Below are 57,342 nucleotides of genomic sequence, written 5' to 3' on the forward strand. Positions count from 1 at the left end.
CCCTGTGGCTGCGCGGCTTCCGTCGCGCGTCGAACAACTACATCGACGACACCGAGATCGAGGTGCAGCGGCGCGTCGTCGCCGGCTGGGAGTTGGGTGCGAACCACCGCGAATTCATCGGCCAGGCCACGCTCGACGCCAATCTGCAGGTCCGACGTGGCACCGGTGCCTTCGGGGCGATGCCGGCCCCGGAGGAGTTCTTCGGCGAAGGCAGCTCGCGCTTCCGCCTGATCGCCGCCGACGCGAACCTGAACCTGCCCTTCCAGCTCGGCACGCAGAAGCTGCGCTACACGGCGCTGTGGCGCGCGCAATGGAACCGCACCCCGCTCACACCGCAGGACCGCTTCTCCATCGGCGGGCGCTACACCGTGCGGGGCTTCGACGGCGAGACGAGCCTGATGGCCGAGCGCGGCTGGCTGGTGCGCAACGACATCGGCTGGGCCCTTGGCGCGCTCGGCGCGAGCGGGGCCGAGCTGTATGCGGGCATCGACCACGGGGAGGTCGGCGGTCCGTCGATGCAGTACCTGTTGGGCAAGCGCCTGACCGGCGGCGTCATCGGCCTGCGCGGTGCGCTCGATGCCCTCAAGGGACTGAGCTACGACATGTTCGTCGGTGCGCCCATCCACAAGCCCGAGGGCTATCGCACCGCGAAGACCACTGCGGGCTTCAACCTGAACTACAGCTTCTGAACCGCCAGGGAGAGAACAAAAAATGAACAAGCATCTACACCGCATCGTCTTCAACGCAGCGCGCGGCCTGCGCATGGTGGTGCAGGAGACGGCCAGGAGCACCGGCCGTGGCGCGCGCAAGGCCACCAGCGGCGGCGCAGGCGCCAGCAGCGCCGCCGTCAGCGTGGCAGCGCTCGCGGGTGCCTTGATGAGCGCGCCGTTGCACGCCCAGATCGTGGCCGACCCCGGTGCCCCTGGCGGCCAACGCCCGACCGTGCTGGCCGCGCCCAACGGCGTGCCGCTGGTCAACATCCAGACCCCCAGCGCCGCCGGCGTCTCGCGCAACACCTACTCGCAGTTCGACGTGCAGCGCAACGGCGTCGTCCTCAACAACAGCCGCGGCAACGCCCAGACCCAACTCGGCGGCTGGGTACAGGGCAACCCATGGCTGGCGACCGGCTCGGCGCGCGTCATCCTCAATGAGGTGAACAGCGCCAACCCGAGCCAGCTGCGCGGCTACGTGGAAGTGGCCGGCCCGCGCACCGAGGTGATCATCGCCAACCCGGCGGGCATCCAGGTCGATGGCGGGGGCTTCATCAACACGACACGCGCGACCCTCACCACCGGCACGCCGCAGTTCAACGCCCAGGGCGGGCTCGACAGCTTCGTCGTGCGCGGCGGCACTGTCAGCATCGACGGCGCCGGGCTGGATGCGAGCAAGACCGACTACGCGGCCATCCTGGCGCGGGCCGTGCAGGTCAATGCGGGCATCTGGGCAAACGAGCTGAAGGTGGTCACGGGTGCGAACCAGGTCAGCGCGGACAGTAGCCAGGCGAGCCCGACGACGGGCAACGGCACGGCGCCGAGCTTCGCACTCGATGTGGCCGCACTCGGTGGCATGTACGCCGGCAAGATCACGCTGGTGGGCACCGAGGCGGGCGTGGGCGTGCGCAACGCGGGCCACATCGGTGCGGGTGCCGGCGGCCTCGTCGTGACGGCGGCCGGGCGGCTGGAGAACACCGGCACGCTCGAGGGGGCCAAGGTCGAGCTGAGCGGTGCGAGCGACATCGACAACCGGGGCGGAACGATCCGGCAGGCGGGCACGCGGGACATCAGCGTCACGGCGCCGGTGTTGAGTAACACGAATGGCGGGGTCATCGGGGCCGAGCCGGTGGCAACCACGGATCCTGCATCGGGCACACCGGGCACCGACACCGGTGCAACGGGCTCCACCCCGACGACAGGCACCACGACAGGCACGGCGACGACCACGGCGGGCATCACCGAAGTCACACCGCTGCAACCGGCGGCAGCGACCGGCCCGGGTGCCATCGCAGCCGCCGGCAGCGTGCTCAACGACGGCGGGCGCATCTACGCCGGCGGCGAGATCGGGCTGAACACGCCGCGCATCGACAACACCGGAGGCTCATTGAGCGTGGGCACGATGGCCGTCACCGGCGATCGCTTCAGCAACGCGGGCGGCACGTTGAACGTGAGCCGAGACTTCAGTGCACGCGTGGGGAGTTTCGACAACAGTGGCGGCACCTTGCAGGCCGGGCAGATCACCATCGATGCCACGGGCAGCGTGAGCAACCAGGCCGGCTCGCTGGTCAGCAATGCCGACCTGTCGGTTCGGGCCGCCAGCGTGGACAACGCCAGCGCGGGCACCGTGCGCGCAGGCAACGATCTGAACCTGGCGGTGGCAGGCACCTTGCTCAATGAGGGCAGCATCACGGCAGGCCGCCACGCGTCGGTCACTGCCGCGCGTGTCGACAGCACGGCCAAGGGCGTGCTCGGCGCTGGTGTCCATTCCAACGGGGCACTCGGCCCCACGGGCGACCTGACGGTCACGACCATGCAGACCCTGGCGGCGCACGGCAGCAACCTGGCCGGCGGCAACGCCGTGCTGCAGGGCTCGACGATCGACCTCGACGGCAGCCAGACGCATGCCACCGACCTCACGCTGTCGGCCACGCAGGGCGACATCACGACGCGCGACGCGACGGTGGTGGCATCAGGCACCCTGACTGCGACGGCGAATTCGTTTGCCACACAAGCGCTGCGAAACGACAAGGGCACGATCAGCGCCGGGCAACTCGTGCTGCGCACCGCGAACCTGTCCAACACCCAAGGCGGTGCCATCGTCCAGACGGGCAACGGCGCCACCGCCATCGAGATCGCCGGCGACATCGACAACAGCGGCGGCAAACTCACGGCCGTGGGCGACCTGGCGGCGCGCGCGGGCGGTGCGGTCAGGAACCTCGAAGGCACGATCGCTGCCAACGGCGACGTCCGTCTGGACGCAGGCAGCCTGGTCAACACGCAAGGAACGATCCGGGCCGTCAAGGGCGCCCTGCAGGTTGCGACCACGAGCACGACCTCCAACACGGGCGGAACGTTGCAAGCCGCAGGCGCCGTGGTGCTGCGCAACGCCGGCTTCACGAACAGCGCCGATCTCGTGAACATCGCCGGCCAGGTCGTCGGCCACAGCCTGTCGATCGACACCCAAGGGCAGACGCTGGGCAACCGCCAGGGCACGCTGGCGGCCACCACCACGGTGTCCATCGCTTCCGGTGCCTTCGACAACACCGCGGGTCTGGTGCAGTCCGGCGGCGCCATGGTGATCGACACGCACGGCCAGGCGCTGACGAACACCCAGGCAGCGAACTACGAAACGGCCCAGGGCGGCATCACCAGCGCCGGCACCCTCGATCTCTTCACCGGCGCTGTCGACAACACGGGCGGCTTCATCGGCTCGAAGGGCGACCTGCGCGCCACGACGACCGGCGTCGTCAATGGCAGCGGTGGCATCGTGCTCGGCCAGTCTGCGCTGGCCCTCGACACGCAGGGCGGCCTGTACGACAACCGGGGCGGGCAGACGCAGAGCATCGGCGCGTTGCGCATCGATGCAGGGGTGGTCAACAACAGCGGCAGCCTGATTCGTTCCCTGGAGACGGCCACGCTGAATGCCGCCACGGTGACCAACACCAACACGCAAGGCGCCGAGCAGGGCATCGAGGGCCGGAACGTCGTGATCAACACGGGTGCACTGAAGAATGCGTCCGGCGCCATCCGCGCCGATGCCGACACCACCATCGTCGGCAACGGCCAGGTCGACAACACCGGCGGCCTGATCTCTGCGCGCGGCACGCTGCGCATCGCAGACCCGAACCCGAGTGCGCGAACGCTCGCGATCACCAACACCGGTGGCACGCTGGTGGCCGACCAGGCGATGCAGCTGCAGGCGGCCTCCCTCAGCGGCGACGGCAAGGTGGTGTCGGGGAAAGACCTGGAACTCAGCTTCAGCCAGGACCTCGTGAACAACGGCGAAATCAGCGCGAACGGCAACCTGACCTACGCCTCCAGCGGGAACCTGACCAACAACGGCAAGTTGCTCGCGGGCGGCACTCTGGCCGTCAGCGGCAACAACGTCGAGAACACCGCGAACGCAGAGATGCGCGGCGACACGACCATCGTGACCGCCGCAGCGACGCTGACCAATCGAGGCCTGATCGACGGGCGTAATACGCAGATCAATGCAGGAGCGCTGGTCAACGATGTCACCGGTCGCATCTACGGCGATCACGTGTCCATCGCGGCGGGGGCGGTGCTGAACGACGGTGACGGCACGCATGGCGGAACCATCGCCGCGCGCGGACGCCTGGACATCGGCGCGAACACAGTCATCAACCGGGAGCACGCGCTGATCTTCAGCGGCACCGAAATGGCCATCGGCGCTGCGCTCGATGCCAACCGCGAAGCGATCGGGCAGGCGGCACTGATCCACAACGCCAGCGCCACCATCGAGTCGCTGGGCGACATGCGGCTGTCGGCCGCGACCATCCGCAGCAGCAACGAACACTTGAACGTGCAGCGCGAAGTCGTATCGAGCGCCTACAAGCAAGAAATCATTCCTCTTGGCGAAACGCAGGCGCGCCCGGCATCCGACTACGTCGTCGTCGACAACGAGTGGATCTGGCTGAAGCTGCATCCCGAGAAGTACGGTGTTCGGCAGGTCGCAGCACCGACGATCGTGACGACCCAGAGTTGCTCGGGCTCGGGCGACAACTCGAGCTGCAGCGACGTCACGACCACCGAGCCGCGCGACTCTGCGCGCTTCGCGGAGTTCAAGGTGACGCCACCGAGCCAGACCATGCCGATGCCCCAGGACTTCGGGTGCTCGCCCTTGGGCACCTGCCCGGCCTACGAAGCGGCCTACACCGCATGGAATGAAAGCTATGCCACCGCCCTCGCTCAGCTGACCACCGCCATTGACACCTACAACGCGGAAGTCAATGCGGACAACGCCATTCAGCAGATCGCGCGTGAATGGACCGAACTGAACTACACCGAGACGCTCAGCCGCGACGTCGTCACCCGCACCGACCCCGCGAAAATCGTCGCGGGCGGCAACATGACGCTCAGTGGCCAGTTGGTCAATGCAGACAGCCAGGTGCTGGCCGGCGGCACGATCACGACGGACCAGGCGCCGCAGAACACGCAAAGCAGCGGCGCTGAAGTGCTCAGCCGTGATGGCAAGTCGATCACCCGCCGCTGGGAACACCACGGCGGTCTGAACCCGCACGTCTCTCACGAAACCATCGTGACCGCCTACGCGCCTGCCGACAGCGTGGCCACCTTCGCCCTCCCAGGCTGGCGCTACGATCCTGGCGTTGATGAAACGAGCGGGCCAAAGCCGGACCCAGTCAAGGGCGTATCGGTCAACGACCACGGCAGCGCCGCGGGCACGGCCACCGCATCGGGCCGCGGCCGAACCTTCACCGAGGTGCCATCGACGGTCAAGCCGCCCGACACCGGCACCGCTGCCACCGATGCACCGCTGGCCGTGCGCACCAGCACGCCCGACACGGGGCTGCCTTCTGCCAGCTTGTTCCGCACCACCGCGACAGGCAACTACCTGATTGAAACCGACCCCCGCTTCGCCAGCTACCGCAGCTGGCTCTCCAGCGACTACATGCTCACCGCCCTGGGCCTGGAGCCGAACAACATGCTGAAGCGCCTGGGCGACGGCTTCTACGAGCAGAAGCTCATCCGCGAGCAGATCGCCCAGCTCACCGGCTACCGCTACCTGGGCGGCTTCACCAGCGACACCGACCAGTACACCGCCCTCATGAACGCTGGCCTGACGTTCGCGCAGCAATACAGCCTGCGCCCGGGCATCGCCCTCTCTGAAGCGCAGATGGCCCAGCTCACCAGCGACATCGTCTGGCTGGTCGAGCGCGAGGTCACGCTGGCCGACGGCAGCACCCAGCGCGTGCTGGTGCCGCAGGTGTACGTGCGCGTCAAGCCCGGCGACATCGACGGCTCGGGCGGGCTCCTGTCGGCGGACGCGCTCGTGATCCAGGGCGGTGCCGACGGCAAGGGCGCCGGCGACCTGATCAACACCGGCACCCTCGCCGGGCGCACGCTGGTGTCGATCAACGCCGACAACGTCAACAACCTGGGCGGGCGCATTGCAGGCGGCAGCGTGGGCATCAACGCGCGCAACGACCTGAACAACATTGGCGGCAGCATCGAAGCGCGGAGCGCGGCGGTGCTGACTGCCGGGCGCGACATCAACATCCGCACCACGACCAGCACGCAGACGAGCAGCCAAGGCAGCCGCACGAACATCGACCGCGTGGCCGGGGTGTACGTGACGAACCCGGGCGGGACGCTGATCGCCAGTGCGGGGAACGATGTGAACATCGTGGGTGCCATCCTCTCGAACACCGGCGCCAACAGCGTCACCCGGGTGCATGCGGGCAACGACATCCATCTGGGCACCGTCACCACGTCGAACACACAAGACATCACCTGGAACAGCAAGAACTACCGCCACACCGCCGAAACCCAGGAGATCGGCAGCCAGATCGTCGGCGGCAGCGGCGCGGGCAGCAGCGTCATGCTCGACGCGGACCGCGACATCGTGGCGCGCCAGGCCGCCGTGCAGACCGGTGGACTGCTCTCCGTCCATGCCGACCGCGACATCGACATCCAGGCCGGACGCCGCACGCAGGAGGTCGATGACGCCCATCAAGTCACCACCCGTGGCTTCCTGAGCAAGAAGACCACCACCAGCCGTACCACGCTGGAAGAATCGATCAGCCAGGGCAGCAGCTTCCAAGGTGGCATCACCGCCATCACCGCTGGCGGCAACATCACCGGCGAGGGTGTGAAGATCCGTGGCGACGAAGGCGTGCTGGTGCAAGCCGGCGGTGTGCTCGACCTGCACGAAGCGCGCGACGTGCGCAGCGAGAGCCGTGAGGTCAGCGTCAAGAAGAGCGGCTTCGGCCTGGGCGGCGGCAGCCTTCCGATGGTCGTTCCCAAGAAGAGCGCCAGCCGGGATACCGGCACCTCTTACAGCGACACGGCCGCCGTCACCAGTATCGAAAGCAAGAACGGTGGCGTGCTGCTGCAGGGCGATCAACTGGTGGCCCTGCAAGGCGTGCAGGTCGATGCGGCCAAGGACGTGACCATCCGGGGCGGCACCGTCAGCATCACCGGTGCCATCAACGAAAGCGCGAGCACCAGTGAGCACTACCAGAAGAAGCTGAACCTGGGCACCGAGACCTGGTGGCGCGACCCCGGCACCGGCATCGGCGCCAAGCGCACCGACGCCGACCAGCGCCAGGAGACGAGCCTGGTGCGCAGCACGCTCAATGGGGCCAACGTCAGCATCACGGCCACCGGAGCCGACGGCACGGGCGGCCTTCTGGCCATGAGCGGCACCACCATCAACACCCCCGGCAAACTGACCCTCGAGGCCGACCAGCTCGTCCTCGGCACCCAGACCACACAGATCGATCAAAGCAGCACCAGCCAGGGCCGCGACCTGATGTGGCAGAAGGCCAAGGGCGAAGGCACCAGCGACCAGACCACGCACTACAACCAGTTCAACGCCGGACAGCTCGCCACCAACGTCAACAGCGTACAGGCCGGGCTGGGTGCCAGGGACAGCATCGAATCGCTCGCTCAGCAGCCGGGCATGGGCTGGGTCAGCCAGATCAACAGCGACCCGACGCTCGCCGGCAAGGTGGACTGGGTGAAGGTGGAGGAAGCCCACACGAAGTGGGATTACAAGCAGCAGGGGCTGACACCGGAAGGGGCGGCCATCGTGACGCTGGTGGCGGCGTACTTTGCGTACCCTGCGGCACAAGCCGCCGGAGCCTCTGCGGGCGCGGCTGTCGGCGGAGGGATGGCCGGCACGGTAACGGCAGGCGCGGTCACGGCAGGCTTCACGACGCTGGCGAGCCAGGTGGCCGTGGCCGTGATCAACAACCGCGGCAACCTGGGCGATGCCCTGCACGACCTGGGCAGCAGCGAGAACGTGAAGGGCCTGCTGACCGCCATCATCACGGGGGGCGTGTTGCAAGGGCTGGGCTTGAGCCCCACGGGTCAACCGACCGTCGGTGGTGGCGCGCAACGCTTCATCGATCAACTTGGCCAGAATCTGCAGGTCGGTGCGGCCAAGGCTGTGATCGGGACGGCGATCAATGGGGGGAGCTTCGAGGACAACCTAAAAAACAGTCTGAAAAGTGCCATCCTTGACACAGCTGCAGCACAAACTGCATTCGCCATCGGCGATCTCAAAGAGGCGGGTGTGCTCGATAGGCTCACCCAGGGGTTTGCTCACGCGGTGGCCGGCTGCGCTATTGGCGCACTGACCGCTGACAGTGGAAGCGCATGCGGGGCGGGCGCGCTGGGGGCGGCGATTGGAGGAATAGCCGCTGAGGCATATGGCTCGAAAGCTGACACGGTTCAGTTTGCTGCATTTTTGGGTGGACTGGCTGCAGCGGCGGCTGGCGGGGACGCGGCGCTTATTGATCTCGCAGGCCAAGCGGCTGCGAACGTCGTCGCGAACAATCATCAAGCCCATCCAGGTTGGGGATATGAGTATCCGGAGGTTGACCATCCATTCGCACCAACAGATGAATTCAAAGCAAGATTTTTTGGAAGTGAAGCTGAGAGGGCGGTATGGTTTCGTACTCAAGAAATTGCGGCAGGTACCGCACAAACGCGGGAGTGGCTGCAATTCGATGATCCTAAAGTGCAGTTGCCGCGAAGTGGTGGGCCGCTTTATCAAATATTTGACTTGGGTGGAAATTCGGCCGGCGCTGTGAGAATTGCATATTCGCCGAGAAACCCTAGTGTTTTCTATGTATCTTTGGATCATTATGGATCTACCTCGGCGCAACCGTTACGGTGGACTCGCTTCGAGGCAACATCAAAATAGGGTGGATGTATGAGGGGTTATTTTGATATCGTTAGATCGACGACCGCTTGCGTGCATTTTGTCTTTGAAACCAAGTTGGACGATGAATTTTTATCTGAGATAAAAGAGCAGCTTAAGAAGGACAGCGTGCTGGTTGCATATGTAGACGGTCGAGATTTGCTAGGTGGCGTGTCACAATTTTGTAGGGTGGTTGGTGCTGCAATCGGGGCTGAGCATGCCTTGGAATGTATGGAGGAGAGCTATGTTTTGCTGTTCGATGACATGGTTTCTCTTTCAAGTAGTTTGTCGGGCCTAGTGCTGATAGTCGATCGCGCTTGGGAGGTTTTTGGTTCAGATCAAATAACGGCTTTTGGGTTTGTGGAAGGATTTTTATCGCAGCTTCATCACTGGCTGGGCAGGGGGCGGCCTTGTCACTTGTGTTTTCAAATGACTCCAAATGAAGATGTCAAAAAGTATTTTTTGAATAATTGAGACTATTTTGCATAAAAGTGGCCTGAATTATGCAGGTCGACCGTGCATTCGAGCGCGAATGATTTGCCCAGCAGCCGTGCTGCTTTCGATTTGACGTCCGATGGCATCCATTGAGAGTCAATCTTGACGATTTCGCGCCCGATGCAGGCCGTTTGACTTTGCACCGAACGCACTGATGTGGTTGCGCCTAAGAGTTATCGCCTGCCGTTTTTCGTCGGCTGGCGGGCTAATGGTTTTTAATTTCGAATACTGATGGATCAAATGATGAATTACTTATTTATTTTGTCGAGATTGCTGCGTTGTATGACTGTTTGCACGATCGGAGTGCTGGTTGGTTGCGCTAGCCCGCGCGAGACTTCATCCAAATACACTCTTGACGCATTGGACTCGTCCAAGGGCATCATCGTGGGATCTGTTTACGAGCGTGCCGTCTTTCTGCCGCATGGCGCCTACTTCTCAATCCTCTCGCCGCAAGGGGAGAGAATCGTTATCGCAAGCAAGCCCCAGTCCAAAGAATCGAGCATTTTGCTAGACCGGCCAAGTGGCAGAGGCAACACCTTTGCGTTGCAATTGCCACCCGGGAAATATCAGGTAACCGGATGGGCGCTTGACTACGGATCTCTACTCAAGCGGTCCAGGCCTCTTGAGCGGCCGCTGGAGTTTGAGGTGATTGCGGGGCAGGTTCGATACCTTGGTCGTTTCGATGCGAACCGGTTCAGTGAAGTGGCATCCATCGACGATCAATTTAGCGACGACTTGGCACGCGTAAGGAAGCTCCCCGGCCTAGCTGCGGCGGCACCAGTGAACGCTGCGCTGGATGTGAAGGGCTGGGCGCTGCCATAAACGCTCTGGAAAGCAGAAACTCGACCGCGAGCAGATCGCTTCAACGGCATCCTGACCTGAAAGGGTGCGATGAAGCGTAGAGCGCCGCCTTCTTCTGTGGATCAGTCTCAGCAGCAGCCTGCGCGTACAGCACATTGGCTTCTTCGATCTTCTTGTTGGCATAGGCACCGACCTCGGCCGAAGCCCGCTGCCCGAACTCCTGCGTGATCTGCGTCTGCGCCTGCGCGTCCTTGATGAGGCTGGCGGTGTTCCAGTTCTTCACCAGCGCGCCGGTGCTCGCGGCGGTGTTGTCGCTGCGCACCGTCGTGTCGCCCGCAATGCCCGAGATTCCCGCCTTGGTCGTGCTCGTCTGGCTGCCGCTGGCGCTGCCCACACCGGCGCTGCCGCCGGGGCGCGAGTTGGCAGCCGCATTCTTGGCCGCCGCCTTGTCTTCCGCGGAAGTCGCCGTGCTCTGGTCCCCCAAGGTCCAGCAGGAGTACGACCTCAAGAGTGCGGTCAATACAGGTGAGCTCAAGCGTAGTTCGCTACTGGAAAAGCAGTACCTTGCGCAGACCCGAGTTGACTTGGAGCAATTGCTGCTGGACCCGAAGGTCAGCGAGGAGACGAAGCAACAGGCCCGCCGCAGCATCAAGGAACTCAACACAGCGATCAACGTGATCGACAAGGCACCCGTGATCCGCGATGCTGCGGAACTGGGGCTGATCGCCGTTGACGTGGCGACGCTGGGCGAGTTTGCAGCAGCACGGGTACTGACTTCTTCAGTGGTGAAGGAGGTCGTATTCAGGCGTACAGGCGCGGCGCTGTCGGATGAGGCCGCTGCGCGGGTTGCCAATAACTTCTATCGGGATGGCGCGGAGTTTCCTCAAGCGCTGGCATCATCTAATGGAACGGTAATCCAAGCAACAGCCGGAAAGACGACAACAGTACTCGGGACCTATTTGGATGACACCAAGAGCATCATTAATGAACAGCTAGGCATACCAAAGAGTTGGGGATTTTTGGAGCCAAAGTCAGGTGGATTTAATCTACTCAACGCGCCGGACGAATTATTCGGGCGGCTTGGGGCAGAAGAATTTTGGAATCAAGTCAACAAACCATTCCTCGATGCAGTCATTGCGCGTTCAGACATCATTTATCTTGCAACTGAACCAACGCCTGCTGCGCTTACACGCGGTGGGAAATTGAGTGGGTACGGTCGCGAGGTGGAGTATCTCAAGCAGCACGGCTATATCCACGACGCCACCACAAATCAGATGGTGAGAACGAAATGATAAGCACTTCCGAAATTGACTCTCAAGTGGCCTCAGGCAATGTGCGGCGGAATCTATTTCGTCACATGACCGAGGCCGAAGAATACGGGGCGGCGAGTTCTTTACCGTGGCTTCAATCCATCATCATTAGGCTTCAAGCCCAAGTAAGCTTAAATGGAAGAATCGAAGTAGATTCAGGGCACGGGTTGATCGAGATAAATTCGATGAATGAGTTCAATGATTTCATTGAGCGTGAGTTTCCGGCTGCGTATAAATTGTGCTGTTCTGCGAATCGCTAGTCGAGCAGGATAGAAACGGAGGGAGTTTAAATTCCGAAAGCCTGCAAGACACCAGCAGCCAGGTCTCCAAACAGAACAGCTCCGGCTTCAATGCAAGCCTGTGCATCCCGCCGATCTGGTACGGCTTGAGAACGGTGGGCGCCAGCGTGGCGATTTGAGCCCTCCCCCAAAATTAGATGCCGGGACTGCAAAGGGCGCGGCAAAATAATTTGTAACTACATCATGAAGTGCAAATGCAATCTTTAAAAGGAATTACATTTATCTATTTTTTTGGATTCGCTTTTTTATTTTTTGTGTCATTTTTTTCTTCGAAGATCTTTCAAAGTGTTTTTTCGGCGGCTTCTGCTGCCGCAGCAATCATCCTTGTCACCCTCTATTTATTAGTTCTATATTTAGCTCATCCTATTCGTGGATTTTTGCCTTGGTATTTGCTTGCGCCTTCTATCTTTTCTTTTTTTCTTACGTATGGTTTAAAACTCATAAGCCGCAAGTAACGGCATCTTCCCCGAGATAGCGCAGCTCGCCAGAAATCGCGGCTCGTCGAGCCTTGATATCCGTCCGTCACCGCCCGACGCGACATCAACATCCGCACCACCACAAGCACGCAGACGAGCAGCCAAGGCCGTCGTACGAACATTGACCGCGTGGGCCGGGGTGTACGTGACGAACCCGAACGGCGTGCCGATCGCCAGGGAGGGGAACGACGTGAAGATCGTGGCCACTCGCGGCGGGGCGAACTCCAACCTCCGCGTCGTGAGTTCCACCATCGCTGCGGGCAACACCGGCAACCTCGCCGCCGACGACGCCAGCTGCCTGGACGCGAGCAGCACGGCAGCAACAAGAGCAGCGGCGTGGGTATGCGGCGGGGGCGCACAACGGCTTCACCATCGAGAGCTCGCAGGCCACCAACAGCCCGCACGCGTGCCATCGACCTTGAAAATAAAGTGTGAAGCCCGCCGATAAGCCGGATTCTGTGCACCGGCGCCGTCTTGCGACGATGCCGGCGTGACCGCCATTAATCTGGGCCGCCGGTCGCCCGGACGGCTCGATGCCACCTACCCGCCAGCTCCGCGGAACCACGTCAACGCTGGCCTATTTGGTGTTGCTGCGCGCAGAGATTGCCCGTTTCACCCGGATCGGGGTTGCCCCTTCACCGACTCGTCTCTGTTGCTCTGATCCTCACCTCACGGTGGAGAGTCGTTAACTCCTGCGCTGTCCTGTGCAGTCCGGACGTTCCTCCAGTGCGGTCTTTCGACGCGGTGCCCGAAGGCATCGCCCCTTTCGGGCTTGCACCAGCGGCGGTCTGGCGTGCTTCACGGGGCGGATTATCTCGCGACAATGGCTCCTTCCCGTTTTCGTCCACACCAGGAGACCGAAATCATGAAAGCCCAGACCATCCTCGAGACCATCGGCCGCACGCCGCACATCCGCGTCCAGAAGCTCTTCGCCGGCACCGCCAAGGGCACGCAGCAGGTGTGGATCAAGTCCGAGCGCGCCAACCCCGGCGGCTCGATCAAGGACCGCATTGCGCTCGCGATGGTCGAAGACGCCGAGCGCTCCGGTGCGCTGAAGCCGGGCGGCACCATCATCGAGCCGACCTCCGGCAACACCGGCATCGGCCTGGCCATGGTGGCGGCCGTCAAGGGCTACAAGCTGGTGCTGGTGATGCCCGACTCGATGTCCGTCGAGCGACGCCGGCTGATGCTGGCCTACGGCGCCAGCTTCGACCTGACGCCGCGCGCCGGCGGCATGAAGGCGTCGATCGCCCGCGCCGAAGAGCTGGTCGCGAGCACGCCCAACAGCTGGATGCCGCAGCAGTTCAACAACCCGGCCAATGTCGACGTGCACGTGCGCACCACGGCCGAGGAGATTGCGGCCGACTTCCCGGAGGGCCTCGACGCGATCATCACGGGCGTGGGCACCGGCGGCCACATCACGGGCGTGGCGAAGGTGCTGAAGGCGAAGTGGCCGAAGCTGAAGGTCTACGCGGTCGAGCCGGTCGCATCGCCGGTGCTGTCGGGCGGTACGCCCTCGCCCCACCCGATCCAGGGCATCGGCGCGGGTTTCGTGCCGAAAATTCTCGACATGGCGCTGCTCGACGGCGTGATCCAGGTCGATGCCGACCCGGCGCGCGAGATGGCGCGGCGCTCGGCCCGCGAAGAAGGCATGCTGGTCGGCATCTCTTCGGGCGCCACGCTGGCCGCCATCGCGCAGAAGCTGCCCGAGCTGGCGGACGACGCCGTGGTGCTGGGCTTCAACTACGACACAGGCGAACGCTACCTGTCGGTCGAAGGCTTCCTGCCGGCCTAGCGCGACCCCAACATTCCCCAGAGGTTGCAGCCGCCAGGGCAATATTGCGATGCAGCGTTGGCGGCAACGATGGGGGCCGGGGCGGTGGCCTGGCCTTCACGCGTGCTGTCCGGCAAGGGCGTTCCGCTCATGGCCAGAGCGGCGACGCCGCTGGCCACCAACGATTTCGTGACGATAAGCATGGATGCCTCCTGCGGTGATCGGTCGACCCATTCAAGATAGACCCATGGCCCGTGCGGTGCACCCGTAGTTTCCCGGCTGACTTTTGCCCTGCGGCGGTAGGGCGCGATCTGCGCTACCAGAACTTCTCGGGTGTTGCGCCCAGCACTTGCGCACAGCGAGCCACCGCCTTGACGCGCTCCTCACGGAGCAGCTTCCATTGGTCGGCCTGCCACTGCGCCCAGGCGATCGGTGCCGACTCGTAGCTGCAGACGGCCGGAGGACGCCGGAAGCCCGGCCGCCCCAGCTCCGCGCCGAACTTGAGTCGGAACAGTTCATCGGTGCCCGAGAGGTTCTCGTAGACCAGATGCCATGCGCCAGGATGCAAGGGCGTGTCGGCTTCGCTTTGCCCGCGGCCGGCCTGTTCGACTTCCTGCGGTGTCGATCCGTCTTGCTTTGCGTCGGCAAGCGCCTGGGCCGCGCGCTTGCGGTAGATATCGGTCGCGACCACGCTGAGCGCGTCGAGCAGCTCGGCCATGGCCGGGTTCACGGCCACCGGGTCGTTCTGCAGTTCCTCGAGCGTGACGCCTGCAAGGTCGTCCTTCGAGAAGCCCCGCCCACCGAACGACACACCGCCGGCCAACAGAGAGAGGCCGACGTTCAGAGCGACCTGCGCCGCCACGTTGTTGGTGGTGTTCTCTCGCCGCACCACGCGCAGACGTTCAAAGCCTGGCTTGAAGGCCCCTCGGTGGAAAGGCACGCGCGTCCGTGCGGGTTCTGCCACCGCCGGCACGACCGACGGGACGGGCGGCGCGCCCTCCGCTGGCGGTGGCGGCGCGTCTTGCGCACTGCCCGAAACCTGGACCATGGTCATCGCTGCCGCGACGCCTGCCCGAACCATCCATTTCCTCGTCTTGCCGTTCATGCGGCCTCCCCTGCCTTGTTGCGAGCGGGAATTCTCGAGCCGCGCAACGCCGACGCCCGGGCCTGGATGCGACATTGATCACGGCAACTCACCTAAAATCGCAACCCTGCTTGATAACCACAAGCCCACCCCATGCTCAGACTTTCCGAAATCAAGCTCCCCCTCGATCCCCCTGCCGACGCGCTGCCACGCGCAGTGCAGGGCCTGCTCGGCGTCGATGCCGGCGCCATCGCGAACATCCACGTCCACAAGCGCAGCTTCGATGCGCGCAAGGTCGATCTGCTGCAGGTCTTCATCGTCGACGTGACGCTGGCCGACCCGTCGATGGCGCCGAAGCTCCTGGCCAAGCTGGCGGGCAATCCGCGCGTGATGGTGACGCCCGACATGTCGTACCACCCGCCCGCCCAGGCGCCGGCCGATCTGCCGATCCGCCCGGTCGTCGTCGGCTTCGGGCCCTGCGGCATCTTCGCGGCGCTGATGCTCGCCAAGATGGGCTTCCGGCCGATCGTTCTGGAACGCGGCAAGACGGTGCGCCAACGCACCCGCGACACCTGGGGCCTGTGGCGCAAGAGCACGCTCAACCCCGAGTCGAACGTGCAGTTCGGCGAAGGCGGCGCCGGCACCTTTTCCGACGGCAAGCTCTGGAGCCAGATCAAGGACCCGCGCTTCCTCGGTCGCAAGGTGATGGAAGAGTTCGTCAAGGCCGGCGCGCCACCCGAGATCCTCTACGTCGCGCACCCGCACATCGGCACTTTCAAGCTGGTGAAGGTGGTGGAGAACATCCGCGCGCAGATCGTGGCGCTGGGCGGCGAGATCCGCTTCGAGCAGCGCGTGACCGACGTGCACATTGAAAACGGCCACCTGCGCGGCCTGACCGTGCGCGACCAGCAGACCGGCGCATCGAGCGAACTGCGCTGCGACCACGTCGTGATGGCGCTCGGCCACAGCGCGCGCGACACCTTCGAGATGCTGCACGCACGCGGCGTGCACATCGAAGCCAAGCCCTTCTCGATCGGCTTCCGGGTGGAGCACCCACAGGGCCTGATCGACCGCGCGCGCTGGGGTCGCCATGCCGGCCATCCGCTGCTGGGCGCGGCCGACTACAAGCTGGTGCACCACGCCAGCAACGGCCGCTCGGTCTACAGCTTCTGCATGTGCCCGGGCGGCACGGTGGTCGCGGCCACCAGCGAGCCGGGCCGCGTCGTGACCAACGGCATGAGCCAGTACTCGCGCAACGAACGCAACGCCAACGCGGGCATCGTGGTGGGCATCGAGCCCTCGGACTACCCTGGCTGGGAAGAGGGCAAGACGGGTTCGCCCCTGGCCGGTATGGCGCTGCAGCGCCAGCTCGAATCCAACGCCTTCGTGCTCGGCGGCAGGGACTACCGCGCACCGAGCCAGCTGGTGGGCGACTTCATCGCCGGCACGCCGTCGACCGAACTGCGCAGCATCAAGCCCTCGTACAAGCCGGGCGTGACACCGACCGACCTGCACCTGGCGCTGCCGGCCTATGCGATCGAAGCGATGCGCGAAGCCTTCCCCGCCTTCGGCCGCAAGATCAAGGGCTTCGACACGCCCGACGCGGTGCTGACCGGCGTGGAGACGCGCACCTCGTCGCCGATCAAGATCACGCGCGGCGAGGATTTCCAGAGCCTCAACACGCGCGGCCTGTTCCCGGCCGGCGAAGGCGCCAGCTACGCGGGCGGCATCCTGTCGGCGGGCGTGGACGGCATCAAGGTGGCCGAAGCGGTCGCGCGCGCGGTGCTGCAGGACGCCAAAGCTCTGCGCGTGCCGGCCTGATGTCCCAGGAACACCGATGACCACCGACGATTTCCACTTCTACGAGCCCGCCCAGGGCCACGGCCTGCCGCACGACCCGTTCAACGCGATGGTCGGCCCGCGCCCCATCGGCTGGATCTCGTCGCAGAGCGCGTCGGGCGTGCGCAACCTGGCGCCCTACAGCTTCTTCAACGGCTTCAACTACACGCCGCCGATCGTCGGCTTCGCCAGCATCGGCGCCAAGGACAGCCTCCACAACATCCGCGAGACGCGCGAGTTCGGCTGGAACCTGGCGACGCGCCCGCTGGCCGAGCGGATGAACGCGTCGTGCGCCGCCGTGCCGCCGGAGGTCGACGAGTTCGAACTCGCCGGGTTGACGCCCGTGGCATCGCGCTGCATCGCGGTGCCACGTGTGGCCGAGAGCCCGGTGTCCTTCGAATGCAAGCTCACGCAGATCGTGCAGCTCCAAACCATCGACGGCACGCAAGTCCCCACCTGGCTGGTGTTGGGCCAGGTGGTGGGCGTGCACATCGCGCGCCGGCTGCTGAGGGACGGCATCTACGACACGGCGGCGGCCGAACCCATCCTGCGCGGTGGCGGCCCGGCCGACTACTTCACCGTCACCCGCGACAATCTCTTCAAGATGTTCCGTCCGCGCTGAGCGCGGCGCCATCGCCCTTCACGCTGCGCCCAGCGCGCAGCCTCACACGAACCGAATCGATGACCGAAGCTCCCGACCACACCACCGCGCCGACGAGCGGCGCACCTGCAGCGACCGCACCGGTCGCGCCCGTCGCTGATACAGCGTCGACCGAGATGCCGTCGTCCGACACACCATCGACCGACGCGCCCGCCCGCAAGCGCTCGCGCGGTGGCCGCGGCCGCCGTGGCGGCAAGGGCGAACGCCCGGCTGCCGAAGAGGGCCAGGCGCCCGAAGCGCAGAAGACACAGCAGCCGGCTGGCCAGCAGCCCGCACGGAAGAACGGCGCGCCCGCGCCGCGCAAGGTGCACCCGGTGCTCGAGCGCCTGTTCGAGCTGTACCCGCAGCTCTTCGGCGCGCGCTTCCGCCCGCTCAAGCTGGGCATCTACCAGGAACTGCTCGCCGCCCACGGCGACGAGTTCAAGGCCGAAGACCTGAAGCTCGCGATGGGCCTGCACGCCCGCTCGACCCGCTACCTCGAATGCGTGGCCGCCGGCCACCCGCGCCACGACCTGCAGGGCAACCCGGTCGAGCCGGTGGCGCCCGAGCACATTCACCACGCCATCCTCGAAGTGTTCCGCCGCCGCCAGGGCCGCACGAAGGACGACCTGGGCGGTCAGCTGCGCGAGCGCATCATCGCGGCCATCGAAGCCTCGGGCGTCGGGCGCGAGGCTTATGCCGAACGCGTGCGGGCGCGCGACGAGGCGTCGAACGCCGCGCTCGACGATGCCCTGGCCGAACTGGCGCGCCAGGCCGCCAAGCGCGAGGCGCTGATGCGCGCCTTCGAGGCCAGCGGCAAGACCGAGGCCGAGTTCGCCGACATGTACGGCATGGACCCGAAGGAAGTCGCGCGCACGCTCAACCGGGTGCGTCGCGACAAGGCCGACGACGAGAAGCGCGCCGCCGAGGCCGCACTGGCCACCATCCCGGACGCGAGCATCGACGTGCCCGAACCGCCGCCGGCCGACGACGCCACGGCCGACCCGAAGCCGGACGCCTGAGCGCGTCTCGCCCATGAAAAAGCCGGCGCGCTGCGCCGGCTTTTTTCGTGGCGTGGCGGCCCATGCCGCCCCGGTGGTCAGCCCTGCGCGCTCTGCAGCGCGGCGATGCGCTCTTCGATCGGCGGGTGGGTCGCGAAGAGCTTGCCCATCGTGCCGGTGATGCCCATTGCCTCGACCGCCTTCGGCAGTTCGCCAGCCGGCAGGCCGCCCAGGCGAGCGAGCGCGTTCATCATCGGCTGCTTGCGGCCCATCAGTTGGGCGGCGCCGGCGTCGGCGCGGAATTCGCGCTGGCGCGAGAACCAGGCCACGACGATCGCGGCGGCAAAGCCCAGCACGATGTCCAGCACGATGGTCGTGACCATGTAGCCGATGCCCGGGCCCGAGTTGCGGTCGTCGCCGCGGCGCAGAAAGGAATCGACCGCGTAGCCGATCACGCGCGACAGGAACACGACGAAGGTGTTCATCACGCCCTGGATCAGCGCCATGGTGACCATGTCGCCGTTGGCGATGTGCGCGACCTCGTGGCCGATCACGGCCTCGACCTCTTCGCGCGTCATGTTCTGCAGCAAGCCGGTCGACACAGCAACCAGCGAGGAGTTCTTGAACGCGCCGGTGGCGAAGGCGTTGGGCTCGCCCTCGAAGATGCCGACCTCGGGCATGCCGATGCCGGCTTTGTCGGCGAACTTGCGCACGGTCGCGACGATCCAGGCCTCGTCGGGCGACTGCGGCGCGTCGATCATGCGCAGGCCGGCGGTCCACTTGGCCATGGGCTTGCTGATGAGCAGCGAGATGATCGCGCCGCCGAAGCCCATGACCAGTGCGAAGCCCAGCAGCGCCGTGAGGTTGAGCCCGTTGGCCGTGAGAAAGCGGTTGACGCCGAGCAGGCTGGCGACCACGCCCAGCACAGCGACCACCATCACGTTGGTCAGGACGAACAGAAGAATACGTTTCAAGTTGATTTCTCCGTGGGGAAACTGCAGATCAATTGGGGGCGCCGCGCCGCGCTTCAAGTCGGGGTCGACGGCCTCGTGCCGAGGGCAGCCAGCCTGCGCGGACGGAACACGTCGGGGTCATCATAGAAGCAAGGACTCGCGTTCTCGGGCCACCAGCCGGGCACGCCGAGCACCGGCAGGGGCACAAAAGGCTTGGTGGCGAGGTGCGCCGCCGAGAGCGCCTCGGCGATGCTTTCGTCGCGAGGGTAGATCGACTGGCGCGCGCCGGGTGCGAAGAGCACATGCGCCGTCAGGCCTTTGCGCGGCGCGGTCAGCTTTTCGAGCAGCGCATGGCCGAAAAGGACGAGGCGCGCTTCGGCCCAGCGCGCACGCTCGGTGACGAACAGGCGGTGCCAGTCGCGCGCGACCAGTGCCTCCCACAGCACCGGCGGCGCATCGAGCACCGCGCCGTTCTCGTCGAAGAGCGTCAGCGCGTCGCGCAGCGGGCCGCGGCGGGCGCCCACGCCGCTCGCCTCGATCTCGGCGGCCTGCAGTTCGTTGAGGCGGCGCTTGGCCTGCGGGAAGTGCAGCCACGCCAGGCCGTTGAAGAAGTCGTGGAGGTTGTCGCGCGTCGGCACCTCACCCGTGCGGAAGATGTGCGCCTCGTAAGCCTCGCCGGGCGGCAGTGCATCCTGCGGCACGAAGCGCACCGGCGGCGACATGGTGGCAGCCTGCAGTGCAGCGGCGACGGTATGGTGCTGGGCGTGTTGCTCGGCGGCCGCACCGAGCGCCCGGCAGTGCGCCAGCCACGGGCGCGCCCAGTCGACGCGCACCCCGTTCAAGCGCCAGAAGCACCCAGCCAGCGGATGCGGTCGGGCTGCTGCAGCACGGCGAACTCGGCAGTCAGCTTGTCGAACAGCTTGAGCGAGCTGCCGTGCTTGCCGAGCAGGCCGGCGGCACGCAGGGCCTGCGCCGCGTCGTTCAGCGCCACGTCCTTGCCGGTGCGCAGGTTCGGCACCGCCTGCAGGATGAACTCGGCAGCCTCGGACACCGGCGGCGCCGACGGTTTGGCGGCCTTCGTCGTTTTGCGGGCGGCCTTCTTGGCGGCGGGCGCGGCCGCGGTCTTCTTCGCGGGCGCGGCCTTGGCGCGCGCTGTCTTGGTGGCCGCAGCCGGTGCCGCGGCGGTCTTGCGGGCCGGCGCGGGCGCCGGTGCAGGCGCGCGCGACGATGCGGCGCTGCGCGCACCGTGGTGCTCCAGGTCGATGAACTCGTCGTACACCGCCATCGTTTCTTCGCCGGTCTTGCCCTGCTGGCCGATGCCGCAGACACGGCAGCCGGTTTCGCGCAGGCGGATCACCAGCGGCGCGAAATCGGAGTCGGACGACACCAGCACCACCACGTCGGGCCGCTCGGTGATCGCCAGCGCCATGGCGTCGACGGCCAGCGCGATGTCGGTGCTGTTCTTGCCGGCCGAGAGATTGACCATCGGCCGCACCGACAGCCGCTTGAACAGGCTCTGGTGCTTGAGCGCCGTCTCTGCGTTGCCGTAGGCGCGGCGCAGGTGCACGGCGCCGTGCTCGATCAGCGTGCGCTGCACGGCCTGTTCGATGACATCAGCCGAGACGTTGTCGGCGTCGATCAGGAGCATGACCTTGGGGATGGTTGCGTTCATTGCAGTTTCCAGTTGAGCGTTTCGCCACCGCCCAGCGGCTTGAGCGTCGCCTCGCCATAGGGCACCGTCTCCGGCACGGTCCAGGGCTCACGCTTGAGCGTGATGGTGTCGGTGTTACGCGGCAGGCCGTAGAAGTCGGCGCCATGGAAGCTGGCGAAGCCCTCGAGCTTGTCGAGCGCGCCGGCGTTGTCGAAGGCCTGGGCGTAGAGCTCGATGGCCGTCAGCGCGGTGTAGCAGCCGGCGCAACCGAGCGCGTGTTCCTTCAGGTGCGCGGCGTGCGGCGCACTGTCGGTGCCCATGAAGAAGCGGTCGCTGCCGCTGGTGACGGCCTCGACCAGCGCGACGCGGTGCGTCTCGCGCTTGAGCACCGGCAGGCAGTAGTAGTGCGGGCGGATGCCACCGGTGAAGAGCGCGTTGCGGTTGTAGAGCAGGTGGTGCGCGGTGATGGTGGCTGCCGTGAATTGGCCCGCGTCGCGCACGTACTGCGCGCCTTCCTTTGTGGTCAGGTGCTCGAAGACGATCTTGAGTTCGGGCATGTCACGGCGCAGCGGGATCATCACGCGGTCGATGAAGACGGCCTCGCGGTCGAAGAGGTCGATGGCGGGGTCGGTCACCTCGCCGTGCACCAGCAGCAGCAGGCCATGCTTCTGCATCGCTTCGAGCGTGGCGTAGGTCTTGCGGATGTCGGTCACGCCGGCGTCGCTGTTGGTGGTGGCGCCCGCGGGGTAGAGCTTGAGGGCCTTCACGCCGGCGTCGGCGGCGCGCGCGATCTCGTCGGCAGGCAGCTTGTCGGTGAGGTACAGCGACATCACGGGCTCGAAGCCACGCTCGGCCGGCATCGCGGCCAGGATGCGCTCGCGGTAGGCCAGCGCCTGCTCGGCGGTGGTCACGGGCGGGCGCAGGTTCGGCATGATCAGCGCGCGGCCCACCTGGCGGGCGGAATGCGGCACGACGGCTTCGAGGGCAGCGCCGTCGCGCACGTGCAGGTGCCAGTCGTCGGGGCGGGTGATCGTGAGGGAAGAGGTCATCCGGCGATTCTCCCATCGGCCTGCAGGATCGGAACGGCGTTCATAGAATCGATTGCCGATACCAACACACCACAGAAATGGCGACCCCCAAGACCCGCGCGGCAGCGCCTGCCGCGCCCGCGCCCGAGGCGGCGTCACCCGACCCGCTCTTCAACCTGTCGCTCGAGAAGGGCCTGGCCGTGCTGCGCGCCTTCGACGGCGCCCACCGCAGCATGACGCTCCAGGAGGTGGCCGAGCGCACCGGCATGAGCAAGGGCTCGGCCCAGCGCACGGTCCATACGCTGCAGGTGCTGGGCTATGTCGGCAAGCATGCGCAGACACGCCGCTTCCGGCTGCTGCCGAAGATCATGGACATCGGCTTCAACTACGTCGCCAGCCATCCGCTGGTGCAGGCCGCCAACCCCTATCTCACGCAACTGGCCAACGCCAGCGGCGAGACGGCCAGCCTGACCGAGCCGGTGGAGCTCGACATGCTCTACATCGCCCAGCGCATGACGAGCCAGTTCATCCCTGTGCTCACGCCCGTGGGCATGCGCATCCCGATGTACTGCACGAGCTCGGGCCGTGCCTGGCTCAGTTGCCTGCCGGACGACGAGGTGAAGGCCGTGCTGCACGCCTCGAAGCGCGTCGCGCGCACGCCGGCCACGCTCACCGGCATCGGCGCCATCCAGGCGCGCATCGCCGCCTGCCGCAAGACGGGCTATGCGTACAACGCCGAGGAACTGTTCCTCGGCGACATGGGCATCGCCGCGCCGATCGTCGACCGCTACGGCCGCCCGCATGGCGCGGTGCATGTCGCACCACCCACGAGCCGCTGGACGCTGGACGCCGCCCAGAAGAAGCTGGCGCCCATGGTGATCGAGTGTGCCCGCGCGATCTCCAGTGCCCTGGCGCCCTGACACGCGGCGCGGCTCAACCTATCGATAAACGATTCGAATAGATCTATAGTCGATCCGGCTGAATGCATTCCATGGCACAGCCTTTGCTTGGACTTCGGGTCGTCCTTTTCGACCCCACCCAACATCTGGAGGCTGCCCCATGAACCCGATTTCGTCCTCGCTCCGCTCCCACCGCCTGCGCGCCGGCGTGCTGGCCACGCTCGCCCTGTTCGCGGGCGGCGCGGCACTGGCGCAGGAGAAGACCCTGCGCATCGCCATGACGGCCGCCGACATCCCGCGCACGCTGGGCCAGCCCGACCAGGGCTTCGAGGGCAACCGCTTCACCGGCATTCCCATCTACGACTCGCTCACCCAGTGGGACCTGTCGAAGGCCGACGCGCCGAGCGTGCTGATCCCCGGGCTCGCCACCTCGTGGGCGGTCGATGCGAAGGACAAGACCAAGTGGGTCTTCAAGCTGCGCCCTGGCATCAAGTTCCACGACGGCTCCGCGTTCACGGCCGATGCCGTCGTCTGGAACGTGAACAAGGTGCTCGACAAGGACGCCCCGCAGTTCGATGCCAGCCAGGTCGGCGTGACCGCCTCGCGCATGCCCACGCTGCGCAGCGCCCGCAAGATCGACGACCTGACCGTCGAGCTCACCACCAGCGAGCCCGACGCCTTTCTGCCGATCAACCTGACCAACCTGTTCATGGCCTCGCCGGCGCATTGGCAGAAGAAGTTCGACGCCGCCGCGGGCGCGTCGCCGGCCGACAAGTCGAAGGCCGCCTGGACCGCCTTCGCGGCCGACCCGTCGGGCTCCGGCCCGTTCAAGGTGACGCGCTTCGTGGCGCGCGAGCGGCTCGAGTTGGCAGCCAACAAGACCTACTGGGACGCCAAGCGCGTGCCCAAGATCGACAAGGTCGTGATGCTGCCGATGCCCGAAGCCAACGCCCGCACCGCGGCGCTGCTCGGCGGCCAGGTCGACTGGATCGAGGCGCCGGCGCCCGACGCGATGCCCCAGATCACGCAGCGCGGCTTCAAGATCTACTCGAACGCGCAGCCGCACGTGTGGCCCTGGCAGCTGTCCTTCGTCGAAGGCTCGCCGTGGCTCGACAAGCGCGTGCGCCAGGCCGCCAACCTGTGCATCGACCGCGGTGGCATGAAGCAACTGCTGGGCGGCATGATGGCCGAGCCCAAGGGCACCGTGCCGCCGGGCCACCCGTGGTGGGGCAACCCGAAGTTCGACATCAAGTACGACGTGAAGGCCGCGCAGGCGCTCATGACGCAAGCCGGCTATTCGGCCGCCAAGCCGATCAAGGTGAAGGTGCAGATCTCCGCCTCCGGCTCGGGCCAGATGCAGCCGCTGCCGATGAACGAGTTCGCGCAGCAGTCGCTCAAACAGTGCTTCTTCGACGTGGAGTTCGACGTGATCGAATGGAACACGCTGTTCACCAACTGGCGCAAGGGCGCGAAGGACCCGTCGGCCAACGGCGCCAACGCTACCAACGTGAGCTTCGCGGCGATGGACCCGTTCTTCGCGATGGTCCGCTTCGTGAGCACCAAGACCTTCCCGCCGGTGTCGAACAACTGGGGCTACTACGGCAACGCCGAGGTCGACAAGCTCGTGGCCGACGCCCGCACGAGCTTCGACGACAAGCAGCGCGACGCGGCGCTCGCCAAGCTGCATGCGCACATCGTGGACGATGCCCCCTTCGTGTGGATCGCGCACGACGTGGGCCCGCGCGCGCTGTCGGCCAAGGTCAAGAACGTGGTGCAACCCAAGAGCTGGTTCATCGACATCGCGACGATGACGATGGACTAAGAACGGCCCACCCCCGAGTCTTGCTCACTTCGTGTAGCCGAGTCCCCCCTCAAGGGGGCAACACCAGCGGCCCGGCAAAGCCGGTTCCGCGGTGTTCCACGAAGGGACAAGCGAACTCGGGCCCGTCTCCTTGAGACTGCCAGCCTTCGAAGCCAGCCATGTTCGCCTACCTCCTGCGCCGCGTGATCTACGCCGTGCCGATCATGATCGGCGTGGCACTCGTGTGCTTCCTGCTCGTCCACCTCGCGCCCGGCGACCCGCTGGTGTCGATCCTGCCGCCCGATGCATCGGCCGACCTGCAGGCGCAACTGCGCGAGCTGTACGGCTTCAACCGTTCGCTGCCCGAGCAGTTCGCGATGTGGGTCTGGCGCGCCATGCACGGCGACCTGGGCGTGTCGATCGCCAGCAACCGCGCCGTTGCCGGCGAGGTGATGACGGCGGTCGGCAACACGCTGCGGCTGGCGGTGGTGGCGACCTTCATCGGCTTCGTGCTGGGATCGCTGTTCGGCTTCGTGGCCGGCTACTTCCGCAACTCCTGGCTCGACCGCGCGGCCTCGATGCTGTCGGTGCTGGGCGTGAGCGTGCCGCACTACTGGCTGGGCATGGTGATGGTCATCGTGTTCAGCTCGCAGCTGATGCTGCTGCCGGCCACGGGCGCCGGCCCGGGCGGGTCGAGCGACTGGGCATGGGACTGGGAGCACATCCAGTTCCTCATCCTGCCCGCGCTCACGATGTCGGTGATCCCGATGGGCATCATCGCGCGCACCGTGCGGGCGCTGGTGTCGGACATCCTCGACCAGGAATTCATCGTCGGCCTGCGTGCCAAGGGGCTCACGCACGTCGGCGTGTTCCGCCACATGGTGAAGAACGCCGCGCCCACCGCGCTGGCCGTGATGGGCCTGCAGCTGGGCTACCTGCTGGGCGGCTCGATCCTGATCGAGACGGTGTTCTCCTGGCCGGGCACCGGCTTCCTGCTGAACTCGGCCATCTTCCAGCGCGACCTGCCCCTGCTGCAGGGCACGATCCTCGTGCTGGCGCTCTTCTTCGTCGTGTTGAACCTGCTGGTCGACGTGCTGCAGACGCTGCTCGACCCGCGCATTGCGAGGGCTTGACGCATGGCCACCCTGACTGCTTCCCCGGCCGACGTGGCGCCGCTGCCCGCGCAGCGTTCTCGCGGCTATTGGACCTCGGCCATGCTGCGCTTCACGCGCGATCCGGTCGCGATGGGCGCGGCCTTCGTCGTGCTGCTGCTGATCGGCCTGGCCGTGTTCGGCCCCTGGCTCGCGCCGGCCGACCCCTACCAGTCGTCGATGCTCAAGCGGCTCAAGCCGATCGGCACCGACGGCCTGCCGCTGGGCAGCGACGAACTCGGCCGCGACATGCTGTCGCGCCTCATCGTCGGTGCGCGGCTGTCGCTGTTCATCGGCATCACGCCGGTGATCTGCGCCTTCGTGCTGGGATCGGTGATCGGCATCGTGGCGGGCTATGCCGGCGGCATCGTCAACACGCTGATCATGCGCACCATCGACGTGTTCTATGCCTTCCCGTCGGTGCTGCTGGCCATCGCGCTGTCGGGCGTGCTGGGCGCGGGCATCTTCAATTCGCTGATCTCGCTGACCATCGTCTTCATCCCGCAGATCGCGCGGGTGGCCGAGAGCGTGACCACGCAGGTGCGCGGGCGCGACTACGTCGAAGCGGCACGCGCCTCGGGCGCCAACGCCTTCACGATCGTGCGGGTGCACGTGCTGGGCAACGTGCTCGGCCCGATCTTCGTCTACGCCACCAGCCTGATCGCGGTGTCGATGATCCTGGCCTCCGGCCTGTCCTTCCTGGGCCTGGGCGTGAAGCCGCCGGAACCCGAGTGGGGCCTGATGCTCAACACGCTGCGCACCGCGATCTATGTGCAGCCCTGGGTCGCCGCACTGCCGGGGCTGATGATCTTCATCACCTCGATCACCTTCAACCTGCTGTCGGACGGGCTGCGCTCGGCGATGGACAACAAGGGATGAGCATGCACGACGACATCGGCGGGCCGGCGCAACCGCTGCTCACCATCCGCGGCCTGCAGAAGCACTTTCCGCTCAAGAAAGACCCCTTCGGTCGCGGCGGCGGCGTGGTCCGCGCGGTCGACGGCGTGGACTTCGAAGTCCTCAAGGGCGAGACGCTCGGCGTGGTCGGCGAATCAGGCTGCGGCAAGTCGACCACCGCACGCCTCTTGATGCAGCTGATCGACCCGACCGCTGGCGAGGTCGTGTACGACGGCCGCCTCGTCGGTGGCCGCGAGCTGCCGCTGAAGGAGTTTCGTCGCCAGGTACAGATGGTGTTCCAGGACAGCTACGCGTCGCTCAACCCCCGGCTGACCATCGAGGATTCGGTGGCCTTTGGCCCGCAGGTGCACGGCGTCTCGCAGAAGGAATCGGTCGCGCGTGCCCGCGACCTGCTGGCGCGCGTCGGCCTGGCCCCGCAGCGCTTCGCGGAGCGCTACCCGCATGAGCTGTCGGGCGGCCAGCGCCAGCGCGTGAACATCGCGCGCGCGCTCGCGCTGCAGCCGCGCATGGTGATCCTCGACGAGGCGGTGTCGGCGCTCGACAAGTCGGTCGAGGCGCAGGTGATCAACCTGCTGCTCGACCTGAAGGCCGAGTTCGGGCTGACCTACGTCTTCATCAGCCACGACCTGAACGTGGTGCGCTACATGAGCGACCGCGTGATGGTGATGTACCTCGGGCAGGTGGCCGAGATCGGCCCGTCCGATGCGCTCTACGACCACCCGGCGCACCCGTACACGCGCGCGCTGCTGTCGTCGATGCCCTCGATGGACCCGGACAACCGCACCGAAGAGGCCGCGCTCGCGGGCGATCCGCCCAACCCCATCAACCCGCCCTCGGGCTGCCGCTTCCATCCGCGCTGCGCGATGGCCGCGCCGGTGTGCAGCGAACGCGTGCCAGCGCGGGTGCTGGCGGGCGCGCAGCAGGCGGTGAGCTGCCTGATGTACGAGGCGGGGAGTGGGCATCCGGATGCTCTGCCTTTGGCGGAGGCAGCTTAGGGTGAAGCGATCCTTGCTGTTGGATCAACGCGTGGCCGTCGCAGGCTGCGCGCTGCAAAGGTGTGTGCGGGCCCTGCGCAGCGCTTCACCGTGGCGGTCTTCGCTTCGCTACGACTTCCCTGCGATGCTCGAACAACCGGGCCGTCGCAGAACTCGCTACGCGCTCTTCGAGCGCTGCGCTCAGACAGCTGCGACGAGTCAGTCAACGAAGCGCGTGTCCTTCGGCACGCGCGCCCGGCTGCCCTGCGCTTCTCGGCGCCACGGAGGCGCGCTGCGCAGGGCCCGCACACGCCTTTGCAGGGCAGAGCGTGACGGTTTTGAAAGGTGGCGCACGCACGCTCTGCCTCCGCGGCAGGCGGTCTGCGGCAGGGGCGATTTCCGGGGCGGCGAGAAGCGCAGGCCGGGGCTTGGCGCGCGCAGCGCGCTTCAACATCTGACTCACCGCAGCTGTCTGAGCGCAGCGGCCAAAGGCCGCGTAGCGAGTTCTGCGGTGCAAGCCCCGGCCGAGCATCGCAGCGCAGTCGAAGCGAAGCGCAGACCGCCCCGGTATGAGCCCCTGCCGCAGACCGCCTGCCGCGGCGCCCAACCTCAACGCACTCAACGACCATGATCACAGACGCCCCAGAACCCATGGTCTCCCTCAAAGACCTCAGCGTCACCTTCACCGGTGGCCGCAAACCCGTGCACGCCGTCAGCGGCGTGAGCCTGGACGTGAAGCGCGGCGAAGTGGTCGCGCTGATCGGCGAATCGGGCTCGGGCAAGAGCGTGACCATGCGCACGATGCTGCGCCTGCACCCCGAGCGCCGCACCCGCATGGGCGGCCAGGTGCGCGTGGCCGGGCGCGACGTGCTGGCGATGTCGCAGGGCGAACTCAACGACTTCCGCGGCAAGGTCGCGTCGATGATCTTCCAGGAGCCGTTGCTGGCGCTCGACCCGGTGTATTCGGTCGGCGCGCAGATCGTGGAGTCGATCCGCCGCCACGAGAAGGTCACGGCCGCCGAGGCGCACCAACGCGCGCTCGAGCTGTTCGAGCGCGTGCGCATCCCCAGCCCCGAGCGCCGCCTGCAGGCCTACCCGCACGAGATGTCGGGCGGTATGCGGCAGCGCGCGATGATCGCGCTGGCCCTGGCCTGCCGGCCGCAACTGCTGCTGGCCGACGAGCCCACCACCGCGCTCGACGCCACGGTGCAGATCCAGATCCTGCTGTTGCTGCGCGAGCTGCAGCGCGACCTCGGGCTGTCGGTGGTGTTCGTCACGCACGACATCGGCGCTGCCGTCGAGGTGGCCGACCGCATCGCCGTGATGTATGCCGGGCGCATCGTCGAGGAAGGCACGGCGCGCGAGCTGATCCGCTCGCCGCGCCACCCCTACACCATCGCCCTGCTCAAGAGCCGTGCGCACGGCGCGATGGCGCGCGGCACGCGGCTGGAGACCATCGGCGGTGCGCCGCCCGACCTCTCGGCGCTGCCACCGGGCTGCGCCTTCGCCGAGCGCTGCGCGCTGGCGATCGACGCCTGCCGCGCCGAGCAGCCGCCGGCGATCGAGCTGGCGCCGGGCCATCGCGCCCGCTGCATTCGCACCGATGCGGCCGCGGCCATCGCGCCGGTGCTGGTCGCTTAACCTGCGAGGCGGCGCACGCCGCCCTTCCAACCTTCTGATTCGAGACAGCCTCATGCACCTGCACGACCCCGCCCACGCTTTCGTCCCCTACCCCGACGTGCCGGTGAAGACCGCCGCGACCGGCCCGCTGTCGGACCTGCGCTTCGCCGCGAAGGACCTGTTCGACGTGGCCGGCTACCCGACCGGCGGCGGCAGCCCCTTCCTGCTGGCGATGTCGGGCATCAAGACGCAGACGGCGCCCGCGGTGCAGGCGCTGCTCGACGCCGGCGCGCACTTCGTCGGCAAGACCGTGACCGACGAGCTGGCCTTCTCGATGACCGGCAACAACGCGCACTTCGGCGCGCCGATCAACGGCGCCGCCAAGGACCGCATCACCGGCGGCTCGTCGTCGGGCTCGGCCTCGGCCGTGTCCTCGGGCCTGTGCGATTTCGCGCTGGGCAGCGACACCGGCGGCTCGGTGCGCGCGCCGGCCAACCACTGCAATCTCTTTGGCCTGCGCCCGACGCACGGCCGCATCAGCCTGGAGCGCGTGCTCGACCTCGCGCCCAGCCTCGACACCTGCGGCTGGTTCGCGCGCGACGTCGGCACCTTCGCGCGCGTGGCCGACGTGCTGCTGGGCATCGATGCGAAGCCGCTGCCCGCGGCGGTACGGCTGCTTTGGCCGCAGGACATCTGGGCGATGCTGAGCGCGCCGGTGACGCAGGCACTGGCTGTGCCCGCCAGGCGCATCCAGTCGGTGCTCGGCCAAGCGGCGCCGGTCGAAGCGATCGCGCTCGACTCATGGGATGCGATGTACTGGAACTTCCGCTACATCCAGGGCCGCGAATCGTGGCTCACCGACGGCCCGATGATCGAGCGCTTCGCGCCGCCGCTGGGCCCTGGCGTGGCCGAGCGCTTCGCGTGGTCGCGCGACGTGACCGATGCGCAGGTGAACACCGCGCGTGCCTTCCGCATCGCCTTTCGCGAGAAGCTGGCGGCGCTGCTCGGCAACGACGGCGTGCTGCTGATGCCGACCATGCCCGACATCGCGCCGCTGCGCAGCGCGGCCGAGAGCACGCTGGAGGACTACCGCAACGACTCGATCCGCATGCTGTGCGTGGCGGGGCTCAGCGGCTTCCCGCAGCTGTCGATGCCGCTGGCGCAGCGCGACGGTGCACCGCTGGGCATCTCGCTGCTCGGCCCGGCCGGGTCGGACCGTTCGCTGGTCGCGCTGGCGGAGCGCATCGGCGCCGCTTAGCAGTCGCGAACGGGTCTACGGGGCCGGGCGGCCCAGTGAAAATCCCGATAAGGACAAGGGGATTCAGTGGCTAGGATCGCCGCTGCCTCACTCGCGTTGCCCGCGCCCTTCCGATGTCCACCCCTCCCGAGTCCGGCCCCACGCTGGACGCCGCCAGCCCCCTCCCCCCGCAGATCGAAGCCGCCGACGAACCGGCCCAGGTGCCACTGGCCATCGAGGACTGGGCCACGGTGGTCATCATGGGCCTGCTGGCCTGCATCACCTTCGCCAACGTGCTGGTGCGCTACTTCACCGACTCGTCCTTCGCGTGGACGGAGGAGTTCTCGGTCTTCCTGATGATCCTGCTGGCGATGGTGGCTGGCTCGGCCGCGGTGGCGCGCGACCGGCACATCCGCATCGAGTACTTCTCCGAGAGCGGCTCGATGGCACGGCAGAAGCGCCTGTCGCAGTTCGGCGCCGTGCTGGTGGCGGCCCTCTTCTTTCTGATCGCCGGGCTCAGCGTGCGCATGGTGTGGGACGACTACCGCTTCGACGAAACCTCGCCCGGCATCGGCGTGCCGGCCTGGTGGTATTCGATCTGGCTGCCGATCGTGTCGACCGCCATCGCGCTGCGGGCCATCGGCCTGTTCATCCGCCGCGGCCGCCGCGATGACCGGGGCGCCGAATGATCGCGACGCTGCTCTTCGTCGCCTTCGTCGTGCTGATGCTGGTCGGCGTGCCGATCGGCGCGGCGCTGGGCCTGGCCGGTGCGGCTTGCATCGCTCTCGCCAACGCCGATGCGCAATGGTTCGGCCTCCTGGCCGTGCCGCAGAACTTCTACGCCGGCCTGGGCAAGTACCCGCTGCTGGCCATCCCGATGTTCGTGCTGGTCGGCTCGATCTTCGACCGCTCCGGCGTAGCGCTGCGGCTGGTGAACTTCGCCGTCGCCATCGTCGGTCGCGGCCCGGGCATGCTGCCGATGGTCGCCATCCTGGTCGCGATGTTCCTCGGCGGCATCTCGGGTTCGGGCCCGGCGAATGCGGCCGCCGTCGGCGCCGTGATGATCGCGGCGATGTCGCGCGCCGGCTACCCGCCCGCCTTTTCGGCCAGCGTGGTCGGCGCCGCCGCCGCCACCGACATCCTGATCCCGCCGTCGGTCGCCTTCATCGTGTACTCGGTGCTCGTGCCCGGCGCCTCGGTGCCGGCGCTGTTCGCCGCCGGCATGATTCCGGGCATCCTGGCCGGGCTGGCGCTGATCGTTCCGGCCGTCTGGATGGCGCGCAAGCACAAGATGGGCGCGCTCGAAGCCAGCATGCCGCGGCCCGAATTCTGGAAGAGCTTCCGCGAAGCGACCTGGGGCCTGGCCGCGCCGGTGCTGATCCTCGGCGGCATGCGCGCGGGCTGGTTCACGCCGACCGAGGCGGCGGTGGTCGCGGTGTTCTACGGCCTGTTCGTCGGCATGGTGATCTACCGGACGATCAAGGTGCGCGACCTGTTCGTCATCCTGCGCGAGGCGGGCGAGCTGTCGGCGGTGATCCTCCTGGTGGTGTCGCTCGCAGGCATCTTCGCGTACTCGCTCTCGACGCTCGGCGTGATCGACCCGGTGGCCAAGGCCATCACGAACTCGGGCCTGGGCGAATACGGCGTGCTGGCGCTGCTGATCGTCATGCTGATCACCGTGGGCATGTTCCTCGACGGCGTGTCGATCTTCCTGATCTTCGTGCCGCTGCTGTGGCCCATCGTGCAGTTCTACAAATGGGACCCGGTGTGGTTCGGCGTGATCCTCACGCTGAAGGTGGCGCTGGGCCAGTTCACGCCGCCGCTCGCGGTCAACCTGATGGTGTCGTGCCGCATCGCCAACGTGCGCATGGAAGAGACCGTGCGCTGGGTCGGGTGGATGCTGTTCGCGATGTTCCTGGTGATGGTGGCGGTGATCGCGTGGCCGCAGTTGGCGCTGTGGCTGCCGAACAAGCTGGGGTATTGAGATGGGCCCCAGTCAAGGACACATGGCGTTGGGGTGCGATCACGCCGACGGGGTACCTTGCTCCGCGAATGTCCCCCGGCCTGCGGCCTCCTCCTTTATTTCGCTGCGCAAGGCACCCCATCGACGTGATCGTTCAGCGCAGTCGTTGATCAACGGCTGCACAACCCCAGCGCGTCCACGTGCGCAGGGTGCCGGGTGCTCCCCGCAGCGAAATAAAGGAGGAGCGAAGCGGGGGACATTCGCGGAGGGGAGTACCCGGTGGCCTGTGCACGCGCCCCGATCAGAAGCACCCGAATGCACCGTCGATATCAACCTGTAGTCATGTTCGAAAACAAAAGGAGACTTCCATGAAATTCCGCCGCACCCTGCTCGGCCTCGCGCTGGCAGCCACCGCCCTCGGCATCACCACCGGCGCCATGGCCCAGGCTGCCTACAAGCCCGAGTACAAGATGTCCCTGGTGCTCGGCCCGCCGACGCCCTGGGGCCAGGCCGGGAAGATCTGGGCCGACCTCGTGAAGGAGCGCACGCAGGGCCGCATCAACATCAAGCTGTACCCCGGCGTGTCGCTCATTCAGGGTGACCAGACGCGCGAGTTCAGCGCGCTGCGACAGGGCGTGATCGACATGGCCGTGGGCTCCACCATCAACTGGTCGCCGCAGGTCAAGCAGCTCAACCTGTTCTCCATGCCCTTCCTGATGCCCGACTATGCGGCCGTCGACGCGATCACGCAGGGCGAGGTCGGCAAGGAACTGTTCGCCGTCATCGACAAGGCCGGCGTGCTGCCGCTGGCCTGGGGCGAGAACGGGTACCGCGAGATCTCGAACTCCAAGAAGCCGATCCGCTCGCCGGCCGACCTCAAGGGCATGAAGATCCGCGTCGTCGGCTCACCGCTGTTCGCCGACATGTTCACCGCACTGGGCGCCAACCCGACGCAGATGAGCTGGGCCGACGCACAACCCGCGCTGGCCAGCGGCGCGGTCGACGGTCAGGAGAACCCGCTGTTCATGTTCCCGATGCTGAAGCTGCACACCATCGGCCAGAAGTACGTCACCACCTGGGGCTACATGGCCGACCCGCTGATCTTCGTCGTCAACAAGGAGATCTGGGCCTCGTGGACACCGGCCGACCAGGCCATCGTCAGGCAGGCGGCCATCGACGCCGGCAAGCAGGAAGTCGCGCTCGCGCGCAAGGGCTTGGTCGAGGCCGACAGGCCCCTGCTCAAGGACATCGCCGGCATGGGCGTGACCGTGACGCAGCTGTCGCCAGCCGAGCGCGAGGCCTTCGTCAAGGCGACGCGCGCGGTCTACGCGAAATGGAAGCCGACGGTGGGCAACGCGCTGGTGGAGAAGGCCGAGAAGGCGATCGCGGCGCGCAAGCAGCCCTGACGCCGCTCAGACGTTGTCGCCGCCCGATCGCACGAACGAGTAGCGACGCAGATCGGTGCGGAGCCTCCAGCCGCGGCGCGCCCAGAAGCGCTGTCCTGCCTCGTTCGTGGCGAGCACGTCGATGTGGCTCTTCAGGATGCCGATCGCTTCGAGACCCGCCAGGCAGGCCTCGATGAGCGCCGAGGCCACGCCGCGCTCGCGCCAGGGCGGCACCACCAGCAGATGCTGCAGGTAGCCGCGCCGGCCGTCGTGGCCGGACATGATGCAGCCGACCAGCGCGGCGCCGTCTTCGGCGACGAAGCTCAGGCCCGGGTTGCGCAGCAGGTAGCGCTGGATCGACTCCCTCGAATCGGCGTCGCGCACCGACACGCCGGGCGTCTGGTGCATCAATGCAATGACGCCGTCGTAGTCGGCCATCGTCATGGGCCGGAGCGTGGGTGGGTTCATGGGGCGATCTACAGCAGGTGCTCGCCGCTGGCTTCCGGCTGGTAGGCGATGGCGGCGATCTGCAGCTGCCCGCCCGTCCCGTCGGGCGCCACCCAGCTCGCGACGTCGCCGACCCGCAACCCGAGCAGCGCGGTGCCGACAGGCGACAGGACCGAGATGCAGCCGGTGGCCGGGTCGGCGTCCGACGGGTAGCTCAGCGTCAGCGTGCGCCGCTGACACTTGCCGGTCGGCTCGACGACCTGCACGCGCGAGCGCATCGTGACGATGTCGGCGGCGATCTCGCTGGGCGCGACGAGTTCGGCGTTGTCGAGCACGCTCTGGATGGCACTGGCCGGCAGGCCGTCGGCGTACTTGCCGAGCCGGGCGTGGTCGAGTTCGGTGAGGGTGCGCGTGGCAAGCACGGCGATGGAATCGGGGGTCATGGGAAACGCTCCTGGAAAAGACGAACGCCGGGGCAGCGGGTGCCCGGTGATCCAGTGGCGCGATGAAAAAGAAAAGGGGATCGCCGGGCTCAGGAGCGTGCAGCAGCACGTCGGCCCGGCATGCGGCGAAGCTCCGCGCGCTGGCGCACGGCAGACCGGCTTGCGAGAAGCCGCTCCGCGAGAACGCAGGCATGGGAGGACGCGAAAGAGCGCATGGCGCCATCGTAGGCCGGTATGGCGCCAGAGGCACGCATACACCTGCGGGCCATGCGGGTTCGCGCCTTCTCGCGTTTCAGCGCGCTGCGGTGCGCACTGCCGCGGCGAGCCCGTCGATGAGCACGCCGTCGTAACGCAGCGCCTCGGCCATGCCGGCAAAGCCGGTGCCGGCGAGGATGCAGGTCGGTGCGCCGCGCGGCTGCAGGCCGTCGAGCACGCCCTGCAGCAAGCGCAACGCGCGCTGTGGGTCGCGCGACATCGCCAGGCCGGTGCTGTCGAGCACGGTAATGCCATCGAGCAGCGCCTCGGCGCTTTCGAGGCGCACGGTTTCGCGCAGCATCGCATCCCACGCGGTACCGGCCGTGACGAGGTGGTAGGGCCGCCCCAGCGCCACGGCCTCTCGCAATGCGGCTTCGGCCATGCCGATGATCGGCACGGCACTGACTTCGCGCAACGCGGCCAGGCCCGGGTCGCCGAAGCAGGCCAGCAGCACGGCATCGGCCCAGTCGTCCTGGGCGCGCAGGGTTTCCAGTGCCGCCCACGCCCCGGTCACGAAGCTCGCGCGCGAGGCGATCACCTCACAACCCGTGGTGGCGGTGACGCCGCGCACCGCCCAGTGCGCGGGCGCGAGCAGCCGGACCTCGGCGACGGCCTTGTCGGTCATCGCGGCGGTCGTGTTGGGGTTGAGGACGAGCAGCTTCATGCCGTCTCGGCGTCGCTGCTCTGCGCTGCGGCCCAGGCGCGGGCGATCTCGGCCTCGGCATCGGGAGCCGCCGTGTTGCCCACGCGCGGCCGCAGGCGGGTTTCGATCAGCGACAGGTGCACATGCATGGCCTTGACCGCGCGTGCCGCATCGCCCTTCTGCAGCGCCAGCAGGATCTCGTCGTGCTCCTCGCAGGCGCATTCGGACGAGGCCGCCGGCTCGAAGAAGGCGACCAGCATCGAGGTGCGGCTGACCAGCTCCTGCAGCTCGCGCATCACGAAGGCACTGTCGGTGAACCCGGCCAGCAGCATGTGGAACTCGCCGGACAGGCGAATCGACTGCGCCCGGTCGCCCGCATGCAGCGCCGCGTGTTCGCGTTCGGAATGCGCGCGCAGGGCCGCGATCTGGTCGACCCCGATGCGCCCCGCCAGCCAGCCGACGATGCCGCCTTCGACGATGCGGCGCGCGTCGTAGATTTCGCGCGCCTGCGCGAGCGTGGGGTTGGAGACGAAGCAGCCGCGGTTCGGCACGACCTCAAGCAGCCGCTCGTGGCCGAGCCGGTGCAGCACCTTGCGCACGCGCTCGCGGGTGACGCCGAACACGGCCGCCAGCCGCGTCTCCACCAGCTGGGTGCCCGGCGCCAGCCGCCCGGCGAGCAGGGTCTGCGACAGCACGCGGTGAATGGACTCTTCCTGCAGGATCATCCACCCAATGTAGTGCACGGCCAGGGCCGCTGGCGCGCTTCAGGTGCCGCCATGCGCCGCGAGCCAGTGCCGTGCGATCTGCGCGCGCGTGGCGATCCACACGCCCTCCTTCGCGCGCAGGTGCTGCAGGATCTGCTCCAGCGCCTTCATGCGCGCCGGGCGCCCGATCATGCGCAGGTGAAGCCCCACCGACAGCATGCGCGGCGCGTGCGCGCCCTCGCGCGCCAGCCAGTCGGCCGCATCGCACACGTATTCCGCGAAGCTCGCGGCCGTGTCGAAGCGCTGTGTGTGCTGGAACTGCATGTCGTTGGTGTCGAAAGCGTAGGGCAGCACCAGGTGGCGCCGGCCATCCACCGGCACGAAGTACGGCGTGTCGTCGTTGTAGGCATCGCTGTCATACACGAAGCCGTGCTTCACCAGCAGCGCGCGCGTGTTCGGCGTGCAGGCCGAGCGCGTGTGCCAGCCCACGGGGCGCTGGCCCGTCGCTTGCGCAATGGCTTCAAGGCTGGCGAGGATCACCGCCTCTTCTTCCTCGATGCCCATGTCCGCGTGGCTCTGCCAGCGGTAGCCGTGCGCCGACACCTCGTGCCCGCGCGCCACAGCGTCCTGCGCGAGCCAGGGGCTCCGCTCGACGGCACGGCCGCAGCTGCTGAGCGTGAACGGCGCCTCGAAGCGATCGAAGGTGTCGGCGATGCGCCACCAGGCGGTGCGCGTGCCGTACTCGAAGTGGCTGTCGATGCACGGATCCCAGCCGGCACGTGGATCGATCACTTCGTAGACGCCTTCGTTGCGCGCGTCGCCATCGGCCACCGAGAACTCCGCGCCCTCCTCGAAGTTCATCACGAAGGACACCGCCAGCCCGGCCCCGCCGGGCCAGCGCATGGCGGGCAGGTCGCGGCCGTAGCCCTGGAAATCACGCATCGGTCTTGTCTCCTCGTTGGCGTCAATCCGCCTTGATGTTCCGTTCCTTGACGACCTTGCCCCAGCGCACGAACTCGGCATCGAGGTAGTCGGACGACTGTTTGAGCGTCATGCTCGCGACCTCGCCGCCGGTGTCTTCGATGCGGGCCTTGAAGTCCGGCATCGTCACCATGCGGCGCAACTCGGCATTGACCTTCTCGAGCACCGGCTTGGGCGTCTTCGCGGGTGCCAGCAGCATGTACCAGGACACGAACTCGTAACCGGGCACGCCGGCCTCGGCCACCGTGGGCACGTCGGGCAGCTTCGGTGAACGCTTGCTGCCGGTGATGGCCAGCGGCACGAGCTTGCCGCTCTGCACCAGCGGGAGCGACGACGTGATGATGTCCACCGACAGCGCGACGCGGTCGCCCATCACGTCCTGCAGCGCGGGGGCAGCGCCCTTGTACGGCACGTGGATCATGCGGGTGCCGGTCATCGATTCGATCAGCGCCGCGCCCACGTGGCTGGTGGTGCCCACGCCCGACGAGGCGTATTGCAACGACTCGGGCTTGGCCTTGGCCATGTCGATCACCTCCTTCAGCGTCTTGCCCTTGAAGGACGGGCTCGCGACCACGATGCTCGGCACCTGCGCCACCACACCCACCGGCACCAGGTCGGCCTTGGTGTCGAAGGGCAGCTTGGCGTACATGTAGGGGTTCACCGCATGGCCGATGGTCACCATGAGGAAGGTGCTGCCGTCGGCCGGCGCCTTGGCCGCGGCGTCGGTACCGATCACGCCGCCCGCACCGGGCTTGTTGTCGATGACCACGGGCTGCCGGTTGCCCCAGGCGTCCGACAGCTTCTGCCCGACCATGCGCGCGAACATGTCCGCGGCGCCGCCGGGCGGGAAGGGGACGATGATCTTGACCGGCTTGTCGGGGTAGTTCGCCGCGTCCTGCGCGAAGGCCGCGCCAGCGGCCAACGCCAGCGGAAGGCACAGCGAGACAAGGGCGGCACGGCGGCCGGAAGACAGGGCGAAGGAAACGAATGAGGCCACGCTGCTCTCCTTTGGACGATCCAAGGGTTGAAGAACGGCGCAATGCCCGAAAGTGGAACGGTCGATGCGCCATAAATGTGCACATTCATATATCGATTGTGCACAATTCAGGGTGTTTGCAGGATGCGTGCCATCGCCAGTTCGCCCTGCACGCAGAAAGCAAAAAGCCCCGCAAGCGGGGCTTTTTGGCTGGAGCACGTGAGCCTCAGTGCTGCAGGATCTTGTTCAGGAAATCCTTGGTGCGCGGCTGGCGGTTTTCCGGGTGACTGAAGAACTCGTCCTTCGGGCAGTCTTCCAGGATGCGGCCGCCGACGTCGATGAAGATCACGCGGCTTGCGACCTTGCGGGCGAAGGCCATCTCGTGCGTCACGACCATCATGGTCATGCCTTCCTTGGCCAAGGCCACCATCACGTCGAGCACTTCGCCGACCATTTCGGGGTCGAGTGCCGAAGTGGGCTCGTCGAACAGCATGACGATGGGGTCCATCGACAGCGCACGGGCGATCGCCACGCGCTGCTGCTGGCCGCCGGACAGCTGACCCGGGAACTTGTCCTTGTGCGCCATTAGGCCCACGCGGTCGAGCATCTTCAGGCCGCGGGTCTTGGCCTCGTCCGCGCTGCGGCCCAGCACCTTGATCTGCGCGATCGTGAGGTTCTCGGTCACTGAGAGGTGCGGGAACAGCTCGAAGTGCTGGAACACCATGCCGACTTTGGAGCGCAGCTTGGGCAGGTTGGTCTTGGGGTCGTGCAGCGGAATGCCGTTCACCGTGATCTCGCCCTTCTGAAAGGGCTCGAGCGCGTTCACCGTCTTGATGAGCGTCGACTTGCCCGAGCCCGAGGGGCCGCAGACCACGACGACGTCGCCCTTGGAGATGCTCACCGAACAATCGTTGAGCACCTGCACCGGGCCATACCACTTGGAAACGTTCTTGATTTCAATCATTTCAATCTCTCCACTCAACGGATGATGGCGATCTTCTTGTGCAGGCGCTTGACCATGAAGGACAGCGCATAGCACATGACGAAGTACACGACGGCCGCCAGCAGGTAGGCCTCGATCGGGCGGCCGTAGTTCTTGCCGGCAGTTTCCAGGCCCTTCAACAGGTCGTAGGCGCCGATGGCGTAGACCAGCGAGGTGTCCTGGAACAGGATGATGGTCTGCGTGAGCAGCACCGGCAGCATGTTGCGGAAGGCCTGCGGCAGGATCACCAGCTTCATGTTCTGGCCGTAGGTCATGCCCACCGCCATGCCCGCGAAGACCTGCCCGCGCGGGATGGACTGGATACCCGCCCGCATGATCTCGCTGAAGTACGCCGCCTCGAAGGCGATGAAGGTGATCACCGCGGAGCCCTCGGCCCCGATGGGCCGGCCGATCAGGAAGGGCACCAGCAGGAAGAAGCCCAGGATCACCATCACCAGCGGGATGCTGCGCATGCCGTTGACGTAGATGGCCGCGGGCGCATCGAGCCACTTCTTGCCCGACAGCCGCATCAGCGCGAGCACCGTGCCGAAGACGATGCCGCCGATCGTCGCCACGACCGTCAGGATGACGCTGAAGTACAGGCCGTTCAGGACGAACTTGCTGATGACGTCCCAGTTGTAGAACGAAAAATCGAGATTGCTCATGTCAGTGTCCTCCGCCGCCGCTGGCCGAGACGATGAAGCCCGGCACGCGGGTCTTCTTCTCGATGAACGCCATCACGCGGTTGATCGTGAACGCCGAGATGATGTAGAGCGCCGTGACCGCGAGGAACATCTCGATGGGCCGCGACGTTTCTTCGCTCGACTGGATGAAGAACATCGTGAGTTCGCTCACCGACACGGCGAAGGCGACCGACGAGTTCTTGAAGATGTTCATCGTCTCGCTGGTGAGCGGCGGAATGATGATCCGGTAGGCCATCGGCAGGATCACGTAGCGGTAGTACTGGAAGGTGGTGAAACCCACCGCCATGCCGGCGTAGCGCTGGCCCTTGGGCAGCGCCTGGATGCCGGAGCGCACCTGCTCGGCGATCCGCGCCGAGGTGAAAAAGCCCAGTGCCAGCACCACCAGCACGAAACTCGGCACGCCCTTCATCACGGGAATCAGCGCCGGGATGACGTGGTACCAGAGGAAGATCTGTACCAGCAGCGGAATGTTGCGGAACAGTTCGACCCAGGCGTTGCCCAGGCGCACCAGCCACGGGCTGTCGGGCAGCGTGCGGATGATGCCGATCAGCGAGCCGAGCACCAGCGCCACGATCAGCGCCAGCAGCGCCACCGACAGCGTCCAGCCCCAGGCCGAAAGCATCCATTGCCAATAGGTCGGGAACTTCCCGCCCGGGTCTTGCATGAAGACCTGCCAATCCCAGTTCGATCCCATCGGGTTTCTCCTTCTCGTCGACTGTTGTTATGCCGTTGTCGGGCCGATCGCGAAAACAAACGCCCGCCGGAAGTGGCGGGCGTTGGCGTTATGACCGGCGTTGAATTACTTCTTGGCCGCGTAGTCTTCCATCGGCTTGTCGTTCGGGTTCGCCCAGGCGTCCTTGGTCGCGTCCGACAGGGCCAGGCCGATCTTCACGTTGGCCGGCGGGATCGCTTGCAGGAACCACTTGTCCCACAGCTTGTTCAGTTCACCCGACTTGATCTGCGCCTTGATGCTGTCGTCCACGGCCTTCTTGAAGGCCGGGTCGTCCTTGCGGATCATGATGGCGATCGGCTCGACGCTCAGCACTTCGCCGACGATCTTGTAATCTGCGGGCGACTTGGACTTGGCGATGTTCGAGGCCAGGATGGAACCGTCCATCACGAAGGCGTCGGCGCGGCCCGATTCGAGCAGCAGGAAGCTGTCGGAGTGGTCCTTGCCGTACAGCTCCTTGAAGTCGATGCCGCCGGCGCGTTCGTTCTTGCGCAGCGTCTGCACCGAGGTGGTGCCGGTGGTGGTCGCCACGGTCTTGCCGTTCAGGTCCTTGATGCTGGTGATGCCCGAGTTGGCCTTGACCGCGATGCGCACTTCTTCCACGTAGGTCGTGACGGCGAAGGCCACATCCTTCTGGCGGGTCGCGTTGTTGGTGGTCGAGCCGCACTCGATGTCGACGGTGCCGTTCTGCACCAGCGGAATACGGTTCTGCGAGGTCACCGGCTGGTACTTGGTCTCGAGCTTCTTGCCCGCGGCCTTTTCAAGGTCCTTGATGATGTTCGCGCAGATGTCGTAATGGAAGCCGGTGTACTGGCCATTGCCCAGCGTGTACGACAGACCCGACGATTCGCGAACGCCTTCGGTGATGACGCCCGAGGCCTTGATCTTGGCCAGGGTGTCGTTGGCTTGCGCGAATGCGCCGCCGGCGGCGAGCGCCAGGATCGACAGTGCCAGTACTTGCTTTTTCATACGGAAAACTCCTGAGTTGACTGATGGGGACATGACGAAATTCTAGGCATTCACGTTGGAAGAACCACCCGTGCCAACCCGGTGCATCGCGCACCATGACGCGGATTCTCTCTCGGGAAACGGACGCTTTGTACTGGTGCGCGCCGTCATGCTTTCGTCATTCGGAATCTGTTAAGCAGCCTTTGTGCCCGAAGGGCTCGCAACCGATGCCGGATACGTTGGTTCTCATGCAACCGCGTCATACCGACCGCGGCGCGTGACTTATTTCACATCTCACTTCACGCGACAGGCTGCGTCTCGACCAGGTAGGCCCAGAGCGCATCGACCGAGCGCTTGCTCTGCAGCGCATCGCCGCTCGCCTTGCCGGCGCGGCCGGTGCCCTTGGCCGCCGTCGCCGCCGGTGCCATGGGGCGTTCGCGGTAGGCGCGGATCTCCATCGTGGCCTCGAGGCTGTCGATTTCCGGTGGCAGCGCGCTCACCAGCTTGCGCGCCTTCACTTCCTTGCGCACCGCGCTCTGCGGCAGGAAGGCGATGCCGTGCCCCTCGAGCGCCATCGCCTTGAGGCTTTCGGACATGTCGGTTTCGTAGACGCGGTCGAGGTGGATCGCCGTGCCCGAATCCTTGATGAGCTGGTCGACCACGCCGCTCAGGTACGCGCCCGGCGCATAGCCCAGGTACGGCAGCGGCTGGCCGGGGCGCCCGGGCAACCGGTAGCGCGGCGCGCCCTCGGCATCGGGCTTGACCCACGGCGCCACCACCTCGTGGCCCAGCAGCACCATCTCGTAGCGGTTGGTGTCCAGCTGCAGCGGCTGCGACGGATGCTGGTAGGCGATCAGCACGTCGCAGCTGCCCTCGACCAGCCTGTGCACGGCGTCGTGCACATTCAGCGCGATGAGCCGGCTCTTGAGCGGGCCGAAGTGTTCGCGCAGCGTGGTTGCCCAGGCCGGGAAGAAGGTGAAGGCCAGCGTGTGCGGCACCGCGAACTCGATCACGTCGTGCGCCGCCGCCGAGTGGCCGCGCAGCATGGCGCGCGTGCTCTGCAGGCCCTGCAGCATCTCGATGGCCTGGCTGTAGAGCGTCTGGCCCGCCGGCGTCAGGCGCGTGGGATAGGAAGAACGGTCGACCAGGTCGGTGCCGGCCCACCCCTCCAGCGCCTGGATGCGGCGCGAGAACGCCGGCTGCGTGACGTGGCGCAACTGGGCGGAGCGGCTGAAGCTGCGGGTTTCAGCCAGGCTGACGAAGTCTTCGAGCCACTTGGTTTCCATGGGGCCGGATTATGGGACCGGCGACACCACGCCGCGCCCCGAGAAGTGGCCGTCCGCATTCGCGAGGAAGCGGTCGAAAGAGGCCTGCGTCGCCTCCGGCGACCAGCCTGCGACGTGCGGCGTGATGATGAGGTTGTCCAGGCCCACCAGCGGTTCCGGGCGCGCCGGCTCGCTTTCGTACACGTCGAGTCCTGCACCGGCGATGCGGCCGTCGCGCAGCGCAGCCGCGAGCGCCTCGGTGTCGACCACGCTCCCGCGCCCGATGTTCACCAGAAAGCCCTGCGGCCCGAGCGCGTCGAGCACGCGGGTGCTGACCAGATGCCGGGTCGCGGGGCCGCCCGGCGCGGCACACAGCAGCACATCGCTCCAGGTGGCCAGCGCTTCGACGCTGTCGAAGTAGCGGTGCGGCGAGCCGGTCTTGGGCTGGCGGTTGTGGTAGCCGATGGGCATGTCGAAGCCGGCCGCGCGCCGTGCGATCTTCTCGCCGATGGCGCCCATCCCGAGGATGCCCAGCCGCTTGCCCGAGACGTTCGGCGGCTGTGGAATCGACAGGCGCCAGACGCCCTCGCGGCACAGCCGGTCGAGCCGGTGGAACCCGCGCACCGCGGCGATCAGGAGCCCGAAGGCGTGGTCCGCCACGCAATCGTCGTTGGTGCCCTGGCCGTTGGCCACCACGATGCCGCGCGCGCGGGCCGCCGGGAGGTCGACCATCTCGTAGCCGGCACCGAGGCAGCAGATCAGTTCCAGGGCCGGCATCGCCGCCATCTCGGCGGCGCTCACGCCATGCACGCCGATCGTCAGCACCGCCCGGAACGTCGAACCCCGGCTGGCGATGGCTGCCGCACGGTCTGCGGGGTCGTCGGGGGCATAGGTCATGTCGAAGCGCTCGGCCAGCGCGGCCTGGTGTTCGCTGGAGAGATGGTGAATCACCAGCAGCGGGATCTTGTCGGACATTCGTCTTTCCTGAGAACGTTGAAAAAATGGATGCACTACAGCGCGGCGGGCGTGACCTGCACTTCCTGCAGCGCCCACATCTGGGCGTAGCGCCCCTGGGCCGCCAACAGCGCGTCGTGCGTGCCGCGCTCCACGATCACGCCGCTTTCCATCACAAGGATCTCGTGCGCGTCGACCACGGTCGAGAGCCGGTGCGCGATCACCAGCGTGGTCTTGTTGCGCGCCGCGCTCTTGAGCTCGGACTGGATGGCGCGCTCGTTGGCCGAGTCGAGCGCCGAGGTGGCCTCGTCGAAGATGACGATCGGCGGGTCCTTCAGCAGCGTGCGCGCGATCGCCACCCGCTGCTTCTCGCCGCCCGACAGCTTCAGCCCGCGCTCGCCCACCGTGGTGGCGTAGCCCTTGGGCGTGGCGGCGATGAAGTCGTGGATGCGCGCCGCCTTCGCCGCGCCTTCCACTTCCTCGCGCGTGGCGTTCGGCCGGCCGTAGGCGATGTTGTATTCGACGGTGTCGTTGAACAGCACCGTGTCCTGCGGCACGATGCCGATGGCCTGGCGCACGCTGGACTGGGTCACGGTGCGGATGTCTTCGCCGCCGATGGTGATGCGGCCGTCCTGGACATCGTAGAAGCGGTACATCAGGCGCGCCAGCGTCGACTTCCCCGAACCCGACGGCCCGACCACCGCCACCGTCTTGCCGGGCGGGATCTCGAAGCTCACGTGCTTCAGGATGGGCCGCGCGGCTTCGTAGGCGAAGCTCACGTCCTCGAAGCGCACGGCGCCCTCGGGGTGGGCCAGCGGCTGCGCGCCGGGTGCATCGCGCACCTCGCGCTCCTTCTCCATCAGCACGAACATCTTGTCGAGGTCGGTCAGGCTCTGCTTGATCTCGCGGTAGATCACGCCCAGGAAGTTCAGCGGGATGTAGAGCTGGATCATGAAGGCGTTGACCATCACCAGGTCGCCCAGCGTCATGCGCCCTTCGACCACGCCCGCCGTCGCGCGCCACAGCATCAGCACCAGGCTCACCGCGATCAGCAGCTGCTGGCCGGTGTTGAGCATCGACAGCGTGCGCTGGCTCTTGATGGCCGCCTTGCGGTAGCGGTCGAGGCTGGCGTCGTAGCGGCCGGCCTCGAACTCCTCGTTGTTGAAGTACTTGACCGTCTCGTAGTTCAAGAGCGAATCGACCGCGCGGCTCTGCGCCACCGAATCGAGCTCGTTCATGGTCTTGCGGAACTGGGTGCGCCACTCGGTCACCGTCACGGTGAAGGTGATGTAGAGCACCAGCGCGGCGCCGGTGATCCAGACGAAGAGCGCGTCGAACTTCACGCCCAGGATGGTCAGCACCAGCACCAGCTCGACGATGGTCGGCACGATGCTGTAGAGCGACATCGAGATCAGCGAATGCACGCCGCGCGTGCCGCGCTCGATGTCGCGGGTCATGCCGCCGGTCTGGCGCTCCAGGTGGAAGCGCAGGCTCAGCGCATGCAGGTGGCGGAACACCTCCAGCGAGATGCGGCGGGCCGCGCCCTCGGTCGCCTTGGCGAACACGAGTTCGCGCAGCTCGTTGAAGAGCGAGGTCGACAGGCGCAGCAACCCGTAGGCCAGCAGCAGCCCGATCGGCACGATGAGCAGCGCCTGCGCCACGTCGGGCTTCGGCGTCATGGTGTCGACCAGATTCTTCAGCAGCACCGGCACGCCCACGTTGGCCACCTTGGCACCGATCATGAAGCTCAGCGCCGCGAGCACCCGCCACTTGTAGTCCCACAGGTAGGGAAAGAGCCGGCGCAGGGTGGCCCAGTCGGACCGGTCGCTGCGCTCGGGGGCGCCGCCCGGCGCATGGTGGGGAGAGGAAAGGGCTTCGCCGCTGCGGCGCATGGGAGACAATCGTGGCTGTTGTTGCCTTCGATTGTGCCCATGTCCGATTCTCCGAGTGCCAGCGCGGCCGCCGTCCTCAAGAGCCTGCCCACCGACATGGAGCTGGTGCTCAAGGTCATCCCGATGCCCGCCGACTGCAACGCCAACGGCGACATCTTCGGCGGCTGGGTCATGGCCCAGTGCGACCTGGCCGGGTCGGTGATCCCGGCGCGCTACACCCGGGGCCGGATGGCGACCGTGGCGGTGAACGAATTCATCTTCAAGCAGCCGGTGCGCATCGGCGACATCCTGTCCTTCTATTCGAAGCTGGTACGACTCGGGCGCACCTCGGTCACGGTGACGGTCGAAGTCTTTGCCGAACGCTTCCAGGCGCAGGGCGAGTACATCAAGGTGACCCAGGCCACCTTCACCTACGTCGCCATCGACGACAACGGCCGGCCGCGGGCCATCGCGACGCAACCCTGACGGCTGCGCTTGCAGGCACTTACAGCTGCGAGAAGTCCGGCTTGCGCTTCTCCATGAAAGCGCTGAACGCTTCCTTCGCCGCCGGCGACCGCATCGCCTGACCAAAGCTCACGCTCTCGGCGTCGATGCGTTCCAGCACCGCCGGCTGCTGCGCCAGCTTCATCAGACGCTTGGTCTCGATCAGGGCCGACATCGGCTTGGCCGCCAGCTTGCGCGCCTGGCCTTGCGCAATGCCATTGCATTCGGTCGGCGGCACGACCCGGTTGACCAGGCCGACCTCGAGCGCCGCCTCGGCCATGAAGGGCTCGCCGAGCATCAGCGCTTCCGCCGCACGGTGGTAGCCGAACATGCGCGGTGCCAGCAGGCTTGAGGCGGCCTCGGGCACCAGGCCGAGGTTGACGAAGGGCATCGAGAAGGCGGCGTTGTCGCCCGCGTAGACCAGGTCGCAATGGAACAGCAGCGTGGTGCCGATGCCCACCGCCGGGCCGCAGACCGCGGCGATCACCGGCTTGGGAAAGGCCGCGATGGTGTGCAGGAAGCGGATGGCGGGCGATGCCGCCATCGGCGTGTCGGCCGGCGCGCTGGCGGTCGCCATGAAGTCGGCGATGTCGTTGCCAGCGCTGAAGATGGTCGGGTCGCCCTGGATCAGCACAGCGCGCACGGCCGCATCCTCCGATGCCTGGTCGAGTGCCGCCGACAGCGCCTCGTACATCGCGCCGGTGATCGAGTTCTTGCGGGCGACACGGTTGAAGGTGAGGGTCATCACACCGGCTTCGGTGTGGACGAGGATGTCGCTCATGGTCATTCCTTGAAATAGACGATCTGGTTGGACGTGGCGAGCAGCGCACCGGCCTGGCTCCAGAGCTGGGCGCTCTGGTCGAAGAAGCCGTTCTGGAATTGCTGCCCCACGGCACGCCCGAGAAGATAGCCGCATCCGACCTCGGCCAGGTGCGATGCGTCGGCGTGGAAGTAGGTGGTGATCGACACCGTGCCGGCGGGCACCGGCTTGGCGCGCCGCAGCCAGACGCGCGGATAGAACATGTCGCTCATCGACGCCAACGCCGGGAAGTCGAGCGGGCGCGGGTCGGCGTCGCGCAGCCAGAGCATCGTCTCGCTGTGCTCGCCGCCGCCATCCCATTGCGTGGGAATGCTGCCGCGCACCGGCCGCATGTCGTACTGGCCGATCCACGCGACGCCCTTGGGCCCGATGGTCATGCGCTCCGTCTGCTCAGGGCCGGGCACCGGCGGTATCGGGAGGTCATTGGTGCTCCAGGTCTCGCGGCGGGCGGCCGTCACCACGGTGGCGGTGGTCGTCACCTGCGGCGCACCGCTGGCACCGGCCTGCGTGATCTGCACGGTCCAGTGCTGGGTCGAGCGGTTGGTGCGCACGGCGGTCGCCTGCACGTCGAAGGCGCCGGCCTCGATGGCCGCGGCGTAGTTCACCGTGAGGGCGATCGGCGCGCCGAGCAGGTCGGGATGCCGCAGCACCGACTGCAGCACGACAGCCGCCGTCGTGCCGCCGAAGGGACCGACCATGTTCCAGTAGTCCGGGCTCGTCATGCCGGTGAAGTGGCCCACGCGGATGTCGCTGTGGTGCAGCGCGAGCGCCTTGTCGAAGATGTGTTGCGTCACTGCCTGGCTCCTCTGGATCCTGTACCCAGCGCCGCGGATTCCTTCGTCACACCCGCTCGAAGATGCCTGCAGCGCCCTGCCCCATGCCCACGCACATCGTGACCATGCCGTACTTCAGATTCTTGCGCCGCAGCGCATGCACGACTGTCGCGGAGCGGATAGCGCCGGTGGCGCCCAGCGGGTGGCCCAGCGCGATGGCGCCGCCCATCGGATTGACCTTGCTCGGATCGAGCCCCAGCGTGTGGATGACGGCCAGCGACTGCGCGGCGAACGCCTCGTTCAACTCGAACCAGTCGATGTCCTCGTGCTTCAGGCCCGCGTAGCGCAGCGCAGCGGGAATCGCCTCGATCGGGCCGATGCCCATGATGTGCGGCGGCACGCCCTTGCTCGCGAAGCTCACGAAACGCGCCAGCGGCGTCAGGTCGTATTGCTGGCAGGCCTTCTCGCTCGCCAGGATCAGCGCACCGGCGCCGTCGGAGGTCTGCGAGCTGTTGCCCGCCGTGACCGTGCCGCGCGCGGCGAACACGGTGCGCAGCTTGGCCAGGCCTTCGAGGCTGGTGTCGGGCCGCGCGCCTTCGTCGAGGTTCACGGTGCGCGTCTTCGCGATCGATTCACCCGTGTCGAGGTCCGGCGTGCGGTCGGTCACCTCGATGGGCGTGATCTCGTCGGTGAACTCGCCGGCTTTCTGGGCAGCCAGCGCCTTCTGGTGCGAGGCCAGCGCGAAGGCGTCCTGCGCCTCGCGGCTCACCTTCCACTGCTGCGCGACCTTCTCGGCCGTGAGGCCCATGCCGTAGGCGATGCCGACGTCGCCCTCGCGTTCGAAGATGGAAGGCGACAGCGAGGGCGAATTGCCCATCATCGGCACCATGCTCATGCTCTCGACGCCGGCGGCGATCATCACGTCGGCCTCGCCGACGCGGATGCGATCGGCCGCCATCTGCACCGCCGACAGGCCCGAGGCGCAAAAGCGGTTGACCGTGATGCCGCCGATGCTGCTCGGCAGCCCGGCCAGCACCGCACCGATGCGCGCGATGTTCAGGCCCTGGCTGCCCTCGGGAATAGCGCAGCCGCAGATGATGTCCTCGATGGCCTTGGGGTCGAGACGCGGCACGGCGGCCAGCGCAGCGCGCAGCGTGGTGGCCAGCAGGTCGTCGGGGCGGTAGTTGCGGAAGTAGCCGCGGTGCGACTTGCCGATGGGCGTGCGCGTGGCGGAGACGATGTAGGCGTCTTGAACTTGCTTGCTCATGATGTGTTCTTCCTTCAGTTCCGGACCGGCTTGCCGGTGGAGAGCATCCCCATGATTCGCTCCTGCGTCTTCGGATGCACGATGAGCGAGCAGAAGGCCTTGCGCTCCAGCGCCATCAGGTACTCCTCGGTCACGAGCGAGCCCGCGTCGATGTCGCCGCCGGTCACCACCTCGGCAATCAGGCTGGCGATGTGGAAGTCGTGCGCGCTGATGAAGCCGCCGTCGCGCATGTTCACCAGCTGGCCCTTGATGGTCGCGGCGCCGCTGCGGCCCGCGACGCGGAAGCTGCGGCGCAGCGGGGCGCGGTAGCCGGCGTCGGCCATGGCCTTGGCCTGCTGCAGCGCGACGTAGAGCAGTTCGTCCTTGTTCGGCACGATCACGTCGCCGTCGAGCAGGTAGCCCAGCTTCTTTGAATCCAGCGCGCCGGTGCCGACCTTGGCCATCGCCGCGGCCGTGAAGCCTTCGGTGAGGAAGGGCAGCAGGTCGGTGCCGGTTGAGGCCGCGGCATTCCCAGCTGCGCGGCGCGCGATGTAGGTCAGGCCGCCCGCGCCGGGCACCAGGCCCACGCCGACCTCGACCAGGCCGATGTAGCTTTCCATTGCGGCCACGCGCTTGGCCGAATACACCGCCAGCTCGCAGCCGCCGCCCAGCGCCAGGCCGCGGATCGCCGAGACCACCGGCACGCTGGCATAGCGGATCTTGAGCATCGTGTTCTGCAGCTCTTCCTCTGCGCCTTCGACGGCGCCGATGCCCGCGACGACGAAGGCCGGCAGCATCGCCTGCAGGTCGGCGCCGACGGAGAACTTGTCATCGGGCGACCAGATCACCAGGCCCTGGTACTCGGCCTCGGCCAGGTCGACCGCGGCGGCGAGCGACTCGGCCACGTCCGGGCTGATGGCGTTCATCTTCGAGTGGATGCTGGCAATCAGCACCTCGCCATCGAGCGTCCAGATGCGCACGTCGCCTTCGTCGCTGAGCGTGGTGCCGGCGGTCGTCGCATCGACAGCGTTGGCACCCAGCACGCTTTCCGGGAAGAGCTGGCGCGCATGCACCGGCAGCTGGCGCCGCGGCACGAACTTGTTGAGCGATGCACTCCACGAGCCTTCAGGCGTGTGCACGCCACCGGCCTCGGCCACGGGGCCTTCGAACACCCAGGTCGGCAGCGGTGCAGCGCTGAGTGCCCTCCCCGCGTCGATGTCCTCCTGCACCCACTTGGCGACCTGCGCCCACCCGGCTTCCTGCCACAGCTCGAACGGGCCTTGCTGCATGCCGAAGCCCCAGCGCATCGCGAAGTCGATGTCGCGTGCGCTCTCGGCGATGGCGGCCAAATGCACGGCTGCGTAGTGGAAGCCGTCGCGCAGGATGGCCCAGAGGAACTGGCCCTGCGGCCCTTCGCTGTCGCGCAGCAGCTTCAGCCGCTCGGCCGCCGGGCGCTTGAGCATCCGGCCGTAGACCTCGTCGGCCTTCTCGCCGCCGGGCACGTAGTCGCCGCTTTGGAGGTCGAAGCGCAGGATGTCCCGGCCCACCTTCTTGAAGAAGCCGGCTTGGGTCTTCTGCCCCAGGTTGCCGAGCTCCAGCAGCTTGGCGAGCACCGGCGGCGTCGCGAAGTTGCCGTAGAACGGATCGGTGTCGGCATTGAGGTTGTCCTGCAGCGTCTTCACGACATGCGCCATCGTGTCGAGGCCCACCACGTCGGCCGTGCGGAAGGTGCCCGAACTCGCGCGGCCCAGCTTCTTGCCCGTGAGGTCGTCGACGATGTCCGGCGTCAGGCCGAACTTCTCCACTTCCTTCAGCGTCGCCAGCATGCCGGCGATGCCCACGCGGTTGGCGATGAAGTTGGGCGTGTCGTGCGCGCGCACCACGCCCTTGCCGAGCGTGCTGGTGACAAAGGCCTCGAGCTGGTCGAGCACCTGCGGCTGCGTGGTCGGCGTATTGATCAGCTCGACGAGGGCCATGTAGCGCGGCGGGTTGAAGAAGTGGATGCCGCAGAAGCGTGGCTTCAACGCCTCGGGCAGCGCTTCGCTGAGCTTCGTGATCGACAGGCCCGACGTGTTCGAGGCCAGGATGGCGTGCTTGGCGACGTGCGGCGCGATCTTCCGGTAGAGGTCGAGCTTCCAATCCATGCGCTCGGCGATGGCCTCGATCACCAGGTCGCAATCGCCCAGCCTGGCGAGGTCGTCCTCGTAGTTCGCCACCTCGATCAGCACTGCGTCGGCCACGTCGCCCAGCGGGGCGGGCTTCTGCTTCTTGAGGTTGTCGATGGCGCGCAGGACGATGCCGTTCTTCGGGCCTTCTTTGGCCGCCAGATCGAACAGCACCACCGGCACGCGCACGTTGACCAGGTGCGCAGCGATCTGCGCGCCCATCACGCCGGCGCCGAGCACGGCGACTTTCTTCACATTGAATCGGGACATGGGTTCTTCTCGAAGGGGTTACTGCACGCGGTTCCAGGTCTGGGTGCGCCAGAAGGGGCCGAGGTAGCCGCGCACCTGCAGCTTCTGGCCGCCGTCGATGGGCGTGAAGCTGGCGCGGTATTCCTTGCCGTTCTCGGGGTCGAGGATCTTTCCGCCTTCCCAGACGTCCTTGCCTTCGGCCTTGGCGCCACCGCGGATGATCTCCAGGCCCGTGATCGGCTTGCCCTTGCGATCGTCCGGGCACTCGTCGCAGGTGGCGTCGGGTTGGGTGTCTTTCTTGAGCGAGCGCTCGAGTCGACCGGCCAGAACACCGCCCGACGCCGTGACCCGGATCTCGCCCTTGGCCTCGCCCGTCTTGTCGTCGATGGTGCGCCAGAGGCCCACCGGGCTCATCTGCGCCAGCGCCGAGGTGGCGCCAACGAGCAGGACGATGCTTGCGACAAAGGCTTTCATGGTGTCTCCGTTGTGTTTGTTCTTGTCGTCGCCGCGCGTCAGGCCAGCGCCGCGTCGGTGTCCATCAGCGCCTTGCTGCCGGCACGCGCGGTGCGCATCAGCGTCGCGGTCTCGGGGAACAGCTTGGCGAAATAGAAGCGCGCTGTCTGCAGCTTGGCGACGTAGAACGGGTCGGTGTTGCCCGCCGCGATCTCGCGCAGCGCCACCTGCGCCATGCGGGCGAACAGGTAGCCGAACACGAAGTGGCCGGCGACACGCAGGTAGTCGACCGCCGCGGCGCCCACTTCGTCGGGGTTCTGCGACCCCTTGAAGCCGATCTCCATCGTGAACTTGGTGAGCTGCTCGCCCAGCACCGCAATGGGCGTGATGAACTCGCTCATCTTCTCGTTCACGCCTTCCTCGGCGACCAGCGCACCGACCAGCTTGCCGAACTTCTTCAGCGTGGCGCCGTTGTTGCCCAGCACCTTGCGGCCCAGCAGGTCGAGCGACTGGATGGTGTTGGTGCCTTCGTAGATCATGTTGATGCGGTTGTCCCGCACGAACTGCTCCATGCCCCATTCCTTGATGAAGCCGTGGCCACCGAAGACCTGCATGCAGGCGTTGGTCGCGATGTGGCCGTTGTCGGTGATGAAGGCCTTGACGATGGGTGTGAGCAGCGCGACGAGTTCGCCACTGTCCTTGCGCACCTTCTCATCGGGGTGGTGGTGCTCCTTGTCGAGCAGCAGCGTGCAGAAGATCTGCAGCGCCCGGCCGCCTTCGGCATAGGCCTTGGCCGTGAGCAGCATCTTGCGCACGTCGGGGTGCACGATGATCGGGTCGGCTTCCTTGTCCTTGGCCTTCACGCCCGACAGCGAGCGCATCTGCACACGGTCCTTGGCATAGGCCAGCGCGTTCTGGTAGGCCACCTCGGTCAGGCCCAGCGACTGGTTGCCCACGCCCAGGCGTGCGGCATTCATCATCACGAACATCGCGGCCAAGCCCTTGTTGGGTTCACCGACCAGGCTGCCCACCGCACCGTCGATGACGATCTGCGCCGTTGCGTTGCCATGGATGCCCATCTTGTGTTCGAGGCCACCGCAGTAGATGGGGTTGCGCTCGCCCAGGGAACCGTCGGCCTTCACGATGTACTTGGGCACCGCGAACAGGCTGATGCCCTTGCTGCCCTTCGGCGCGTCCGGCAGGCGGGCCAGCACCAGGTGGATGATGTTGGCGGCCATGTCGTGCTCGCCGGCCGAGATGAAGATCTTGTTGCCGGTGAGCCGGTAGCTGCCGTCCGGCTGCAGTTCGGCCCTGGTACGCAGCAGGCCCAGGTCGGTGCCGCAATGTGCTTCGGTCAGGCACATCGTGCCCGTCCACTCGCCGGTCACGAGCTTGGGCAGGTAGGTTTTCTTCTGCTCTTCCGTGCCGTGCGCCACCAGCGCCTCGTACGCGCCGTGCGACAGGCCCGGGTACATCGTCCACGCCTGATTGGCGCTGTTGAGCATCTCGTAGAGGCACTGGTTCAGCACGAAGGGCAGGCCCTGGCCGCCGAACTGCGGGTCGCAAGACAGCGCGGCCCAGCCGCCTTCGACGAATTTCGCATAGGCATCCTTGAAGCCGGTCGGCGTCTTGACCTCGTGCGTTGCCTTGTCGAGCACGCAGCCCTCTTCGTCGCCGCCGATGTTCAGCGGGAAGGTCACTTCAGCCGCGAACTTGCCGGCCTCTTCGATGACGGCATTGACGGTGTCGATGTCGGTGTCGGCATGGGCCGGCATGGCCTTGAATTCGTCGGTGACGCGAAGAACTTCGTGCAGGACGAACTGCATGTCGCGCAGCGGCGGGGTGTAGAGCGGCATCGGTGACTCCGGGAAAGAGGAGAAGGAAAGGAAGAGGAGAAAGAAGCGCCGGTCAGCGGACCGGCTTGAGGCGACGCGGCGCCGGTGCGGTCGGGGGCGGCGTCGCACCATGGCGCGCCAGGATGTTCTCGAAGCCGTGGTGCGCACGCTCCATCGAGCCCGGCAGCCGCAGGAAGCGGGCCTCGTAATGGAGCGCCAGGATCAGCGCGTGAATCTCGAAGGCGATCTGCTTCTCGTCGGCATCCGCGCGCAGGTGACCTTCCTTCATCGACATGACCACGGCGCGCGTCATCGCTGCGAGCCAGATGTTCACCGACTCGGCCAGCGCATCGCGCACCGGGCCGGCACGGTCGTCGAACTCGACGGCGCCGCTGATGTAGATGCAGCCCGAATCGATCTCGGTGGAGGTGCGCTTCATCCAATTGGCGAACATGGCGCGCAGGCGCGGCAGACCGCGAGGCGCCGTCAGCGCCGGGTAGAACACCTCCTGCTCGAAGCGATGGTGGTATTCGCGCACCACCGACAGCTGCAGTTCCTCGCGCGAGCCGAAGTGGGCGAAGACGCCCGACTTGCTCATCTGCGTGACCTCGGCGATAGCGCCGATCGACAGGCCCTCCAGACCGATCTGCGCGGCCAGGCTGAGGGCGGCGTCGATGATCACGGCCTTGGTCTGCAGGCCCTTCTGGGGCGCGCGCGCAGGCTTGGTCGAAACAGATGAAGTCATGGAGGGGCCTCGTTAAAAACGAACGGTCGTGCTATTTTGCAGGACTTCGATGCGCGGAGGCAAGCAGAAAGTCCCGCGCGCCGACAAGGAATAGGGTGTCGCCCGCGCGTCGAACAACGAACGCGCTCACCGAAAAAAAAAAAGGGCACGGCGCCTTGGCACCGTGCCCCTTCCGGGATGCTCGCGCGTGGTGGGTCAGCGCTTGAACGCGACCACGTCCTGGCGCTGTTCGCCGAGGCCGTCGATGCCCAGGGTCATCACGTCGCCCTTCTTCAGGAAAAGCTGAGGCTTCATGCCCATGCCGACGCCGGGCGGCGTGCCGGTGGTGATGACGTCGCCGGGCATCAGCGTGTTGAGCTGGCTCACGTAACTCACCAGCTTGGCGACGTTGAAGATCATGGTCTTGGTGTTGCCGGTCTGGACGCGCTGGCCGTTCAGGTCGAGCCACATGCCGAGCTTCTGCGGGTTCGGCACTTCGTCGCGCGTGACGAGCCAGGGGCCGAGCGGGCCGAAGGTGTCGAAGCCCTTGCCCTTGTCCCAGGTCAGGCCGTGTTCCATTTGCCATTCGCGTTCGCTCACGTCGTTGATGACGCAGTAGCCGGCCACATAGTCGAGCGCCTCTTTCTGCGACACGTAGCGCGCGCGCGTGCCGATGACCACGCCGAGCTCGACTTCCCAGTCGGACTTGACCGAGTTCTTCGGCAGCATCACCGGGTCGTTCGGGCCCTGGATGCAGCTCGTGGCCTTGGTGAACACCACCGGTTCCTTCGGGATCGGCATGCCGGACTCGGCCGCGTGGTCGGCGTAGTTCAGGCCGATGGCGATGAACTTGCCGACGTTGGCGATCGGGCTGCCGAAACGCGGCTTGCCGCGCACCAGCGGCAGCTTGTCGGTCTTGAGCTTGCGCAGCTTGGCCAATGCGGCATCGCCGAGTTGATCGGGGCCCAGGTCCTTGACCACCGCGCTCAGGTCGCGCAGCTGGCCGTTGTCGTCGATGAGGCCGGGCTTTTCCTTGCCGGGGTTGCCATAGCGCACAAGTTTCATGGGTAGCTTCCTTTCAATTGAACGTGGGATTCTCGCGGGTCGGCGTCAGTAGGTTGCGCGGCCGCCGGAGAGGTCGAACACCGCGCCGGTCGAGAAGGCGCAGTCTTCGGTGCAGAGCCAGGCCACCATGGCCGCGATCTCGTCGGGCGTGCCGAAGCGCCCCATCGGGATTTTCGACAGCATGAAGGCGATGTGCTCCGGCGTCATCTGGTCGAAGATCGCGGTCTTCACCGCGGCCGGCGTCACGCAGTTCACGCGCACGGGGCCGGTGGCGAGTTCCTTGCCGAGCGACTTGGTCAGCGCGATGACCGCTGCCTTGCTGGCGCTGTACGCGCTGGCATTGGGATTGCCTTCCTTGCCGGCCACCGACGCGATGTTGACGATGCGCGCCCACGGGCGCGTCGCGAGGTGCGGCGTCCATTCGCGGCAGCAATGGAAGACGCCGTTGACGTTGACCGCCATGACCTGCTGCCAGGCGTCGACCGGATAGTCGGCCAGCCTCGTGTTCGGCCCGGTGATGCCGGCGCAGTTCACCAGTGCATCCACGCCCAGGTCGGCGCCGCGGCGCGACAAGGTGGCCTGCACCGCCTGCGCCACGGCGGCGGCATCGCTCACGTCGACGCCCACCGCCGTCGCGCCCACGCCGAGACGGCCCGCCGCCGCTTCGGCCGCGGCGAGGTCGCGGTCCCACAGCGTGACGCTGCCGCCCGACGCCAGCAGGCGCGCCGCGATGGCGTAGCCCAGGCCGGTCGCACCACCGGTGATCACGGCATGTCGGCCGCTGAAATCGAGCTGATTCATATCGTGATCCCGCCATCGACCGAGAAGGCCTGGCCGGTGGCGAAGATCGATTCGTCGCTGGCCAGGAAGACGACCACCGGCGCGATCTCGTGCGCCTGCGCGAGCCGGCCCATGGGCTGGCGCGCGATGAAGGCCTTGCGCGCCTCGACCGGGTCGGGGTTGGCGCTGATGCGCTCGCCGAGCGACGGCGTGTCGACCGTGCCCGGACACACCGCGTTGCAGCGCACGCCCTGCGTCACGTAGTCGGCCGCCACGCTCTTGGTCAGGCCCAGCACGGCCGCCTTGGTGGTGCCGTAGACGTTGCGGTTGGGCAGGCCCTTGATGCTCGAGCACACGCTCGCCATGTTGATGATGCTGCCGCCGCCCGACGCCAGCATGCGCGGCAGCACGGCCTGGATGGCCCAGAACTGCGCGCGCACGTTGAGGCGGAAGGCGAAGTCGAGGTCGTCATCGGTCGCGCTCAGGATCGCGCCGTTGTGCACGACACCGGCGCAGTTGAACAGCACGTTCACGGCCGGCATGCGTGCGACCAGGTCATGGATCGCCTGCTTGTCGAGCACGTCGAGCACCGCGGTCTGGATGTTGGGGGTGCCGGCATAGCTGT

Annotated in this window: 51 protein-coding genes and 1 other RNA gene (1 of these 52 only partly in view); 20 read left to right on the top strand and 32 right to left on the bottom strand. The window is 66.8% G+C overall.

All coding sequences use genetic code 11. The features are described 5' to 3' along the window. The 4 genes from ACSFA2_RS24675 to ACSFA2_RS24690 all read left to right on the top strand — a co-directional run. A partial coding sequence (locus tag ACSFA2_RS24675) for a ShlB/FhaC/HecB family hemolysin secretion/activation protein (RefSeq protein ID WP_435457972.1) occupies positions 1–689 on the top strand: 689 nt, incomplete at its 5' end. Between the two features lie 22 nt (positions 690–711). Beyond that, positions 712–8,904 (top strand): two-partner secretion domain-containing protein, encoded by an 8,193-nt coding sequence (locus tag ACSFA2_RS24680; protein WP_435457973.1) that lies wholly within the window; start codon positions 712–714, stop codon positions 8,902–8,904. A gap of 51 nt (positions 8,905–8,955) precedes the next feature. Beyond that, entirely contained in the window at positions 8,956–9,375 is a 420-nt protein-coding gene (locus tag ACSFA2_RS24685) for a hypothetical protein (RefSeq protein WP_435457974.1), read from the top strand. 252 nt (positions 9,376–9,627) lie between these two features. After that, complete coding sequence (locus tag ACSFA2_RS24690; protein WP_435457975.1) at positions 9,628–10,218, top strand: hypothetical protein; 591 nt, start codon at positions 9,628–9,630, stop codon at positions 10,216–10,218. 40 nt (positions 10,219–10,258) lie between these two features. Here the strand turns inward: ACSFA2_RS24690 and ACSFA2_RS24695 are convergent, their stop codons facing one another. Next, the gene (locus tag ACSFA2_RS24695) at positions 10,259–10,480 is read right to left on the bottom strand and encodes a hypothetical protein (RefSeq protein ID WP_435457976.1); all 222 of its coding nucleotides are present in this window, start codon (positions 10,478–10,480) and stop codon (positions 10,259–10,261) included. Here ACSFA2_RS24695 and ACSFA2_RS24700 point away from each other — a divergent pair. Continuing rightward, on the top strand, positions 10,464–11,489 hold the full coding sequence (locus tag ACSFA2_RS24700) for a hypothetical protein (RefSeq protein WP_435457977.1): 1,026 nt from the start codon (positions 10,464–10,466) through the stop codon (positions 11,487–11,489). The genes ACSFA2_RS24695 and ACSFA2_RS24700 overlap by 17 nt on opposite strands. Positions 11,490–12,237: 748 nt before the next feature. On the opposite strand, the gene ACSFA2_RS24705 is transcribed toward ACSFA2_RS24700, so the two are convergent. Then, on the bottom strand, positions 12,238–12,597 hold the full coding sequence (locus ACSFA2_RS24705) for a hypothetical protein (RefSeq protein WP_435457978.1): 360 nt from the start codon (positions 12,595–12,597) through the stop codon (positions 12,238–12,240). A gap of 114 nt (positions 12,598–12,711) precedes the next feature. Further along, positions 12,712–13,082, bottom strand: an RNA gene (rnpB, locus tag ACSFA2_RS24710) — RNase P RNA component class A. Positions 13,083–13,147: 65 nt separating this feature from the next. Here rnpB and cysK point away from each other — a divergent pair. Then, on the top strand, positions 13,148–14,077 hold the full coding sequence (gene cysK / locus ACSFA2_RS24715) for a cysteine synthase A (RefSeq protein WP_435457979.1): 930 nt from the start codon (positions 13,148–13,150) through the stop codon (positions 14,075–14,077). Here the strand turns inward: cysK and ACSFA2_RS24720 are convergent. Then, positions 14,074–14,259, bottom strand: coding sequence for a hypothetical protein (locus ACSFA2_RS24720; RefSeq protein WP_435457980.1), 186 nt, complete (start codon positions 14,257–14,259; stop codon positions 14,074–14,076). The two genes, cysK and ACSFA2_RS24720, sit on opposite strands and share 4 nt — an antisense overlap. A gap of 113 nt (positions 14,260–14,372) precedes the next feature. Beyond that, positions 14,373–15,161, bottom strand: a complete 789-nt coding sequence (locus ACSFA2_RS24725; protein ID WP_435457981.1) for a hypothetical protein — start codon at positions 15,159–15,161, stop codon at positions 14,373–14,375. A gap of 132 nt (positions 15,162–15,293) precedes the next feature. Between ACSFA2_RS24725 and ACSFA2_RS24730 the strand changes: the two genes are divergently transcribed. The 3 genes from ACSFA2_RS24730 to ACSFA2_RS24740 are packed head-to-tail and all read left to right on the top strand — an operon-like array spanning position 15,294 to position 18,641. After that, positions 15,294–16,961 (top strand): NAD(P)/FAD-dependent oxidoreductase, encoded by a 1,668-nt coding sequence (locus ACSFA2_RS24730; RefSeq protein ID WP_435457982.1) that lies wholly within the window; start codon positions 15,294–15,296, stop codon positions 16,959–16,961. A gap of 16 nt (positions 16,962–16,977) precedes the next feature. Next, a complete protein-coding gene (locus tag ACSFA2_RS24735; RefSeq protein WP_435457983.1) occupies positions 16,978–17,601 on the top strand; it encodes a flavin reductase family protein in 624 nt (207 codons plus the stop codon). Between the two features lie 59 nt (positions 17,602–17,660). Continuing rightward, positions 17,661–18,641: a ProQ/FINO family protein gene (locus ACSFA2_RS24740; protein ID WP_435457984.1), complete on the top strand. Its 981-nt coding sequence runs from the start codon at positions 17,661–17,663 to the stop codon at positions 18,639–18,641. Positions 18,642–18,718: 77 nt separating this feature from the next. Here the strand turns inward: ACSFA2_RS24740 and htpX are convergent, their stop codons facing one another. Genes htpX through pyrC form a run of 4 tightly spaced genes read right to left on the bottom strand, consistent with a single transcriptional unit; the run spans position 18,719 to position 22,273 of the window. Beyond that, a complete protein-coding gene (gene htpX / locus ACSFA2_RS24745; protein ID WP_435457985.1) occupies positions 18,719–19,594 on the bottom strand; it encodes a protease HtpX in 876 nt (291 codons plus the stop codon). Between the two features lie 53 nt (positions 19,595–19,647). After that, positions 19,648–20,406 (bottom strand): DUF3025 domain-containing protein, encoded by a 759-nt coding sequence (locus ACSFA2_RS24750; protein ID WP_435457986.1) that lies wholly within the window; start codon positions 20,404–20,406, stop codon positions 19,648–19,650. A gap of 5 nt (positions 20,407–20,411) precedes the next feature. Further along, complete coding sequence (locus ACSFA2_RS24755; protein ID WP_435457987.1) at positions 20,412–21,245, bottom strand: NYN domain-containing protein; 834 nt, start codon at positions 21,243–21,245, stop codon at positions 20,412–20,414. Beyond that, positions 21,242–22,273: a dihydroorotase gene (pyrC, locus tag ACSFA2_RS24760; protein WP_435457988.1), complete on the bottom strand. Its 1,032-nt coding sequence runs from the start codon at positions 22,271–22,273 to the stop codon at positions 21,242–21,244. Before pyrC ends, ACSFA2_RS24755 begins: the two co-directional genes overlap by 4 nt. 77 nt (positions 22,274–22,350) lie before the next feature. Between pyrC and ACSFA2_RS24765 the strand changes: the two genes are divergently transcribed. The 10 genes from ACSFA2_RS24765 to ACSFA2_RS24810 all read left to right on the top strand — a co-directional run bounded on the left by ACSFA2_RS24765 (position 22,351) and on the right by ACSFA2_RS24810 (position 34,221). Next, complete coding sequence (locus ACSFA2_RS24765; RefSeq protein WP_435457989.1) at positions 22,351–23,172, top strand: IclR family transcriptional regulator; 822 nt, start codon at positions 22,351–22,353, stop codon at positions 23,170–23,172. Positions 23,173–23,311: 139 nt separating this feature from the next. Beyond that, complete coding sequence (locus tag ACSFA2_RS24770) at positions 23,312–24,973, top strand: ABC transporter substrate-binding protein (RefSeq protein WP_435457990.1); 1,662 nt, start codon at positions 23,312–23,314, stop codon at positions 24,971–24,973. A 158-nt stretch (positions 24,974–25,131) separates the two neighbouring features. Continuing rightward, on the top strand, positions 25,132–26,085 hold the full coding sequence (locus tag ACSFA2_RS24775) for an ABC transporter permease (RefSeq protein ID WP_435449024.1): 954 nt from the start codon (positions 25,132–25,134) through the stop codon (positions 26,083–26,085). 3 nt (positions 26,086–26,088) lie between these two features. Then, positions 26,089–26,982, top strand: a complete 894-nt coding sequence (locus ACSFA2_RS24780; protein WP_435457991.1) for an ABC transporter permease — start codon at positions 26,089–26,091, stop codon at positions 26,980–26,982. Beyond that, complete coding sequence (locus tag ACSFA2_RS24785; RefSeq protein WP_435457992.1) at positions 26,979–28,016, top strand: ABC transporter ATP-binding protein; 1,038 nt, start codon at positions 26,979–26,981, stop codon at positions 28,014–28,016. Before ACSFA2_RS24780 ends, ACSFA2_RS24785 begins: the two co-directional genes overlap by 4 nt. A gap of 630 nt (positions 28,017–28,646) precedes the next feature. Continuing rightward, positions 28,647–29,636 carry an ABC transporter ATP-binding protein gene (locus tag ACSFA2_RS24790; RefSeq protein WP_435457993.1) on the top strand — a complete coding sequence of 330 codons (990 nt, stop codon included), beginning with the start codon at positions 28,647–28,649 and terminating at the stop codon, positions 29,634–29,636. A 52-nt stretch (positions 29,637–29,688) separates the two neighbouring features. Beyond that, positions 29,689–30,873, top strand: a complete 1,185-nt coding sequence (locus tag ACSFA2_RS24795) for an amidase (RefSeq protein WP_435457994.1) — start codon at positions 29,689–29,691, stop codon at positions 30,871–30,873. Between the two features lie 113 nt (positions 30,874–30,986). Continuing rightward, on the top strand, positions 30,987–31,541 hold the full coding sequence (locus ACSFA2_RS24800) for a TRAP transporter small permease (RefSeq protein ID WP_435457995.1): 555 nt from the start codon (positions 30,987–30,989) through the stop codon (positions 31,539–31,541). Further along, the gene (locus ACSFA2_RS24805) at positions 31,538–32,836 is read left to right on the top strand and encodes a TRAP transporter large permease (protein WP_435457996.1); all 1,299 of its coding nucleotides are present in this window, start codon (positions 31,538–31,540) and stop codon (positions 32,834–32,836) included. Before ACSFA2_RS24800 ends, ACSFA2_RS24805 begins: the two co-directional genes overlap by 4 nt. Before the next feature lie 347 nt (positions 32,837–33,183). After that, positions 33,184–34,221 carry a DctP family TRAP transporter solute-binding subunit gene (locus ACSFA2_RS24810; RefSeq protein WP_435457997.1) on the top strand — a complete coding sequence of 346 codons (1,038 nt, stop codon included), beginning with the start codon at positions 33,184–33,186 and terminating at the stop codon, positions 34,219–34,221. A gap of 6 nt (positions 34,222–34,227) precedes the next feature. On the opposite strand, the gene ACSFA2_RS24815 is transcribed toward ACSFA2_RS24810, so the two are convergent. The 13 genes from ACSFA2_RS24815 to ACSFA2_RS24875 form a co-directional block, all read right to left on the bottom strand. Then, positions 34,228–34,668: a GNAT family N-acetyltransferase gene (locus ACSFA2_RS24815; RefSeq protein ID WP_435457998.1), complete on the bottom strand. Its 441-nt coding sequence runs from the start codon at positions 34,666–34,668 to the stop codon at positions 34,228–34,230. Between the two features lie 8 nt (positions 34,669–34,676). Continuing rightward, positions 34,677–35,090, bottom strand: a complete 414-nt coding sequence (locus ACSFA2_RS24820) for a GreA/GreB family elongation factor (RefSeq protein ID WP_435457999.1) — start codon at positions 35,088–35,090, stop codon at positions 34,677–34,679. A gap of 292 nt (positions 35,091–35,382) precedes the next feature. Beyond that, on the bottom strand, positions 35,383–36,009 hold the full coding sequence (locus tag ACSFA2_RS24825; RefSeq protein ID WP_435458000.1) for an aspartate/glutamate racemase family protein: 627 nt from the start codon (positions 36,007–36,009) through the stop codon (positions 35,383–35,385). Continuing rightward, a complete protein-coding gene (locus ACSFA2_RS24830; RefSeq protein WP_435458001.1) occupies positions 36,006–36,731 on the bottom strand; it encodes a GntR family transcriptional regulator in 726 nt (241 codons plus the stop codon). Before ACSFA2_RS24830 ends, ACSFA2_RS24825 begins: the two co-directional genes overlap by 4 nt. A 21-nt stretch (positions 36,732–36,752) precedes the next feature. Further along, positions 36,753–37,634: a polysaccharide deacetylase family protein gene (locus ACSFA2_RS24835; protein ID WP_435458002.1), complete on the bottom strand. Its 882-nt coding sequence runs from the start codon at positions 37,632–37,634 to the stop codon at positions 36,753–36,755. A 22-nt stretch (positions 37,635–37,656) separates the two neighbouring features. Further along, the gene (locus ACSFA2_RS24840) at positions 37,657–38,670 is read right to left on the bottom strand and encodes a tripartite tricarboxylate transporter substrate binding protein (protein WP_435458003.1); all 1,014 of its coding nucleotides are present in this window, start codon (positions 38,668–38,670) and stop codon (positions 37,657–37,659) included. Positions 38,671–38,875: 205 nt separating this feature from the next. Then, the gene (locus ACSFA2_RS24845; protein WP_435458004.1) at positions 38,876–39,613 is read right to left on the bottom strand and encodes an amino acid ABC transporter ATP-binding protein; all 738 of its coding nucleotides are present in this window, start codon (positions 39,611–39,613) and stop codon (positions 38,876–38,878) included. A 14-nt stretch (positions 39,614–39,627) separates the two neighbouring features. Beyond that, positions 39,628–40,296 carry an amino acid ABC transporter permease gene (locus ACSFA2_RS24850; RefSeq protein ID WP_435458005.1) on the bottom strand — a complete coding sequence of 223 codons (669 nt, stop codon included), beginning with the start codon at positions 40,294–40,296 and terminating at the stop codon, positions 39,628–39,630. A gap of 1 nt (position 40,297) precedes the next feature. Continuing rightward, a complete protein-coding gene (locus tag ACSFA2_RS24855) occupies positions 40,298–41,029 on the bottom strand; it encodes an amino acid ABC transporter permease (RefSeq protein ID WP_435458006.1) in 732 nt (243 codons plus the stop codon). 105 nt (positions 41,030–41,134) lie between these two features. Further along, positions 41,135–42,034, bottom strand: a complete 900-nt coding sequence (locus tag ACSFA2_RS24860) for an amino acid ABC transporter substrate-binding protein (protein WP_435458007.1) — start codon at positions 42,032–42,034, stop codon at positions 41,135–41,137. Between the two features lie 278 nt (positions 42,035–42,312). After that, positions 42,313–43,299 (bottom strand): LysR substrate-binding domain-containing protein, encoded by a 987-nt coding sequence (locus ACSFA2_RS24865; protein ID WP_435458008.1) that lies wholly within the window; start codon positions 43,297–43,299, stop codon positions 42,313–42,315. A 9-nt stretch (positions 43,300–43,308) separates the two neighbouring features. Then, positions 43,309–44,253: a 2-hydroxyacid dehydrogenase gene (locus ACSFA2_RS24870; RefSeq protein ID WP_435458009.1), complete on the bottom strand. Its 945-nt coding sequence runs from the start codon at positions 44,251–44,253 to the stop codon at positions 43,309–43,311. 35 nt (positions 44,254–44,288) lie between these two features. Next, complete coding sequence (locus ACSFA2_RS24875; protein WP_435458010.1) at positions 44,289–46,124, bottom strand: ABCB family ABC transporter ATP-binding protein/permease; 1,836 nt, start codon at positions 46,122–46,124, stop codon at positions 44,289–44,291. 39 nt (positions 46,125–46,163) lie between these two features. Between ACSFA2_RS24875 and ACSFA2_RS24880 the strand changes: the two genes are divergently transcribed. Next, positions 46,164–46,589 carry an acyl-CoA thioesterase gene (locus ACSFA2_RS24880; protein ID WP_435458011.1) on the top strand — a complete coding sequence of 142 codons (426 nt, stop codon included), beginning with the start codon at positions 46,164–46,166 and terminating at the stop codon, positions 46,587–46,589. A 19-nt stretch (positions 46,590–46,608) separates the two neighbouring features. Here ACSFA2_RS24880 and ACSFA2_RS24885 read toward each other — a convergent pair whose 3' ends face one another. The 10 genes from ACSFA2_RS24885 to ACSFA2_RS24930 form a co-directional block, all read right to left on the bottom strand. Next, entirely contained in the window at positions 46,609–47,388 is a 780-nt protein-coding gene (locus ACSFA2_RS24885) for an enoyl-CoA hydratase (RefSeq protein WP_435458012.1), read from the bottom strand. 2 nt (positions 47,389–47,390) lie between these two features. Beyond that, a complete protein-coding gene (locus tag ACSFA2_RS24890; RefSeq protein ID WP_435458013.1) occupies positions 47,391–48,221 on the bottom strand; it encodes an acyl-CoA thioesterase in 831 nt (276 codons plus the stop codon). A gap of 46 nt (positions 48,222–48,267) precedes the next feature. Beyond that, positions 48,268–49,467 carry an acetyl-CoA C-acyltransferase gene (locus ACSFA2_RS24895; RefSeq protein ID WP_435458014.1) on the bottom strand — a complete coding sequence of 400 codons (1,200 nt, stop codon included), beginning with the start codon at positions 49,465–49,467 and terminating at the stop codon, positions 48,268–48,270. A gap of 14 nt (positions 49,468–49,481) precedes the next feature. Further along, positions 49,482–51,881 (bottom strand): 3-hydroxyacyl-CoA dehydrogenase/enoyl-CoA hydratase family protein, encoded by a 2,400-nt coding sequence (locus ACSFA2_RS24900; RefSeq protein ID WP_435458015.1) that lies wholly within the window; start codon positions 51,879–51,881, stop codon positions 49,482–49,484. Positions 51,882–51,899: 18 nt separating this feature from the next. Beyond that, positions 51,900–52,334 carry a DUF2147 domain-containing protein gene (locus ACSFA2_RS24905; protein WP_435458016.1) on the bottom strand — a complete coding sequence of 145 codons (435 nt, stop codon included), beginning with the start codon at positions 52,332–52,334 and terminating at the stop codon, positions 51,900–51,902. 38 nt (positions 52,335–52,372) lie between these two features. Next, the gene (locus ACSFA2_RS24910; RefSeq protein WP_435458017.1) at positions 52,373–54,169 is read right to left on the bottom strand and encodes an acyl-CoA dehydrogenase C-terminal domain-containing protein; all 1,797 of its coding nucleotides are present in this window, start codon (positions 54,167–54,169) and stop codon (positions 52,373–52,375) included. 52 nt (positions 54,170–54,221) lie between these two features. Next, positions 54,222–54,893 (bottom strand): TetR/AcrR family transcriptional regulator, encoded by a 672-nt coding sequence (locus ACSFA2_RS24915; RefSeq protein ID WP_435458018.1) that lies wholly within the window; start codon positions 54,891–54,893, stop codon positions 54,222–54,224. 195 nt (positions 54,894–55,088) lie between these two features. Continuing rightward, positions 55,089–55,937, bottom strand: coding sequence for a fumarylacetoacetate hydrolase family protein (locus ACSFA2_RS24920; protein WP_435458019.1), 849 nt, complete (start codon positions 55,935–55,937; stop codon positions 55,089–55,091). Between the two features lie 45 nt (positions 55,938–55,982). Beyond that, the gene (locus tag ACSFA2_RS24925) at positions 55,983–56,738 is read right to left on the bottom strand and encodes an SDR family NAD(P)-dependent oxidoreductase (RefSeq protein ID WP_435458020.1); all 756 of its coding nucleotides are present in this window, start codon (positions 56,736–56,738) and stop codon (positions 55,983–55,985) included. Further along, on the bottom strand, positions 56,735–57,342 hold the 3' portion of the coding sequence (locus ACSFA2_RS24930) for an SDR family oxidoreductase (protein WP_435458021.1). It continues 127 nt past the right edge of the window; the window shows 608 of its 735 coding nt (coding positions 128–735); its start codon lies beyond the right edge, outside the window; its stop codon occupies positions 56,735–56,737. The genes ACSFA2_RS24925 and ACSFA2_RS24930 overlap by 4 nt, the downstream gene beginning before the upstream one ends.

This window comes from Variovorax cryoconiti, assembly GCF_051216395.1.
Lineage (GTDB): Bacteria > Pseudomonadota > Gammaproteobacteria > Burkholderiales > Burkholderiaceae_C > Variovorax.

Coding starts and splice junctions, on each gene's coding strand:
- ACSFA2_RS24680 (WP_435457973.1), top strand. CDS start 712: ATGAACAAGCATCTACACCGCATCGTCTTCAACGCAGCGCGCGGCCTG.
- ACSFA2_RS24690 (WP_435457975.1), top strand. CDS start 9,628: ATGGATCAAATGATGAATTACTTATTTATTTTGTCGAGATTGCTGCGT.
- cysK (WP_435457979.1), top strand. CDS start 13,148: ATGAAAGCCCAGACCATCCTCGAGACCATCGGCCGCACGCCGCACATC.
- ACSFA2_RS24720 (WP_435457980.1), bottom strand. CDS start 14,259: ATGCTTATCGTCACGAAATCGTTGGTGGCCAGCGGCGTCGCCGCTCTG.
- ACSFA2_RS24725 (WP_435457981.1), bottom strand. CDS start 15,161: ATGAACGGCAAGACGAGGAAATGGATGGTTCGGGCAGGCGTCGCGGCA.
- ACSFA2_RS24730 (WP_435457982.1), top strand. CDS start 15,294: ATGCTCAGACTTTCCGAAATCAAGCTCCCCCTCGATCCCCCTGCCGAC.
- ACSFA2_RS24735 (WP_435457983.1), top strand. CDS start 16,978: ATGACCACCGACGATTTCCACTTCTACGAGCCCGCCCAGGGCCACGGC.
- ACSFA2_RS24740 (WP_435457984.1), top strand. CDS start 17,661: ATGACCGAAGCTCCCGACCACACCACCGCGCCGACGAGCGGCGCACCT.
- ACSFA2_RS24755 (WP_435457987.1), bottom strand. CDS start 21,245: ATGAACGCAACCATCCCCAAGGTCATGCTCCTGATCGACGCCGACAAC.
- pyrC (WP_435457988.1), bottom strand. CDS start 22,273: ATGACCTCTTCCCTCACGATCACCCGCCCCGACGACTGGCACCTGCAC.
- ACSFA2_RS24765 (WP_435457989.1), top strand. CDS start 22,351: ATGGCGACCCCCAAGACCCGCGCGGCAGCGCCTGCCGCGCCCGCGCCC.
- ACSFA2_RS24770 (WP_435457990.1), top strand. CDS start 23,312: ATGAACCCGATTTCGTCCTCGCTCCGCTCCCACCGCCTGCGCGCCGGC.
- ACSFA2_RS24775 (WP_435449024.1), top strand. CDS start 25,132: ATGTTCGCCTACCTCCTGCGCCGCGTGATCTACGCCGTGCCGATCATG.
- ACSFA2_RS24780 (WP_435457991.1), top strand. CDS start 26,089: ATGGCCACCCTGACTGCTTCCCCGGCCGACGTGGCGCCGCTGCCCGCG.
- ACSFA2_RS24785 (WP_435457992.1), top strand. CDS start 26,979: ATGAGCATGCACGACGACATCGGCGGGCCGGCGCAACCGCTGCTCACC.
- ACSFA2_RS24790 (WP_435457993.1), top strand. CDS start 28,647: ATGGTCTCCCTCAAAGACCTCAGCGTCACCTTCACCGGTGGCCGCAAA.
- ACSFA2_RS24795 (WP_435457994.1), top strand. CDS start 29,689: ATGCACCTGCACGACCCCGCCCACGCTTTCGTCCCCTACCCCGACGTG.
- ACSFA2_RS24800 (WP_435457995.1), top strand. CDS start 30,987: ATGTCCACCCCTCCCGAGTCCGGCCCCACGCTGGACGCCGCCAGCCCC.
- ACSFA2_RS24805 (WP_435457996.1), top strand. CDS start 31,538: ATGATCGCGACGCTGCTCTTCGTCGCCTTCGTCGTGCTGATGCTGGTC.
- ACSFA2_RS24810 (WP_435457997.1), top strand. CDS start 33,184: ATGAAATTCCGCCGCACCCTGCTCGGCCTCGCGCTGGCAGCCACCGCC.
- ACSFA2_RS24815 (WP_435457998.1), bottom strand. CDS start 34,668: ATGAACCCACCCACGCTCCGGCCCATGACGATGGCCGACTACGACGGC.
- ACSFA2_RS24820 (WP_435457999.1), bottom strand. CDS start 35,090: ATGACCCCCGATTCCATCGCCGTGCTTGCCACGCGCACCCTCACCGAA.
- ACSFA2_RS24825 (WP_435458000.1), bottom strand. CDS start 36,009: ATGAAGCTGCTCGTCCTCAACCCCAACACGACCGCCGCGATGACCGAC.
- ACSFA2_RS24835 (WP_435458002.1), bottom strand. CDS start 37,634: ATGCGTGATTTCCAGGGCTACGGCCGCGACCTGCCCGCCATGCGCTGG.
- ACSFA2_RS24845 (WP_435458004.1), bottom strand. CDS start 39,613: ATGATTGAAATCAAGAACGTTTCCAAGTGGTATGGCCCGGTGCAGGTG.
- ACSFA2_RS24850 (WP_435458005.1), bottom strand. CDS start 40,296: ATGAGCAATCTCGATTTTTCGTTCTACAACTGGGACGTCATCAGCAAG.
- ACSFA2_RS24855 (WP_435458006.1), bottom strand. CDS start 41,029: ATGGGATCGAACTGGGATTGGCAGGTCTTCATGCAAGACCCGGGCGGG.
- ACSFA2_RS24860 (WP_435458007.1), bottom strand. CDS start 42,034: ATGAAAAAGCAAGTACTGGCACTGTCGATCCTGGCGCTCGCCGCCGGC.
- ACSFA2_RS24865 (WP_435458008.1), bottom strand. CDS start 43,299: ATGGAAACCAAGTGGCTCGAAGACTTCGTCAGCCTGGCTGAAACCCGC.
- ACSFA2_RS24870 (WP_435458009.1), bottom strand. CDS start 44,253: ATGTCCGACAAGATCCCGCTGCTGGTGATTCACCATCTCTCCAGCGAA.
- ACSFA2_RS24875 (WP_435458010.1), bottom strand. CDS start 46,124: ATGCGCCGCAGCGGCGAAGCCCTTTCCTCTCCCCACCATGCGCCGGGC.
- ACSFA2_RS24880 (WP_435458011.1), top strand. CDS start 46,164: ATGTCCGATTCTCCGAGTGCCAGCGCGGCCGCCGTCCTCAAGAGCCTG.
- ACSFA2_RS24885 (WP_435458012.1), bottom strand. CDS start 47,388: ATGAGCGACATCCTCGTCCACACCGAAGCCGGTGTGATGACCCTCACC.
- ACSFA2_RS24895 (WP_435458014.1), bottom strand. CDS start 49,467: ATGAGCAAGCAAGTTCAAGACGCCTACATCGTCTCCGCCACGCGCACG.
- ACSFA2_RS24900 (WP_435458015.1), bottom strand. CDS start 51,881: ATGTCCCGATTCAATGTGAAGAAAGTCGCCGTGCTCGGCGCCGGCGTG.
- ACSFA2_RS24905 (WP_435458016.1), bottom strand. CDS start 52,334: ATGAAAGCCTTTGTCGCAAGCATCGTCCTGCTCGTTGGCGCCACCTCG.
- ACSFA2_RS24910 (WP_435458017.1), bottom strand. CDS start 54,169: ATGCCGCTCTACACCCCGCCGCTGCGCGACATGCAGTTCGTCCTGCAC.
- ACSFA2_RS24915 (WP_435458018.1), bottom strand. CDS start 54,893: ATGACTTCATCTGTTTCGACCAAGCCTGCGCGCGCGCCCCAGAAGGGC.
- ACSFA2_RS24920 (WP_435458019.1), bottom strand. CDS start 55,937: ATGAAACTTGTGCGCTATGGCAACCCCGGCAAGGAAAAGCCCGGCCTC.
- ACSFA2_RS24925 (WP_435458020.1), bottom strand. CDS start 56,738: ATGAATCAGCTCGATTTCAGCGGCCGACATGCCGTGATCACCGGTGGT.